66 protein-coding genes (1 of these 66 cut by a window edge) are annotated in these 54136 nt (G+C 70.1%); 56 read left to right on the top strand and 10 right to left on the bottom strand.

Annotated elements, in window-relative coordinates; all coding sequences use genetic code 11:
• Positions 1 to 424 carry the 5' portion of a glucose-1-phosphate thymidylyltransferase RfbA gene (gene rfbA, locus ACFYYB_RS17175; RefSeq protein WP_389435978.1) on the bottom strand. The gene continues 452 nt to the left of window position 1, outside the view, so 424 of the gene's 876 nt are visible here — the first part of the coding sequence; its start codon is at positions 422 to 424; its stop codon lies beyond the left edge, outside the window.
• A 217-nt stretch (positions 425 to 641) separates the two neighbouring features.
• Between rfbA and rfbD the strand changes: the two genes are divergently transcribed.
• The 4 genes from rfbD to ACFYYB_RS17155 all read left to right on the top strand — a co-directional run bounded on the left by rfbD (position 642) and on the right by ACFYYB_RS17155 (position 3788).
• Positions 642 to 1562, top strand: coding sequence for a dTDP-4-dehydrorhamnose reductase (rfbD, locus tag ACFYYB_RS17170; protein ID WP_389435977.1), 921 nt, complete (start codon positions 642 to 644; stop codon positions 1560 to 1562).
• A 211-nt stretch (positions 1563 to 1773) separates the two neighbouring features.
• Positions 1774 to 2463, top strand: a complete 690-nt coding sequence (locus ACFYYB_RS17165; RefSeq protein WP_389435976.1) for a glycosyltransferase family 2 protein — start codon at positions 1774 to 1776, stop codon at positions 2461 to 2463.
• Positions 2460 to 2882, top strand: a complete 423-nt coding sequence (locus tag ACFYYB_RS17160; protein WP_389435975.1) for a DUF2304 domain-containing protein — start codon at positions 2460 to 2462, stop codon at positions 2880 to 2882. Before ACFYYB_RS17165 ends, ACFYYB_RS17160 begins: the two co-directional genes overlap by 4 nt.
• A 6-nt stretch (positions 2883 to 2888) precedes the next feature.
• Positions 2889 to 3788: a glycosyltransferase family 2 protein gene (locus tag ACFYYB_RS17155; protein WP_389435974.1), complete on the top strand. Its 900-nt coding sequence runs from the start codon at positions 2889 to 2891 to the stop codon at positions 3786 to 3788.
• Positions 3789 to 3858: 70 nt separating this feature from the next.
• On the opposite strand, the gene ACFYYB_RS17150 is transcribed toward ACFYYB_RS17155, so the two are convergent.
• Entirely contained in the window at positions 3859 to 5520 is a 1662-nt protein-coding gene (locus ACFYYB_RS17150; protein WP_389435973.1) for a hypothetical protein, read from the bottom strand.
• 172 nt (positions 5521 to 5692) lie between these two features.
• On the opposite strand from ACFYYB_RS17150, the gene ACFYYB_RS17145 reads away from it, so the two are divergent.
• The 37 genes from ACFYYB_RS17145 (at position 5693) to glmM (ending at position 30871) form a co-directional block, all read left to right on the top strand.
• Entirely contained in the window at positions 5693 to 7486 is a 1794-nt protein-coding gene (locus ACFYYB_RS17145) for a hypothetical protein (RefSeq protein WP_389435972.1), read from the top strand.
• A gap of 483 nt (positions 7487 to 7969) precedes the next feature.
• Complete coding sequence (gene rpsJ, locus ACFYYB_RS17140) at positions 7970 to 8278, top strand: 30S ribosomal protein S10 (RefSeq protein ID WP_003948644.1); 309 nt, start codon at positions 7970 to 7972, stop codon at positions 8276 to 8278.
• Between the two features lie 14 nt (positions 8279 to 8292).
• Entirely contained in the window at positions 8293 to 8937 is a 645-nt protein-coding gene (gene rplC / locus ACFYYB_RS17135) for a 50S ribosomal protein L3 (RefSeq protein WP_266880616.1), read from the top strand.
• 4 nt (positions 8938 to 8941) lie between these two features.
• Positions 8942 to 9592: a 50S ribosomal protein L4 gene (gene rplD, locus ACFYYB_RS17130; protein ID WP_030008466.1), complete on the top strand. Its 651-nt coding sequence runs from the start codon at positions 8942 to 8944 to the stop codon at positions 9590 to 9592.
• Positions 9592 to 9915 (top strand): 50S ribosomal protein L23, encoded by a 324-nt coding sequence (gene rplW, locus ACFYYB_RS17125; RefSeq protein ID WP_030154694.1) that lies wholly within the window; start codon positions 9592 to 9594, stop codon positions 9913 to 9915. The genes rplD and rplW overlap by 1 nt, the downstream gene beginning before the upstream one ends.
• A 39-nt stretch (positions 9916 to 9954) precedes the next feature.
• Positions 9955 to 10791, top strand: a complete 837-nt coding sequence (rplB, locus tag ACFYYB_RS17120) for a 50S ribosomal protein L2 (RefSeq protein ID WP_254387362.1) — start codon at positions 9955 to 9957, stop codon at positions 10789 to 10791.
• A gap of 12 nt (positions 10792 to 10803) precedes the next feature.
• Entirely contained in the window at positions 10804 to 11085 is a 282-nt protein-coding gene (gene rpsS, locus ACFYYB_RS17115; protein WP_023539342.1) for a 30S ribosomal protein S19, read from the top strand.
• A gap of 43 nt (positions 11086 to 11128) precedes the next feature.
• A complete protein-coding gene (rplV, locus tag ACFYYB_RS17110) occupies positions 11129 to 11476 on the top strand; it encodes a 50S ribosomal protein L22 (protein WP_007265904.1) in 348 nt (115 codons plus the stop codon).
• Positions 11476 to 12318 carry a 30S ribosomal protein S3 gene (gene rpsC, locus ACFYYB_RS17105; protein WP_112447746.1) on the top strand — a complete coding sequence of 281 codons (843 nt, stop codon included), beginning with the start codon at positions 11476 to 11478 and terminating at the stop codon, positions 12316 to 12318. The genes rplV and rpsC overlap by 1 nt, the downstream gene beginning before the upstream one ends.
• A gap of 5 nt (positions 12319 to 12323) precedes the next feature.
• Positions 12324 to 12743, top strand: coding sequence for a 50S ribosomal protein L16 (gene rplP / locus ACFYYB_RS17100; protein WP_030026326.1), 420 nt, complete (start codon positions 12324 to 12326; stop codon positions 12741 to 12743).
• A complete protein-coding gene (rpmC, locus tag ACFYYB_RS17095; protein ID WP_008739703.1) occupies positions 12743 to 12967 on the top strand; it encodes a 50S ribosomal protein L29 in 225 nt (74 codons plus the stop codon). The genes rplP and rpmC overlap by 1 nt, the downstream gene beginning before the upstream one ends.
• A complete protein-coding gene (gene rpsQ / locus ACFYYB_RS17090) occupies positions 12967 to 13248 on the top strand; it encodes a 30S ribosomal protein S17 (RefSeq protein WP_243333368.1) in 282 nt (93 codons plus the stop codon). Before rpmC ends, rpsQ begins: the two co-directional genes overlap by 1 nt.
• A 124-nt stretch (positions 13249 to 13372) precedes the next feature.
• Entirely contained in the window at positions 13373 to 13741 is a 369-nt protein-coding gene (gene rplN, locus ACFYYB_RS17085) for a 50S ribosomal protein L14 (protein ID WP_003956455.1), read from the top strand.
• Between the two features lie 2 nt (positions 13742 to 13743).
• On the top strand, positions 13744 to 14067 hold the full coding sequence (gene rplX, locus ACFYYB_RS17080; RefSeq protein WP_215023444.1) for a 50S ribosomal protein L24: 324 nt from the start codon (positions 13744 to 13746) through the stop codon (positions 14065 to 14067).
• Positions 14067 to 14618, top strand: a complete 552-nt coding sequence (gene rplE / locus ACFYYB_RS17075; protein ID WP_030388859.1) for a 50S ribosomal protein L5 — start codon at positions 14067 to 14069, stop codon at positions 14616 to 14618. Before rplX ends, rplE begins: the two co-directional genes overlap by 1 nt.
• 5 nt (positions 14619 to 14623) lie before the next feature.
• Positions 14624 to 14809 (top strand): type Z 30S ribosomal protein S14, encoded by a 186-nt coding sequence (locus tag ACFYYB_RS17070; RefSeq protein ID WP_003956452.1) that lies wholly within the window; start codon positions 14624 to 14626, stop codon positions 14807 to 14809.
• A 223-nt stretch (positions 14810 to 15032) separates the two neighbouring features.
• On the top strand, positions 15033 to 15431 hold the full coding sequence (gene rpsH, locus ACFYYB_RS17065; protein ID WP_008739698.1) for a 30S ribosomal protein S8: 399 nt from the start codon (positions 15033 to 15035) through the stop codon (positions 15429 to 15431).
• 20 nt (positions 15432 to 15451) lie between these two features.
• Positions 15452 to 15991, top strand: coding sequence for a 50S ribosomal protein L6 (gene rplF / locus ACFYYB_RS17060; RefSeq protein ID WP_243333369.1), 540 nt, complete (start codon positions 15452 to 15454; stop codon positions 15989 to 15991).
• Positions 15992 to 15993: 2 nt separating this feature from the next.
• A complete protein-coding gene (rplR, locus tag ACFYYB_RS17055; RefSeq protein ID WP_008739696.1) occupies positions 15994 to 16377 on the top strand; it encodes a 50S ribosomal protein L18 in 384 nt (127 codons plus the stop codon).
• 46 nt (positions 16378 to 16423) lie between these two features.
• Positions 16424 to 17026 (top strand): 30S ribosomal protein S5, encoded by a 603-nt coding sequence (gene rpsE / locus ACFYYB_RS17050; RefSeq protein ID WP_008739695.1) that lies wholly within the window; start codon positions 16424 to 16426, stop codon positions 17024 to 17026.
• Complete coding sequence (gene rpmD / locus ACFYYB_RS17045; RefSeq protein WP_112447741.1) at positions 17026 to 17208, top strand: 50S ribosomal protein L30; 183 nt, start codon at positions 17026 to 17028, stop codon at positions 17206 to 17208. The genes rpsE and rpmD overlap by 1 nt, the downstream gene beginning before the upstream one ends.
• Before the next feature lies 1 nt (position 17209).
• On the top strand, positions 17210 to 17665 hold the full coding sequence (gene rplO / locus ACFYYB_RS17040) for a 50S ribosomal protein L15 (protein ID WP_243333371.1): 456 nt from the start codon (positions 17210 to 17212) through the stop codon (positions 17663 to 17665).
• A 185-nt stretch (positions 17666 to 17850) separates the two neighbouring features.
• Positions 17851 to 19167 carry a preprotein translocase subunit SecY gene (gene secY, locus ACFYYB_RS17035; RefSeq protein ID WP_389435971.1) on the top strand — a complete coding sequence of 439 codons (1317 nt, stop codon included), beginning with the start codon at positions 17851 to 17853 and terminating at the stop codon, positions 19165 to 19167.
• On the top strand, positions 19167 to 19814 hold the full coding sequence (locus tag ACFYYB_RS17030; RefSeq protein WP_327305086.1) for an adenylate kinase: 648 nt from the start codon (positions 19167 to 19169) through the stop codon (positions 19812 to 19814). The genes secY and ACFYYB_RS17030 overlap by 1 nt, the downstream gene beginning before the upstream one ends.
• Before the next feature lie 101 nt (positions 19815 to 19915).
• A complete protein-coding gene (gene map, locus ACFYYB_RS17025) occupies positions 19916 to 20767 on the top strand; it encodes a type I methionyl aminopeptidase (protein ID WP_266912804.1) in 852 nt (283 codons plus the stop codon).
• A 178-nt stretch (positions 20768 to 20945) separates the two neighbouring features.
• On the top strand, positions 20946 to 21167 hold the full coding sequence (gene infA / locus ACFYYB_RS17020; protein WP_003956442.1) for a translation initiation factor IF-1: 222 nt from the start codon (positions 20946 to 20948) through the stop codon (positions 21165 to 21167).
• Positions 21168 to 21243: 76 nt separating this feature from the next.
• Positions 21244 to 21357, top strand: coding sequence for a 50S ribosomal protein L36 (rpmJ, locus tag ACFYYB_RS17015; RefSeq protein WP_003956441.1), 114 nt, complete (start codon positions 21244 to 21246; stop codon positions 21355 to 21357).
• 200 nt (positions 21358 to 21557) lie between these two features.
• The gene (gene rpsM, locus ACFYYB_RS17010) at positions 21558 to 21938 is read left to right on the top strand and encodes a 30S ribosomal protein S13 (RefSeq protein WP_053682609.1); all 381 of its coding nucleotides are present in this window, start codon (positions 21558 to 21560) and stop codon (positions 21936 to 21938) included.
• Positions 21939 to 21992: 54 nt separating this feature from the next.
• On the top strand, positions 21993 to 22397 hold the full coding sequence (gene rpsK / locus ACFYYB_RS17005; protein WP_006376016.1) for a 30S ribosomal protein S11: 405 nt from the start codon (positions 21993 to 21995) through the stop codon (positions 22395 to 22397).
• 202 nt (positions 22398 to 22599) lie between these two features.
• A complete protein-coding gene (locus ACFYYB_RS17000) occupies positions 22600 to 23622 on the top strand; it encodes a DNA-directed RNA polymerase subunit alpha (protein WP_008739666.1) in 1023 nt (340 codons plus the stop codon).
• Positions 23623 to 23712: 90 nt separating this feature from the next.
• Positions 23713 to 24177, top strand: a complete 465-nt coding sequence (gene rplQ, locus ACFYYB_RS16995; RefSeq protein WP_250751467.1) for a 50S ribosomal protein L17 — start codon at positions 23713 to 23715, stop codon at positions 24175 to 24177.
• 106 nt (positions 24178 to 24283) lie between these two features.
• A complete protein-coding gene (gene truA, locus ACFYYB_RS16990; protein ID WP_389435970.1) occupies positions 24284 to 25135 on the top strand; it encodes a tRNA pseudouridine(38-40) synthase TruA in 852 nt (283 codons plus the stop codon).
• A gap of 53 nt (positions 25136 to 25188) precedes the next feature.
• Positions 25189 to 26808 (top strand): ABC-F family ATP-binding cassette domain-containing protein, encoded by a 1620-nt coding sequence (locus tag ACFYYB_RS16985; RefSeq protein WP_389435969.1) that lies wholly within the window; start codon positions 25189 to 25191, stop codon positions 26806 to 26808.
• A gap of 66 nt (positions 26809 to 26874) precedes the next feature.
• Positions 26875 to 28134: a glycosyltransferase family 87 protein gene (locus ACFYYB_RS16980; RefSeq protein WP_389435968.1), complete on the top strand. Its 1260-nt coding sequence runs from the start codon at positions 26875 to 26877 to the stop codon at positions 28132 to 28134.
• Between the two features lie 234 nt (positions 28135 to 28368).
• Positions 28369 to 28812: a 50S ribosomal protein L13 gene (gene rplM / locus ACFYYB_RS16975; protein WP_112447734.1), complete on the top strand. Its 444-nt coding sequence runs from the start codon at positions 28369 to 28371 to the stop codon at positions 28810 to 28812.
• 46 nt (positions 28813 to 28858) lie between these two features.
• Positions 28859 to 29380, top strand: coding sequence for a 30S ribosomal protein S9 (gene rpsI / locus ACFYYB_RS16970; protein WP_327254492.1), 522 nt, complete (start codon positions 28859 to 28861; stop codon positions 29378 to 29380).
• A 132-nt stretch (positions 29381 to 29512) separates the two neighbouring features.
• Positions 29513 to 30871: a phosphoglucosamine mutase gene (gene glmM / locus ACFYYB_RS16965; RefSeq protein WP_389435967.1), complete on the top strand. Its 1359-nt coding sequence runs from the start codon at positions 29513 to 29515 to the stop codon at positions 30869 to 30871.
• A gap of 82 nt (positions 30872 to 30953) precedes the next feature.
• On the opposite strand, the gene ACFYYB_RS16960 is transcribed toward glmM, so the two are convergent.
• Both ACFYYB_RS16960 and coaA read right to left on the bottom strand, forming a co-directional pair.
• Positions 30954 to 31904, bottom strand: a complete 951-nt coding sequence (locus tag ACFYYB_RS16960) for a DUF389 domain-containing protein (protein ID WP_389435966.1) — start codon at positions 31902 to 31904, stop codon at positions 30954 to 30956.
• 43 nt (positions 31905 to 31947) lie between these two features.
• Positions 31948 to 32883 (bottom strand): type I pantothenate kinase, encoded by a 936-nt coding sequence (gene coaA, locus ACFYYB_RS16955; RefSeq protein WP_327309303.1) that lies wholly within the window; start codon positions 32881 to 32883, stop codon positions 31948 to 31950.
• A 446-nt stretch (positions 32884 to 33329) separates the two neighbouring features.
• Here coaA and ACFYYB_RS16950 point away from each other — a divergent pair, with 446 nt between their 5' ends.
• The 8 genes from ACFYYB_RS16950 to ACFYYB_RS16915 all read left to right on the top strand — a co-directional run bounded on the left by ACFYYB_RS16950 (position 33330) and on the right by ACFYYB_RS16915 (position 41271).
• The gene (locus ACFYYB_RS16950) at positions 33330 to 34073 is read left to right on the top strand and encodes a hypothetical protein (protein ID WP_389435965.1); all 744 of its coding nucleotides are present in this window, start codon (positions 33330 to 33332) and stop codon (positions 34071 to 34073) included.
• Between the two features lie 112 nt (positions 34074 to 34185).
• Positions 34186 to 36036 carry a glutamine--fructose-6-phosphate transaminase (isomerizing) gene (glmS, locus tag ACFYYB_RS16945; protein WP_327305077.1) on the top strand — a complete coding sequence of 617 codons (1851 nt, stop codon included), beginning with the start codon at positions 34186 to 34188 and terminating at the stop codon, positions 36034 to 36036.
• Between the two features lie 78 nt (positions 36037 to 36114).
• Complete coding sequence (locus ACFYYB_RS16940) at positions 36115 to 36483, top strand: holo-ACP synthase (protein ID WP_327305076.1); 369 nt, start codon at positions 36115 to 36117, stop codon at positions 36481 to 36483.
• A 27-nt stretch (positions 36484 to 36510) separates the two neighbouring features.
• The gene (locus ACFYYB_RS16935) at positions 36511 to 37929 is read left to right on the top strand and encodes an NAD(P)H-hydrate dehydratase (protein WP_389435964.1); all 1419 of its coding nucleotides are present in this window, start codon (positions 36511 to 36513) and stop codon (positions 37927 to 37929) included.
• 144 nt (positions 37930 to 38073) lie between these two features.
• Positions 38074 to 39210, top strand: coding sequence for an alanine racemase (gene alr, locus ACFYYB_RS16930; RefSeq protein WP_389435963.1), 1137 nt, complete (start codon positions 38074 to 38076; stop codon positions 39208 to 39210).
• 18 nt (positions 39211 to 39228) lie between these two features.
• On the top strand, positions 39229 to 40374 hold the full coding sequence (locus ACFYYB_RS16925) for an alpha/beta fold hydrolase (RefSeq protein ID WP_389435962.1): 1146 nt from the start codon (positions 39229 to 39231) through the stop codon (positions 40372 to 40374).
• The gene (gene tsaE / locus ACFYYB_RS16920; protein ID WP_389435961.1) at positions 40358 to 40888 is read left to right on the top strand and encodes a tRNA (adenosine(37)-N6)-threonylcarbamoyltransferase complex ATPase subunit type 1 TsaE; all 531 of its coding nucleotides are present in this window, start codon (positions 40358 to 40360) and stop codon (positions 40886 to 40888) included. Before ACFYYB_RS16925 ends, tsaE begins: the two co-directional genes overlap by 17 nt.
• Before the next feature lie 152 nt (positions 40889 to 41040).
• Complete coding sequence (locus ACFYYB_RS16915) at positions 41041 to 41271, top strand: hypothetical protein (protein WP_389435960.1); 231 nt, start codon at positions 41041 to 41043, stop codon at positions 41269 to 41271.
• Positions 41272 to 41365: 94 nt separating this feature from the next.
• Here the strand turns inward: ACFYYB_RS16915 and ACFYYB_RS16910 are convergent, their stop codons facing one another.
• Entirely contained in the window at positions 41366 to 41923 is a 558-nt protein-coding gene (locus ACFYYB_RS16910) for a hypothetical protein (RefSeq protein WP_389435959.1), read from the bottom strand.
• 165 nt (positions 41924 to 42088) lie between these two features.
• Between ACFYYB_RS16910 and tsaB the strand changes: the two genes are divergently transcribed.
• From tsaB to ACFYYB_RS16885, 5 genes are read left to right on the top strand one after another with little or no spacing between them, the layout of a single operon-like run.
• Positions 42089 to 42766 carry a tRNA (adenosine(37)-N6)-threonylcarbamoyltransferase complex dimerization subunit type 1 TsaB gene (gene tsaB, locus ACFYYB_RS16905; RefSeq protein ID WP_389435958.1) on the top strand — a complete coding sequence of 226 codons (678 nt, stop codon included), beginning with the start codon at positions 42089 to 42091 and terminating at the stop codon, positions 42764 to 42766.
• A 29-nt stretch (positions 42767 to 42795) separates the two neighbouring features.
• Entirely contained in the window at positions 42796 to 43335 is a 540-nt protein-coding gene (gene rimI, locus ACFYYB_RS16900) for a ribosomal protein S18-alanine N-acetyltransferase (protein WP_389436231.1), read from the top strand.
• Positions 43328 to 44497 (top strand): tRNA (adenosine(37)-N6)-threonylcarbamoyltransferase complex transferase subunit TsaD, encoded by a 1170-nt coding sequence (tsaD, locus tag ACFYYB_RS16895; RefSeq protein WP_389435957.1) that lies wholly within the window; start codon positions 43328 to 43330, stop codon positions 44495 to 44497. Before rimI ends, tsaD begins: the two co-directional genes overlap by 8 nt.
• Entirely contained in the window at positions 44494 to 44775 is a 282-nt protein-coding gene (locus tag ACFYYB_RS16890; protein ID WP_389435956.1) for a hypothetical protein, read from the top strand. The genes tsaD and ACFYYB_RS16890 overlap by 4 nt, the downstream gene beginning before the upstream one ends.
• A 53-nt stretch (positions 44776 to 44828) precedes the next feature.
• Positions 44829 to 45506 (top strand): hypothetical protein, encoded by a 678-nt coding sequence (locus ACFYYB_RS16885; protein WP_389435955.1) that lies wholly within the window; start codon positions 44829 to 44831, stop codon positions 45504 to 45506.
• Here the strand turns inward: ACFYYB_RS16885 and ACFYYB_RS16880 are convergent.
• Positions 45486 to 46682 (bottom strand): methyltransferase domain-containing protein, encoded by a 1197-nt coding sequence (locus ACFYYB_RS16880; protein WP_389435954.1) that lies wholly within the window; start codon positions 46680 to 46682, stop codon positions 45486 to 45488. The genes ACFYYB_RS16885 and ACFYYB_RS16880 overlap by 21 nt on opposite strands.
• 82 nt (positions 46683 to 46764) lie before the next feature.
• Here ACFYYB_RS16880 and ACFYYB_RS16875 point away from each other — a divergent pair, with 82 nt between their 5' ends.
• Both ACFYYB_RS16875 and ACFYYB_RS16870 read left to right on the top strand, forming a co-directional pair.
• Positions 46765 to 47730 carry a polysaccharide deacetylase family protein gene (locus tag ACFYYB_RS16875; protein ID WP_389435953.1) on the top strand — a complete coding sequence of 322 codons (966 nt, stop codon included), beginning with the start codon at positions 46765 to 46767 and terminating at the stop codon, positions 47728 to 47730.
• A complete protein-coding gene (locus ACFYYB_RS16870; RefSeq protein WP_389435952.1) occupies positions 47727 to 48611 on the top strand; it encodes a polysaccharide deacetylase family protein in 885 nt (294 codons plus the stop codon). The genes ACFYYB_RS16875 and ACFYYB_RS16870 overlap by 4 nt, the downstream gene beginning before the upstream one ends.
• 15 nt (positions 48612 to 48626) lie before the next feature.
• On the opposite strand, the gene ACFYYB_RS16865 is transcribed toward ACFYYB_RS16870, so the two are convergent.
• The 4 genes from ACFYYB_RS16865 to ACFYYB_RS16850 are packed head-to-tail and all read right to left on the bottom strand — an operon-like array spanning position 48627 to position 53456.
• A complete protein-coding gene (locus ACFYYB_RS16865) occupies positions 48627 to 50060 on the bottom strand; it encodes an FtsW/RodA/SpoVE family cell cycle protein (protein WP_389435951.1) in 1434 nt (477 codons plus the stop codon).
• Positions 50048 to 51310, bottom strand: coding sequence for an LCP family protein (locus ACFYYB_RS16860; protein WP_389435950.1), 1263 nt, complete (start codon positions 51308 to 51310; stop codon positions 50048 to 50050). The genes ACFYYB_RS16865 and ACFYYB_RS16860 overlap by 13 nt, the downstream gene beginning before the upstream one ends.
• A 57-nt stretch (positions 51311 to 51367) precedes the next feature.
• On the bottom strand, positions 51368 to 52768 hold the full coding sequence (locus ACFYYB_RS16855) for a sensor histidine kinase (RefSeq protein WP_389435949.1): 1401 nt from the start codon (positions 52766 to 52768) through the stop codon (positions 51368 to 51370).
• Positions 52761 to 53456 carry a response regulator transcription factor gene (locus ACFYYB_RS16850; RefSeq protein WP_389435948.1) on the bottom strand — a complete coding sequence of 232 codons (696 nt, stop codon included), beginning with the start codon at positions 53454 to 53456 and terminating at the stop codon, positions 52761 to 52763. The genes ACFYYB_RS16855 and ACFYYB_RS16850 overlap by 8 nt, the downstream gene beginning before the upstream one ends.
• Positions 53457 to 54136: the final 680 nt, after the last annotated feature.

Below are 54136 nucleotides of genomic sequence, written 5' to 3'. Positions count from 1 at the left end.
ACGCGGAGGGGTCCGCCACCGGGTACGCGAAGACCCGGCCGCCCTTGGAGTCGGTGTGCTGCGCCAGGCGCGTGCCGAGGCCGCTGCCGTGGAAGATGTTGTCGCCGAGGATCAGCGCGACGGAGTCGTCGCCGATGAATTCGGCGCCGAGCACGAAGGCCTGCGCGATGCCTTCGGGGCGTTCCTGGACGGCGTACTCCAGCCGGATGCCGAACTGCGAGCCGTCGCCGAGCAGACGCTCGAACTGGTCGCGGTCTTCCGGGGTGGTGATGACGAGGATTTCGCTGATCCCGGCCATGACCAGCGTAGAGAGCGGGTAGTAGATCATCGGCTTGTCGAAGACGGGCAGCAGCTGCTTCGACACGGCCCGCGTCAGCGGCCAGAGTCGGGATCCGGTGCCGCCGGCCAAGAGAATTCCACGCATGGCGACAACCCTATGCGAGAGGGCGGGGCAGTTTTCGATTCGGACCGTGCCGAACGCACCACACGGCTACTGTTCGGATCATGCGCATCCTGGTGAGGGGCGGATTCCGGCCCAGACGGAACGACGAGTTATCGGACAAGGGCATTTCGCGGTACGGCAATGGGGAAGCCGGCCATGGATGTGCCCCGCGGGCCGAGCAGAAGGCGGCGCCGCAGAAGTGACCGGTGACGGGGGGAAAGGCCGCTGGCTCGTGACGGGCGCGGCCGGGATGCTGGGCCGGGACGTGCTGGCGGAACTGCAGCGCCACGCGATCGAGACCGTCGGCCTCAGCCGTGCGGAGCTCGACATCACGGATCCGGCGGCCGTCCGGTCCGCCGTCGAGGGCGCCGCGATGGTCGTCAACTGCGCGGGCTGGACCGATGTGGACGGCGCCGAGACGGCCGAGGAGGCCGCCGCCGCCGTCAACGGCGCCGGCGTACGGATCCTCGCCCGGGCCTGCGCCGCGAGCGGTGCGCGACTGCTGCAGATCTCCACCGACTACGTGCTTCCCGGGGACGCCTCGGAGCCCTACGCCGAGGACGCGGCCACCGGGCCCGTGAACGCGTACGGCCGTTCCAAGCTGATCGGCGAGCAGGCCGTGGCCGAACTCCTGCCGCAGGACGGCTACGTGGTCCGCACCGCCTGGCTGTACGGGGAGCACGGCCCGAACTTCGTCGCCACGATGCTCAAGCTGGCCGCACAGCGGGACACCCTGGACGTGGTCGACGACCAGCAGGGCCAGCCCACCTGGTCCGTCGCCCTCGCCCGGCAGCTCGTCGAGCTCGGACACGCCGCGCTGGACGGCCGGGCCCCGGCGGGGATCTACCACGGCACCGCGAGCGGTGCGACCACCTGGTTCGGGCTCGCGCGCGAGGTCTACCGGCTGTCCGGGCTGGACCCCGAGCGGATCCGCCCGACGACGTCCGAGTCCTTCGTCCGGCCCGCCGTCCGCCCCGCGTTCAGCGTTCTGGGACACGCCCGCTGGGCCCGGGTGGGTTTGGCCCCGATGAGCGACTGGCGGGAACAGCTGGCCGACGCCCTGGCAACCCCCGGTTTCGCCGCTCCGGCCCGGCAGGCCCGGGACGGCCGGGCGCTCTGAGGACGCCACTGGACAACGCTCCGTGTGTGTGATCGTTGCCTGCGGGCCAGTTTCGGGGTGCCCGAACTCGCTATGCTAGAAGGCCTGGGGCCCCGACACACGGCCGACGTGAACGGCCCGGACTTGAGTGAGCTCGGAGACGGCAATGCCGAATTGCGACCTCACACCGATCACTGAGCACTCGTACGTGCCTCGTTCCGTTGGAGCTACCGTGTCCGAATACGACGATGTCTGGCTGGTCATACCCGCCTATAACGAGGGCCAAGTCATCGCCGGCGTAGTCGAGGCGGCCCGGAAGACCTTTCGGAACATAGTCGTCGTCGACGACGGCAGCACGGACGATTCGGCGGAGCACATAGCGACCACCGGAGCCCACCTGGTGCGGCATCCGGTCAACCTCGGTCAGGGCGCGGCCCTGCAGACCGGCCTCATGTACGCACTCGCCCAGCCCGGCGCACAGTACTTCGCGACCTTCGACGCGGACGGTCAGCACCAGACCAAGGACGTCGAGACGATGGTCGCGATCCTGCGGGCCGGTGACGCCGACGTGGTGCTCGGCTCCCGGTTCATCGAACAGAACGGCCAGGTGCCGTGGATCAAGCAGGTCGTCCTGCGCACGGCCGCCGCCGTCAGCCCCACCGCGCGCAAGCTCAAGCTCACCGACGCGCACAACGGTCTGCGCGTGCTGGGCCGTGAGGCCGCCGAGCGGCTGAACATCACGATGAACGGCATGGCCCACGCCTCCGAGCTCGTCGGTTTCCTCGCCGGCTCCGACCTGCGGGTCACCGAGGTCCCGGTCGACATCCTCTACACCGACTACTCGCGCGCCAAGGGCCAGTCCCTGATCAACGGCGTCAACATCGTTTTTGACATTTCACTGCGGGAGCGTGGGCGTCGATGAAGTACTTCTGGATTCAGCTGCTGCTGATCGCGGGTTCGGTGTCCATGGCACTGATGTTCATCCGGACCTGGAGTCAGGCCCAGAACCGGGCCTGGAAGCGCATAGCCTTCTCGGCCTTCGTCGTCGTCAACGTGTACGCGGTGCTCCGCCCGACCGACGTCACCTGGGTCGCCCAGCACCTCGGCGTCGGCCGCGGCACCGACCTGGTGCTCTACGTGATGGTCCTCGCGATGGGCTTCCTCACGCTCAACACCTTCCTGCGCTTCCGGTCGCTGGAGAAGAAGATCACCGACCTCGCCCGCACCGTCGCCATCAACGAAGGCCTGCGGCACAACGACGTCCGGCTCGGCGCGAGCGAAGACGCCCCCGCGGCCGCCGCCACCGAGTCCTCCACCGGCACGGACTCCGTGAAGGTCTGACGCCCCATGGGGTCCTTCGACTTCATGCTCCCGTACTACGGGGACGTGGGGCAGATGCAGGACGCGGTCCGCAGCGTCCTGGCCCAGACCGACCGGGACTTCCGGCTCGTCGTGATCGACGACGGCGGGGAACCGGAGGTGCCCGGCTGGTTCGAGGGGCTGGGCGACGCGCGGGTGCGGTACCTGCGCAACGAGCGCAACCTCGGGATCACGAAGAACTTCCAGAAGTGTGTCGAGCTCTCCGAGGCCGACCACGTCGTCATCATGGGCTGCGACGACCTGCTGCACCCCCACTACCTGGCCACCGTGCGCGGGATCCTCGACGCCCACCCCGGGATCGGCATGGTCCAGCCCGGTGTCGAGGTGATCGACGGCTCGGGCCGGGTCGCGCGGGGCCTGCCCGACGCGGCCAAGCAGTGGATGTTCGCCCCCCGGGTCAAGGGCCGGGCCCTGATGTCCGGCGAGGAGCTGGCCGCCAGCGTCCTGCGGGGGAACTGGCTCTACTTCCCGTCGATCACCTGGCGCGGTCCGGCACTGCGCCGGGTGAACTTCCGGGACGGCTACTCGGTGCTCCTGGACCTGGCCCTCGTCGTCGACCTGCTCGAAGCCGGCGAGCGGATGGTGATCGACGCGTCCACCACGGTGTTCCAGTACCGCCGCCACGCGGACAGCGTGTCCTCCGTCCAGGCCGTCTCCGGTACCCGCTTCACCGAGTCCGAGCGCTACTTCTCGGCCGTCGCCGAGCGGATGGAGGCCCGCGGCTGGCCCAGGGCCGCCCGCGCCGCCCGGCTGCGCTACGGCTCCCGCCTGCACGCCCTGCGCATGCTGCCCGGCGCACTGGGCCGCGGCCACCGTGCGGGCGCCCGCACGCTGGCCCGGCACGCCTTCGGCACCGGGCGGGGCTGAGGAACGAAGAACGGCCCGCCTCCGGTCCGAGGACCGGAGGCGGGCCGTTGGCGTACGGACCCCGCGCGCGTCAGTTCTTCTTCGTGCGCTGCAGCGGGGTGTACGTCGAGCACTTGCCGCGCGGGGCGTACTTCGAGCACTTGCCGTTGGGGTTGCCCGTCACGTGCGAGGTCCAGGCGAGGGTGCCGAGGGTGTTCTCGGAAGGCTTCCTCGGCATGTAGGCGTCGGCCGTGGCCGAGCCGGCCGAGCCGAAGAGGAGCCCGAGCGAGACCAGGACCCCGATCACCGCGGCCCGGGGCCTGCGCCCGGCCGCCCGCAGGGCGTCCCGGCCGGGGATCCGCCCCTCGTTGGCCCGGGTCCACGCCGTGATGCGCTGCGCGCCGAGGTACACGGCCAGGCCCGACAGCGCGAGCATGCAGTAGACGATCTGCAGGCTGGTGCGCGGGTACAGCTGCACCGCGCCCTCGGCCGACATGTGCGAGGCGTACCAGTAGCGCAGCAGGAAGGCGCTGCCGGTGCAGGCCAGCAGGGTCAGCACCAGCGGCTGGCGCAGGCCGAGGGCGATGACCGCGCCCAGGCCGACCACCAGCAGGATGGTGAAGAGGCCGACGCCGCCGAGTTCGCCCGGCAGCGGCCACCCGAGGGAGCGCAGCGGGCCGGGGAAGGCCGAGCCCTGCATGGCGAAGTAGGCCGGGTCGCTGGCGGAGTCGAAGTAGAAGTAGGTGTCCTTGGTCGATCCGCTCGCACGGAGCAGGCGGATCATGTACGGCCCGGCCAGCGCGAGGAAGACGACGCTGGTCGCCGCCAGCGGCAGCACCGCGTCCACCAGCCCGCGCAACCCGCCCGAGCGGGCGCGGCCGGTCAGGATCACGGCGAAGAGCACGATCACGCCGACGGCGGACCACACGAACCAGCCCGCGTACAGCAGGAACAGCGCGGCGAGCAGTGCTCCGAGACCCGCACCGATCGCGAGCGAGAGCTTGCGCCCGTACTTCGCGGACTCCATCACCACCTGCGCGAGCTTGGCCAGCACGGGGATGACGATGATCAGGACGACGGGGGAGTACGGCTTGTACGGCTCCATCAGCGGCAGGGAGGCCGTGACGCCGATGCCGAGGGCCCACAACGGCGGCAGCAGCATGCGCCAGGCCAGGTAGGCGGCCGGTCCGGAGATCGCCAGGAAGCCGATCATGACCCACTTGACGGCCACGGAGGCGTTGCCGTCGAAGAACAGCTGGGAGACCCACGCCAGCAGGTGCGGGAAGCCCGGCGGGTACTCGGGCAGCAGCGGCACCCCGTCCATGACGTGGTACGCCCACTGCTGCAGGTTGCCGACGTCGCCGCCGTACGCGTTGAACGTCCAGGAGGTGCCCCGCAGGGCCACCACGCTGCCGCTCGCGGTCACACCGGTGGCCAGGCCGGCCACGGCCGCCGCGCTGATCCGCACGGCCGCGCTCGGCATCCACCGGGTCAGGACCAGGTAGAGCACCACGGTCGCGGCCAGCAGCACCAGGAGCCGCAGCTGGATGCCGGCCAGGCCGCTGACCTGCCCGATCCGCTGCATGGGGTTCACGTCGAGGCGCATGCTCAGCAGGACCAGGAGGATCGCCGCGGAAACGGACACGGCCGCCTCGGCGGCCGTGAGGGCGAAAGCGCGGGATATCCGACCACTGGAGCCGCTCGGGGCCCGGTGCTCGGCTACCGGGGCGGGCGCGGGAGCGGTGACAGTCATGTCCGTTGACTTTACCGTCACGAGGCCGCCCGCCATGACCTCGGGCCGCCCGCTTCGAGGTCCCCCGTTCGGCCCCATTGGTACCGTGGCGGCTGCCGCCACCGCACTCGCGTGCGCGGACGCGGCCTCAAGTGAACGGGAAGTGCCAGGGGTGCAGTCGGGAACGGAAACGATGGGCGAAGCCGGAGCCAACGAGGTGTCGGATCCCCGGCGTTCCGGGTCTTCGACCGGCTCCGCACGGCTCGTCGCACTGCGGACGTCCCTCCTCGGCCGGCGGCGGTTCTGGCCGGTGGCGCTCCTCACCGGATACGTGGCTCAGGTGCTGTTCCGGCTCTGGCTGGTGTGGGGCGGCACGCACCCGTCGGTCCAGGCGGACGAGTCCTCGTACCTCGTCCTGGCCCGGGTGCTCGCGGGGCGGCCGACCACGGAGATGCCGGTCGGATCGGTCATCCCCGGCGGCTATCCGCTCCTCATCTCCCCGGCCCTGCGGATCGCGGACGACCCGGTCACCGCGTACCAGCTGGTCCTGGGCATCAACACGCTGCTGAACGCGCTCGTCTTCCTGCTGGCCTACGCCGCCCTGCGCAGGCTCGACCTGTCCAGGGGGCTCTCCTTCGCGACCGCCACGGCGGCCGCGCTGATGCCGCCCGTGGTCTTCTACGCCGAGTTCGCCATGTCGGACACGGTGTTCCCCGTGGTCCTGCTCGGCTGGCTGATCACGCTGCACGGCTGGCTGAGCGAGGGCGACGCCCGGCGCCGCGCGTGGCACGGGGCGGGTGCCGGCCTGCTGGCCGGCTACGCCATGGCGGTGCACGACCGGGGCGGGGTCGTGGTGGCCCTCACGGCGGCGGTCTTCCTCGGCGCGCTCGTCCGGCGGTGGGCGCCGCGGCGGGCGGCGCTCGCGGCCTGGGTCGGGCTCGCGGTCTCCGTGGTGGGCGCCAGGCTGCTGGCCCTCTGGCTGGAGGCGCAGTTCAAGGACCAGCCGCCGAGCTCGGTGGGCACCAAGGTCCTGGACAGCCTGGTCGACCCCGAACTGCTGCGCCGCACGGTGACGCGCATGATCGGCCAGCTCTGGTACTTCTCGGTCTCGTCCTGGGGATTCGGCGCGCTCGCCATCGTCCTGTGCGTGTTCGCGGTGTTCAGCTCCCGCTTCACCCGGGCCTCGCGGGTGGTCTCCTTCGTGATGGTCGCCCTGCTGTGCGGGATCGCGCTCGCCTCCGCCGCGGGACTGCCGGGGGACCGCCGGGTCGACAACTGGATCTACGCCCGCTACCTGGCCCCGCTGCTGCCGGCGTTCTTCGTGGTCGGCGTCGCGACGCTGCGGCGGGCCCGGACCGGCGCGCTGCTGCGGCTGGTGACGGGCGCCGTGCTGTTCACCGTGGTCACGGGCGGGGTCGTCGTCCAGGTGGTGGGCGAACGCCTCCACAAGGTGGCCATCATCCCGTGGGCGATGCCGGACGCGCTGTTCCTGGCCGCGGAGTGGACGAAGCTGCACATGGGGCGGACCACGGCCGGCGCCCTGCTGGTGTTCGCCGTCTGCGTGGTCCTGCGGATCGCCGTCGGGCGCCGGGCGGTCTGGGCCGTGGCGGCGGCGCTGGCCGTGTTCGCCGCGTACGCGACGGTGGCGGTGACCTCGCACGTGGCCGTCCCGCGCGCCCAGCAGCACGAGTACGACGCCCTCGGCTTCACCGGGGCGGCGGGGCTGGAGCCGGGGGAGAACCTGGTGATGGACCCGAGCACGAACTGGGAGCTGCGGATGGCCCAGGGGTACGAGGTGTACGACGGGCGGGTCTGGACCAGGGACCTCAAGCGCGGCGAGCTGCCGCCGGCCGACGCGGACGCCGCCGTACTGAGGCTGACCTGGAAGGACACCAGGCCGGAGGACACCTGGGCGCAGGCGCCCGCGGGCTGGTACGTGGCCGAGGCGAGCAGGAAGCACGGCTGGGTGCTCTGGCGCCACCGCTGACGCCGCCGGTCCGAAGAGGGGTCCCGCCGGCCCCCGCGAGACCCCCTGCTGCGTGGTGCAGCTTGACCACGCAGCGTGGCGAGGTATTCTCTTCGGCCCGATTGGCCAGGTACGTGTCTCGTATGGCAGACTACTCAAGTTGCTCGGCCGTGTGCCGATGCTGCGCGCCTCCCGCCGGGAGGACCGGAAGCGAGTCCCACAGTACTCGTCGCCTTACCTGCCTCTCGGGGCAGCAATGGGGCGGACGTACGGGAATCTTCTGGGAAGCGTCAGCACGGTGCCTGCCAGGTACTCGGTGGGTGTTTGCCCCCGATCTGCGGTCTTGGGACCGCGCCCCCTTGGACGAGGGAATTTCCGTATGGGAATTTTCTGTAGAGGGAGTGCGACACGCCCGACCGCGTGGGTCGGAGGAGAGCGGCGGAGCGATCCGCAGCCGACCGAGAACCAGAGCGTTTCCACAACAGACAGGACTACGGAGTAGCCATGGCGGGACAGAAGATCCGCATCCGGCTCAAGGCCTACGACCACGAGGTCATCGATTCGTCGGCGAAGAAGATCGTCGAGACGGTGACGCGCACTGGTGCGTCGGTCGCGGGCCCGGTGCCGCTGCCCACTGAGAAGAACGTGTACTGCGTCATCAAGTCGCCGCACAAGTACAAGGACTCGCGCGAGCACTTCGAGATGCGCACTCACAAGCGCCTGATCGACATCCTCGACCCGACGCCCAAGACCGTTGACTCGCTGATGCGCCTGGACCTTCCGGCCGGCGTTGACATCGAGATCAAGCTCTGAGAGGCACGGAGAAGATGGCAAAGCAGATCAAGGGCGTCCTGGGCGAGAAGCTCGGCATGACCCAGGTCTGGGACGAGAACAACCGTGTCGTCCCGGTGACCGTGGTCAAGGCCGGGCCCTGCGTTGTTACCCAGGTCCGTACGAACGACGTCGACGGCTACGAGTCGGTCCAGATCGCCTTCGGCGAGATCGACCCTCGCAAGGTGAACAAGCCCCTCAAGGGTCACTTCGCCAAGGCTGACGTCACCCCCCGCCGCCACCTGGTGGAGCTCCGTACCTCCGACGCCAGCGAGTACACGCTCGGCCAGGAGATCACGGCTGCCGTGTTCGAGTCCGGCGTCAAGGTTGACGTCACGGGCAACAGCAAGGGCAAGGGCTTCGCCGGTGTCATGAAGCGTCACAACTTCAAGGGCCTCGGCGCCGGCCACGGCGTCCAGCGCAAGCACCGCTCCCCCGGTTCGATCGGTGGCTGTGCCACCCCTGGGCGTGTCTTCAAGGGCATGCGCATGGCCGGTCGCATGGGTAACGAGCGCGTCACCACCCAGAACCTGACCATCCACGCGGTTGACGCGGAGAAGGGTCTGCTCCTCATCAAGGGTGCAGTCCCCGGTCCGAACGGCGGCCTCGTCCTGGTCCGTACCGCGGTTAAGGGGGCTTGAGTTAATGAGCACCATTGACATCCTTTCGCCGGCAGGCGACAAGGCCGGTACCGTCGAGCTCCCCGCGGAGATCTTCGACGCGAAGACCAGCGTTCCGCTGATCCACCAGGTCGTCGTCGCTCAGCTGGCTGCTGCCCGTCAGGGCACGCACAAGACCAAGCGTCGTGGCGAAGTCCGTGGTGGTGGCCGCAAGCCGTACCGCCAGAAGGGCACCGGCCGCGCTCGCCAGGGTTCCACCCGCGCTCCGCAGTTCGTTGGCGGTGGCGTCGTCCACGGCCCGCAGCCGCGTGACTACTCGCAGCGGACCCCGAAGAAGATGAAGGCCGCCGCCCTCCGCGGTGCCCTCTCGGACCGTGCGCGTCACTCCCGCATCCACGTCGTCACCGGCGTGGTCGAGGGTGCCGCCTCCACGAAGGCCGCCAAGACGCTGTTCGGCAAGATCTCGGAGCGCAAGAACCTGCTCCTGGTCGTCGAGCGCGCCGACGAGGCTGCGTGGCTGTCCGCCCGCAACCTGCCCCAGGTGCACATCCTGGAGCCGGGCCAGCTGAACACGTACGACGTGATCGTCTCTGACGACGTGGTCTTCACTCAGGCCGCTTTCGAGTCCTTCGTGTCTGGCCCCAAGGCCGATGAGACCGAAGGGAGCGACGCCTGATGTCTGAGGCGACCGTTACCAGCAAGACCTTCACCGACCCGCGCGACCTGCTGATCAAGCCGGTTGTCTCGGAGAAGAGCTACGCGCTGCTGGACGAGAACAAGTACACGTTCATCGTCGCGCCCGGCTCCAACAAGACTCAGATCAAGCAGGCCGTCGAGGCGGTCTTCGGGGTCAAGGTCACCGGGGTCAACACGATCAACCGTCAGGGTAAGCGCAAGCGCACCAAGACCGGTTTTGGCAAGCGCGCTGACACCAAGCGCGCCATCGTGACCCTCGCTGAGGGCGACCGAATCGACATCTTCGGCGGCCAGGCCTCCTAACGGAGGTCTAGTCGTCCGGAATCGGACGAGGACTGAGAAATGGGTATCCGCAAGTACAAGCCGACGACCCCGGGCCGTCGTGGCTCCAGCGTCGCCGACTTTGTCGAGATCACGCGGTCCACGCCGGAGAAGTCGCTGGTCCGCCCCCTGCACAGCAAGGGCGGCCGTAACAACACCGGTCGGATCACGGTTCGACACCAGGGTGGCGGCCACAAGCGCGCCTACCGTGTGATCGACTTCCGTCGTCACGACAAGGACGGCGTGCCGGCCAAGGTCGCGCACATCGAGTACGACCCCAACCGCACTGCGCGCATCGCGCTCCTGCACTACGCCGACGGTGAGAAGCGCTACATCATTGCGCCGAAGAACCTGAAGCAGGGCGACCGGATTGAGAACGGCCCCACGGCCGACATCAAGCCCGGTAACAACCTGGCGCTCCGCAACATCCCGGTCGGTACCACGATCCACGCGATCGAGCTCCGTCCCGGTGGCGGCGCCAAGTTCGCCCGCTCCGCTGGTGCCTCCGTGCAGCTGCTCGCGAAGGAGGGCGTCATGGCCCACCTCCGCATGCCGTCCGGTGAGATCCGTCTCGTCGACGCCCGCTGCCGCGCCACCGTCGGTGAGGTCGGCAACGCCGAGCAGTCGAACATCAACTGGGGCAAGGCCGGCCGCATGCGCTGGAAGGGCGTTCGCCCCTCCGTCCGCGGTGTCGCGATGAACCCGGTCGACCACCCGCACGGTGGTGGTGAGGGTAAGACCTCCGGTGGTCGTCACCCGGTCTCCCCGTGGGGTCAGAAGGAGGGTCGTACTCGCTCGCCGAAGAAGGCTTCGAGCAAGTACATCGTCCGCCGCCGCAAGACGAACAAGAAGCGCTAGGAGCGGGTTTAGATGCCGCGCAGTCTCAAGAAGGGACCCTTCGTCGACGGACACCTCATCAAGAAGGTGGACGTACAGAACGAAGCCGGTACCAAGAACGTCATCAAGACCTGGTCCCGTCGCTCGATGATCATCCCGGCCATGCTGGGTCACACCATCGCGGTGCACAACGGCAAGATCCACGTCCCGGTGTTCGTCACCGAGTCGATGGTCGGCCACAAGCTCGGCGAGTTCTCGCCGACTCGCACCTTCCGCGGCCACGTCAAGGACGACCGGAAGTCGAAGCGCCGCTAAAGGCGGGGTGGTTACGACTATGACTTACACCGAAGGGACAACCATGGAAGCCAGGGCCCAGGCGCGGTACATCCGCGTCACGCCCATGAAGGCCCGCCGAGTGGTGGACCTTATCCGTGGCATGGATGCCACGGAGGCTCAGGCGGTCCTGCGTTTCGCCCCGCAGGCCGCGAGCGTGCCGGTTGGCAAGGTGCTCGACAGCGCCATCGCCAACGCCGCACACAACTACAACCACCCGGACGCCTCCACGCTGGTCATCAGCGAGGCGTACGTGGACGAGGGCCCGACCCTGAAGCGGTTCCGTCCGCGTGCCCAGGGCCGTGCCTACCGGATCCGCAAGCGGACCAGCCACATCACCGTGGTCGTCAGCAGCAAGGAAGGTTCCCGGTAATGGGCCAGAAGGTAAACCCGCACGGGTTCCGGCTCGGCATCACCACCGACTTCAAGTCGCGTTGGTACGCCGACAAGCTGTACAAGGACTACGTCAAGGAAGACGTCGCCATCCGCAGGATGATGACGTCCGGCATGGAGCGCGCCGGCATCTCGAAGGTTGAGATCGAGCGCACCCGTGACCGCGTGCGTGTGGACATCCACACCGCTCGTCCGGGCATCGTCATCGGTCGCCGTGGCGCCGAGGCCGACCGCATCCGCGGTGACCTCGAGAAGCTCACGGGCAAGCAGGTGCAGCTGAACATCCTCGAGGTCAAGAACCCCGAGGTCGACGCTCAGCTCGTCGCGCAGGCCGTTGCCGAGCAGCTCTCCTCCCGCGTCTCCTTCCGTCGCGCCATGCGTAAGAGCATGCAGGGCACGATGAAGGCCGGCGCCAAGGGCATCAAGATCCAGTGCGGCGGTCGCCTCGGCGGCGCCGAGATGTCCCGCTCCGAGTTCTACCGCGAAGGCCGTGTGCCGCTGCACACCCTCCGCGCGAACGTGGACTACGGCTTCTTCGAGGCCAAGACCACCTTCGGCCGTATCGGTGTGAAGGTCTGGATCTACAAGGGCGACGTCAAGAACATCGCCGAGGTTCGCGCCGAGAACGCTGCGGCCCGTGCGGGTAACCGCCCGGCCCGTGGTGCCGCCGGCGCTGGCGACCGTCCCGCCGGCCGTGGTGGCCGTGGTGGCGAGCGCGGCGGCCGTGGTGGCCGCAAGCCGCAGCAGGCTGCTGGTGCCGAGGCCCCCAAGGCCGACGCTCCCGCCGCCGCTCCGGCTGAGAGCACCGGAACGGAGGCCTGACCGACATGCTGATCCCTCGTAGGGTCAAGCACCGCAAGCAGCACCACCCGAAGCGCCGCGGTATGGCCAAGGGCGGTACTGAGGTCTCGTTCGGCGAGTACGGCATCCAGGCGCTTACCCCCGCCTACGTGACGAACCGCCAGATCGAGGCGGCTCGTATCGCGATGACCCGCCACATCAAGCGTGGCGGCAAGGTCTGGATCAACATCTACCCGGACCGTCCGCTGACGAAGAAGCCTGCCGAGACCCGCATGGGTTCCGGTAAGGGTTCTCCCGAGTGGTGGATCGCGAACGTGCACCCGGGCCGGGTCATGTTCGAGCTGTCCTACCCGAACGAGAAGATTGCTCGTGAGGCGCTCACCCGCGCTGCTCACAAGCTTCCGATGAAGTGCCGGATTGTTCGGCGCGAGGCAGGTGAGTCGTGATGGCGACGGGAACCAAGGCGTCCGAGCTGCGTGAGCTCGGTAACGAGGAGCTCGTTGGCAAGCTGCGCGAGGCCAAGGAAGAGCTGTTCAAGCTGCGCTTCCAGGCGGCCACGGGCCAGCTGGAGAACAACGGCCGGCTCAAGTCCGTCCGTAAGGACATCGCTCGCATCTACACCCTGATGCACGAGCGTGAGCTCGGTATCGAGACGGTGGAGAGCGCCTGATGAGCGAGAAGAACGTGACTGAGACGACTGACCGCGGCTTCCGCAAGACCCGTGAGGGTCTTGTCGTCAGCGACAAGATGGACAAGACCGTCGTCGTCGCTGTCGAGGACCGCGTGAAGCACGCTCTGTACGGCAAGGTCATCCGCCGTACGAACAAGCTCAAGGCGCACGACGAGCAGAACGCTGCCGGCGTCGGCGACCGCGTCCTCATCATGGAGACGCGTCCGCTGTCGGCGAGCAAGCGCTGGCGCATCGTCGAGATCCTCGAGAAGGCCAAGTAATTATCTGAGGCCCTGGGCATCACGCCCAGGGGCCCCTCAGGTTCGTTCCGCCAGGCTCGGTGGGGGCGGTAGCTCTTCGGAGTGATGCCCCCGCCGGGAACCGGCAGACAAACAGGAGATAGACGTGATCCAGCAGGAGTCGCGACTGCGTGTCGCCGACAACACTGGTGCCAAGGAGATCCTTTGCATCCGTGTTCTCGGTGGTTCCGGTCGCCGCTACGCGGGCATCGGTGACGTCATCGTTGCCACCGTCAAGGACGCGATCCCCGGTGGCAACGTGAAGAAGGGTGACGTCGTCAAGGCGGTCATCGTTCGCACCGTGAAGGAACGCCGCCGCCAGGACGGCTCGTACATCCGCTTCGACGAGAACGCCGCCGTCATTCTGAAGAACGACGGCGACCCTCGCGGCACCCGTATCTTCGGCCCGGTGGGCCGTGAGCTGCGCGAGAAGAAGTTCATGAAGATCATCTCGCTCGCGCCGGAGGTGCTGTAAGCATGAAGATCAAGAAGGGCGACCTGGTTCAGGTCATCACCGGTAAGGACAAGGGCAAGCAGGGCAAGGTCATTCTGGCCATCCCTACTGAGAACCGCGTCCTGGTCGAGGGTGTCAACCGGGTCAAGAAGCACACCAAGGCCGGCCAGACCGCTGGTGGCTCGCAGACCGGTGGCATCGTGATCACCGAGGCGCCGATCCACGTCAGCAACGTTCAGCTGGTTGTGGAGAAGGACGGCCAGAAGGTCGTTACCCGCGTCGGTTTCCGCTTCGATGACGAGGGCAACAAGATCCGCGTTGCCAAGCGGACGGGTGAGGACATCTGATGGCTACCACTCCGCGTCTCAAGACGAAGTACCGCGAGGACATCGCGGGCAAGCTGCGTGAAGAGTTCTCCTACGAGAACGTCATGCAGATTCCCGGCCTCGTGAAGATCGTGGTCAACATGGGTGTGGGCGACGCCGCCCGCGACTCCAAGCTGATCGACGGCGCCATCAAGGACCTGACGACGATCACCGGTCAGAAGCCGGCCGTCACGAAGGCCCGCAAGTCCATCGCGCAGTTCAAGCTGCGCGAGGGTCAGCCGATCGGCTGCCACGTCACCCTCCGTGGTGACCGCATGTGGGAGTTCCTGGACCGTACGCTGTCGCTCGCGCTGCCGCGTATCCGTGACTTCCGTGGTCTGTCGCCGAAGCAGTTCGACGGCCGTGGCAACTACACCTTCGGTCTCACGGAGCAGGTCATGTTCCACGAGATCGACCAGGACAAGATCGACCGTACCCGGGGTATGGACATCACCGTGGTCACCACGGCGACCAACGACGACGAGGGCCGCGCCCTCCTTCGTCACCTCGGCTTCCCCTTCAAGGAGGCGTAAGCGAGATGGCGAAGAAGGCTCTCATCGCGAAGGCTGCCCGTAAGCCCAAGTTCGGTGTGCGTGCGTACACCCGCTGCCAGCGCTGCGGTCGCCCCCACTCCGTGTACCGCAAGTTCGGCCTGTGCCGCGTGTGCCTTCGTGAGATGGCTCACCGTGGCGAGCTGCCGGGCGTGACCAAGAGCTCCTGGTAATTCCCTCTCGTCCGCAAGGACTTGAGGAGTACCAGGCACTCTCGGTAAGCATCTGGACGGCGGATGCCCGGCCGCGCATGCCTTAGGCTTGTGTGGTTGGGCGTCCGCCGCCCATAACGACTTACTACGCCGTAGGTCCCCGCACCGCACCCGTCCCGCCACTGAGCGGGGAGAGGGATGGCGCATACAGGAAACCCCGGCGAGAGAGGCCGAAGGCCACTTCATGACCATGACTGACCCGATCGCAGACATGCTCACGCGTCTGCGTAACGCTAACTCGGCGTACCACGACTCCGTCGTGATGCCGCACAGCAAGATCAAGTCGCACATCGCAGAAATCCTCAAGCAGGAGGGTTTCATCACCGGCTGGAAGGTCGAGGACGCCGAGGTCGGCAAGAACCTCGTCCTCGAGCTGAAGTTCGGCCCGAACCGCGAGCGCTCCATTGCGGGCATCAAGCGGATCTCGAAGCCCGGTCTGCGTGTGTACGCAAAGTCCACCAACCTGCCGAAGGTGCTCGGCGGCCTGGGCGTGGCGATCATCTCCACGTCCCACGGTCTGCTCACCGGCCAGCAGGCAGGCAAGAAGGGCGTAGGTGGGGAAGTCCTCGCCTACGTCTGGTAGTCGGGAACGGAGGAAAAGCAATGTCGCGAATCGGCAAGCTCCCCATCCAGGTTCCCGCCGGTGTGGACGTCACCATCGACGGCCAGGCTGTGGCTGTGAAGGGCCCCAAGGGTTCCCTCGCGCTCACCGTCAAGGCGCCGATCGAGATCGTCAAGGGTGAGGACGGCGTTCTGAACGTCACCCGCCCCAACGACGAGCGTCAGAACAAGGCCCTGCACGGCCTGTCCCGCACGCTGGTGGCGAACATGATCACCGGCGTGACCACGGGTTACGTCAAGGCTCTTGAGATCAGCGGTGTCGGTTACCGCGTCGCCGCGAAGGGCTCCAACCTGGAGTTCCAGCTTGGTTACAGCCACCCGATCCTGATCGAGGCGCCCGAGGGCATCTCCTTCAAGGTCGAGTCGCCCACCAAGTTCTCGGTCGAGGGCATCGACAAGCAGAAGGTCGGCGAGGTCGCCGCCAACATCCGCAAGCTGCGGAAGCCCGACCCGTACAAGGCCAAGGGTGTCAAGTACGCCGGCGAAGTCATCCGCCGCAAGGTCGGAAAGGCTGGTAAGTAGCCATGGCATACGGTGTAAAGATCGCCAAGGGCGACGCGTACAAGCGTGCCGCCAAGGCCCGCCGCCACATCCGCATCCGCAAGAACGTCTCGGGTACGGCGGAGCGTCCGCGCCTCGTCGTGACGCGTTCCAACCGCAACATCGTTGCTCAGGTCATCGACGACCTCCAGGGTCACACCCTGGCGTCCGCGTCGACCCTGGACACCTCGATCCGCGGTGGCGAAGGCGACAAGAGCGCCCAGGCCCAGGCCGTCGGCGCACTCGTCGCCGAGCGTGCCAAGGCCGCGGGTGTCGAGACCGTCGTGTTCGACCGCGGTGGCAACCGATACGCCGGGCGCATTGCCGCTCTGGCTGACGCCGCCCGCGAAGCCGGGCTGAAGTTCTAAGCCCCGTTTTCCGGGACTCACGGACGTAACAGAGAGAGGTAATCCAATGGCTGGACCCCAGCGCCGCGGAAGCGGTGCCGGTGGCGGCGAGCGGCGGGACCGGAAGGGTCGCGACGGTGGCCCTGCCGCCGAGAAGACCGCTTACGTTGAGCGCGTTGTCGCGATCAACCGCGTCGCCAAGGTTGTCAAGGGTGGTCGCCGCTTCAGCTTCACCGCGCTGGTCGTGGTGGGCGACGGTGACGGCACTGTAGGTGTCGGTTACGGCAAGGCCAAGGAAGTTCCCGCGGCCATCGCCAAGGGTGTCGAGGAAGCCAAGAAGTCCTTCTTCAAGGTTCCGCGCATCCAGGGCACCATTCCTCACCCGATCACGGGCGAGCGCGCCGCGGGCGTCGTGCTGCTGAAGCCGGCCGCCCCTGGTACCGGTGTTATCGCCGGTGGCCCGGTGCGCGCCGTTCTGGAGTGCGCCGGCGTTCACGACATCCTGTCGAAGTCGCTCGGCTCTTCCAACGCGATCAACATCGTGCACGCGACCGTGGCGGCCCTCAAGGGCCTGCAGCGTCCCGAGGAGATCGCGGCTCGCCGTGGTCTGCCCCTCGAGGACGTCGCTCCCGCGGCTCTGCTCCGTGCACGTGCTGGGGCGGGTGCGTAATGGCTCGCCTCAAGGTCACGCAGATCAAGTCGTACATCGGCAGCAAGCAGAACCACCGCGACACGCTGCGTTCGCTCGGGCTCAAGCGCCTGAACGACGTCGTCGTCAAGGAGGACCGCCCCGAGTTCCGCGGAATGGTTCACACCGTCCGCCACCTCGTGACGGTTGAGGAGGTTGACTAACATGGCTGAGAGCAGCCCGCTGAAGGCCCACAACCTCCGTCCCGCCCCCGGCGCCAAGACCGCGAAGACCCGTGTCGGTCGTGGTGAGGCGTCGAAGGGTAAGACGGCCGGTCGTGGTACGAAGGGCCAGAAGGCCCGTTACCAGATCCCGCAGCGCTTCGAGGGTGGGCAGATGCCCCTCCACATGCGTCTGCCGAAGCTCAAGGGCTTCAAGAACCCGTTCCGCACCGAGTTCCAGGTCGTGAACCTGGACAAGCTCGGCGCTCTCTACCCCGAGGGTGGAGAAGTCACGGTGGCCGACCTGGTCGCCAAGGGCGCGGTTCGCAAGAACAGCCTCGTCAAGGTCCTGGGCCAGGGCGAGATCTCCGTGGCGCTGCAGGTTTCGGTTGACGCCGTTTCCGGCTCCGCCAAGGAGAAGATTGCCGCCGCTGGTGGCTCTGTGACCGAGCTCGTCTAAGACGAACTCAGTGACAAATAGCTAGAAACCCGACCGGGGATGCCTCACATATGGGGCATCCCCGGTTGGTCGTTCCATGGGAGGTGCAGACGCCGGTAAGGTGGCTGCACCTTTGCTTGTAAACATTCGTCGATCCCTCAGACCGTCACCTCTGACGCAGTAGCGCGGGGGTCGCAGGAGGCACCGTGCTCACCGCGTTCGCCCGGGCGTTCAAGACGCCCGACCTGCGCAAGAAGCTGCTTTTCACGCTCGCCATCATCGCGCTGTACCGACTCGGTTCCCACGTGCCGGTACCCGGTGTGAGCTACAAGAACGTTCAGATCTGTGTGGACCAGATGGGGGCGGGCAACAACAGCCTCTTCGGTCTCGTCAACATGTTCAGCGGTGGCGCGCTGCTCCAGATCACGATCTTTGCGCTCGGCATCATGCCGTACATCACGGCGAGCATCATCCTGCAGCTGCTGACCGTGGTCATCCCGAAGCTGGAGAACCTCAAAAAAGAGGGTCAGTCCGGCACGGCGAAGATCACTCAGTACACGCGCTATCTGACGGTCGCACTCGCGATCCTGCAGGGCACCGGCCTCGTCGCCACCGCCCGCAGCGGCGCTCTCTTCCAGAGCTGCATGGTCAAGGACCAGATCGTCCCCGACCGTTCGATCTTCACGACCGTCGTCATGGTGCTCACCATGACCGCCGGCACCTGCCTCGTCATGTGGCTCGGTGAGCTCATCACCGACCGGGGCATCGGCAACGGCATGTCGATCCTTATGTTCATCTCGATCGCCGCCGGCTTCGTCGGCTCCCTGTGGGCCATCAAGGAGCAGGGCAAGATCGCGGGCGGCTGGGTCGAGTTCGGCGTGGTCATCCTGGTCGGCCTCGCGATGGTGGCCCTGGTGGTCTTCGTCGAGCAGGCGCAGCGGCGGATCCCGGTCCAGTACGCGAAGCGCATGATCGGCCGGCGCGCGTACGGCGGCACCTCGACGTACATCCCCCTCAAGGTGAACCAGGCCGGTGTCATCCCGGTCATCTTCGCCTCGTCGCTGCTGTACATCCCGGCGTTGATCGTTCAGTTCAGCGGTTCCACCGCAGGCTGGGCGACCTGGATCAGCAAGCACTTCGTCAAGGGCGACCACCCGTACTACATCGCCACCTACTTCCTCCTGATCGTCTTCTTCGCGTTCTTCTACGTGGCGATCTCGTTCAACCCCGAGGAAGTTGCAGACAACATGAAGAAGTATGGTGGGTTCATTCCGGGCATCCGCGCCGGTCGGCCTACCGCCGAGTACCTGAGCTACGTACTCAACCGGATCACCTGGCCGGGGTCGCTGTACCTGGGTCTGATCGCTCTTGTGCCGACGATGGCGTTGGCCGGCTTCGGAGCGAACCAGAACTTCCCGTTCGGCGGGACGAGCATCCTGATCATCGTGGGTGTGGGTCTGGAAACCGTGAAGCAGATCGAGAGCCAGCTCCAGCAGCGTAATTACGAAGGGTTCCTCCGCTGATGCGAATCGTCCTCGTCGGCCCGCCGGGCGCGGGCAAGGGAACGCAGGCGACTGTGCTTGCCGAGACCTTGTCGATCCCCCACATCTCCACGGGCGACTTGTTCCGGGCCAACATCAGCCAGGGCACCGAGCTCGGCCGGCGTGCGAAGGCGTTCATGGACGCGGGTGACCTCGTCCCGGACGAGATCACCATCGGCATGGCCAAGGACCGCATGGAGCAGGAGGACGCCGCCGGCGGTTTCCTGCTGGACGGTTTCCCGCGCAACGTGTCCCAGGCGGAAGCCCTCGACGTGATGCTGAAGGCCGGCGCCATGAACCTCGACGCCGTCCTCGACCTGGAGGTCGAGGAGGACGAGGTCGTCAAGCGCCTCGCCGGGCGGCGCACCTGCCGCAAGGACAGCTCGCACATCTACCACGTGGACTACCGCCCGTCGAAGGTCGAGGGTGTCTGCGACATCGACGGCGGCGAGCTGTACGTGCGCGAGGACCAGACCGAGGACGCCGTGCGCAACCGGCTGGAGGTCTACCACACCCAGACCGAGCCGATCATCGACTACTACAAGGCCCAGGGCCTCGTGTCGACGATCCCGGCCCTGGGTGAGGTCAAGGACGTCACGCAGCGCGCGCTGGACGCCCTCAAGAAGTAGCGAGCAGTAGTTTCACCTGTAGTGCAGCCCCGGCCGCGGTGTCCCCAGGACGCCGCGGCCGTACTGTTGAAAGACCCGAATCCGAAGGTGGCAGGTACGTCATGGTCCAGATCAAGACCCCCGAGCAGATCGCGAAGATGCGTGAGGCGGGGCTTGTCGTCGCTGCGATCCACGCGGCGACCCGTGAGGCGGCCGTGCCGGGCGCCACGACGCGGGATCTGGACATGGTGGCCCGCAAGGTCATCGCGGACGCCGGCGCCAAGTCGAACTTCCTCGGGTACGGCGGGTTCCCCGCGACCATCTGCACCTCGGTGAACGAGGTCGTGGTCCACGGCATCCCCGACGACAAGACGGTCCTCAAGGACGGCGACATCATCTCGATCGACGCCGGCGCGATCGTCGACGGCTGGCACGGCGACGCCGCGTACACCGCCTTCGTGGGCTCTGGGCACGCCCCTGAGCTCGTGGAGCTCTCCCGGGTGACCGAGGAGTCCATGTGGGCCGGTATCGCCGCCATGAAGCTCGGCAACCGCCTCGTGGACATCTCGAAGGCGATCGAGACGTACATCAAGCGGCAGCCGCGTCCCACCACGGGTGAGCACAGCCTCGGCAAGTTCGGGATCATCGAGGACTACGGCGGCCACGGCATCGGTTCCGAGATGCACATGGACCCGCACCTGCTGAACTACGTCTCGCGCAAGCGCGGCAAGGGCATCAAGCTCGTCCCGGGCCTGTGCCTGGCGATCGAGCCGATGGTCTCCCTGGGCACCGCCCAGACGGAGGTCCTGGCGGACGACTGGACGGTCATCACCACGGATGGCACCTGGTCCTCGCACTGGGAGCACTCCATCGCCCTGACCGAGGAGGGGCCGATCGTGCTGACCTCCCCGGACTGCGGCAAGGCGAAGCTGGCGGAGTACGGCGTGAGCACCGCGCCGGACCCGCTTGGCTGAGCCGGACGGGCCCGCGGTCCGGTATGGGCAGGATTGATGATCTATCCTGTAGGGCACACTTTCCGGATTCGTCTTTCGGAAGGCCCTGACGTAGACTGACTCGTCGGCTCCTTTGCACCCGCATGTCCTCATGCGAAGGCGGGGAGCTGATCAAGGTAGCCGATTCGAAAGGCGAAGCGTGGCCAAGAAGCAAGGTGCCATCGAAATCGAGGGCACCGTGATCGAGTCCCTCCCGAACGCGATGTTCAAGGTGGAACTCCAGAACGGTCACAAGGTCCTCGCGCACATCAGCGGCAAGATGCGCATGCACTACATCCGCATCCTTCCTGATGACCGGGTTGTCGTGGAGCTTTCTCCCTACGACCTGACGCGTGGCCGGATCGTCTACCGATACAAGTAGATCTTGTCTTCATCCCCGTCCGGACGTCCTGTCCTGACGTGCGGGTGGTGGCACTGACCCGGAGAACCTCACCAACATGAAGGTCAAGCCGAGCGTCAAGAAGATCTGCGACAAGTGCAAGGTGATCCGCCGTCACGGTCGGGTCATGGTCATCTGCGACAACCTGCGCCACAAGCAGCGCCAGGGCTGACGCACGCCGACCGACCTGCACTACGCAGTTCTTCGCGCGACGTAAGAAAACGTACATACGCAGAACCCGCCCAGTCCTGACCAGGACCGGCGGCACCTCCGGCGGGGGCCGGGGACCCGGGCGTACCACCACCCAACAGGTGTGGTCGGCGGTCGGGGTTCGGTTCTGCGGAAGACCCCCGAACACACAGGAGCCATTGAATGGCACGCGTTTCCGGTGTTGACATCCCGCGCGAAAAGCGTGTGGAGATCGCACTTACCTACGTCTTCGGTGTCGGTCGCACCCGGTCCAAGGAAATCCTTGCGGCCACCGGTGTGAACCCCGACACCCGCGTTCGTGACCTGGCCGAAGAGGACCTGGTCAAGATCCGCGAGTACGTGGACGCCAACCTCCGCACCGAGGGTGACCTCCGCCGCGAGATCCAGGCCGACATCCGTCGCAAGGTCGAGATCCAGTGCTACCAGGGTGTTCGCCACCGTCGTGGCCTGCCCGTGCACGGTCAGCGCACCAGCACGAACGCCCGTACCCGCAAGGGTCCGCGTCGCGCGATCGCCGGTAAGAAGAAGCCGGGCAAGAAGTAGTCCTGTTCAGCGGTCTTGCGCTGTAGGACCGACCACCTCCCGTAGGAGATTTAGATGCCCCCCAAGGGTCGTCAGGGCGCTGCCAAGAAGGTGCGCCGCAAGGAAAAGAAGAACGTCGCTCATGGGCACGCCCACATCAAGAGCACGTTCAACAACACCATCGTCTCGATCACGGACCCCGCGGGCAACGTGATCTCCTGGGCCTCCGCCGGCCACGTCGGCTTCAAGGGCTCGCGCAAGTCCACCCCCTTCGCCGCGCAGATGGCCGCTGAGTCGGCCGCCCGTCGCGCGCAGGAGCACGGCATGCGCAAGGTCGACGTCTTCGTCAAGGGTCCCGGCTCCGGCCGTGAGACCGCGATCCGCTCCCTGCAGGCCACTGGCCTGGAGGTCGGCTCGATCCAGGACGTCACCCCCACCCCGCACAACGGCTGCCGTCCGCCCAAGCGTCGCCGCGTCTGATCCGGGGCGGCGCGATCCGCGCCGCCGCGTATGACGAGGCCCGCTCAGGCTTCGCACCTGTGCGTCTTTGAGTGTTCGGGCGGTACGAACCCCTCGCGGGGGACGTACCGCCCGTACCCTTGTAGTCCGCGGACCCGTGCACACAGCGGGGCCGTATCCGTCGGGCGTCAAATAGTGGGCGTCCACGAATGAAGGAATCCACATGCTTATCGCTCAGCGCCCCTCGCTGACCGAAGAGGTCGTAGACGAGTACCGCTCGCGGTTCGTGATCGAGCCGCTCGAGCCGGGCTTCGGCTACACCCTCGGCAACTCGCTCCGCCGCACGCTCCTGTCCTCGATCCCGGGTGCCGCTGTCACCAGCATCCGCGTGGACGGCGTCCTGCACGAGTTCACCACCGTGCCGGGTGTCAAGGAAGACGTCACCGACATCATCCTCAACATCAAGCAGCTGGTCGTCTCCTCGGAGCACGACGAGCCGGTCGTGATGTACCTGCGCAAGCAGGGTCCCGGCCTGGTCACCGCTGCCGACATCGCGCCCCCGGCCGGTGTCGAGGTGCACAACCCGGACCTGGTCCTCGCCACGCTCAACGGCAAGGGCAAGCTGGAGATGGAGCTGACCGTCGAGCGCGGTCGCGGCTACGTCTCCGCCGTCCAGAACAAGCAGCTGGGCCAGGAGATCGGTCGCATCCCGATCGACTCCATCTACAGCCCGGTCCTCAAGGTCACCTACAAGGTCGAGGCGACCCGAGTCGAGCAGCGCACCGACTTCGACAAGCTGATCGTCGACGTCGAGACCAAGCAGGCCATGCGCCCGCGCGACGCCATGGCGTCCGCCGGCAAGACCCTGGTCGAGCTGTTCGGTCTGGCCCGCGAGCTCAACATCGACGCCGAGGGCATCGACATGGGCCCCTCGCCGACGGACGCGGCCCTGGCCGCCGATCTCGCCCTGCCGATCGAGGAGCTCGAGCTCACCGTTCGGTCGTACAACTGCCTCAAGCGCGAGGGCATCCACTCCGTGGGTGAGCTCGTCGCCCGCTCCGAGGCCGACCTGCTCGACATCCGCAACTTCGGTGCGAAGTCGATCGACGAGGTCAAGGCGAAGCTGGCCGGCATGGGCCTGGCCCTCAAGGACAGCCCGCCCGGATTCGACCCGACCGCCGCCGCCGACGCCTTCGGCGCCGACGACGACGCGGACGCCGGTTTCGTCGAGACCGAGCAGTACTAAGCACCACCAGAAACTTTCCCGCGGCATCCGCCTCGGGGGAACTGTCACCGGTACCTGACACGGCCGGTGCAGATATGAAGGAGTATGACCATGCCGCGTCCCGCAAAGGGTGCCCGTCTGGGCGGCAGCGCCGCGCACGAGAAGCACCTCCTCGCGAACCTCGCGAAGTCGCTCTTCGAGCACGGCCGCATCACCACCACCGAGGCCAAGGCCCGTCGCCTGCGTCCCTACGCCGAGCGTCTGGTGACCAAGGCCAAGAAGGGCGACATCCACAACCGTCGCCTGGTGCTGCAGACGATCACGGACAAGAGCATCGTGCACACGCTGTTCACCGAGATCGCCCCGCGCTACGAGAACCGCCCCGGTGGTTACACGCGCATCACCAAGATCGGCAACCGTCGTGGCGACAACGCCCCGATGGCCGTGATCGAGCTGGTCGAGGCCCTTACGGTCGCCCAGCAGGCCACTGGTGAGGCCGAGGCCGCCACCAAGCGCGCCGTGAAGGAGGCGGAGGCCGCCGAGGCTCCCGCCGCCGAGGAGACCAAGGAGGCCTGATCCCTTCCGGGATCACGCTGAATGGCTCTGAACGGGTCCGCCCCCTTACCGGGGCGGGCCCGTTCTGCATTCGTGCCGAAGACGCGGCCGAGAGAGGATCTGTCACGTGAGTGACGAGGTGGAGCCCGGGCACGTCCGGGTGCGGCTGGACCTGAGCTACGACGGCAAGGACTTCTCCGGCTGGGCGAAGCAGCGCGTGCTGCGCACCGTCCAGGGGGAGCTGGAGTCGGCCCTGCAGACCGTGATGCGGCTGCCCGACCCGGTGGAGCTGACCGTGGCCGGCCGGACCGACGCGGGCGTGCACGCACGCGGGCAGGTCGCGCAGTTCGACGTACGGGACGAGGTGTGGGCCGAGCACCAGGACAAGCTGCTGCGCCGCCTCGCCGGGCGGCTGCCGCACGACGTACGGGTGTGGAAGGCCGCCGAGGCCCCCGCCGGCTTCAACGCGCGGTTCTCCGCGATCTGGCGCCGCTACGCCTACCGCGTGGGCGACCACCAGGCCGGCGTGGACCCGCTGCGCCGCGGGCACGTGCTCTGGTACCAGTGGCCGCTCGACGTGGACGCCATGAACGAGGCCGCCGCCGCGCTGGTCGGAGAGCACGACTTCGCCGCGTACTGCAAGAAGCGCGAGGGGGCCACGACCATCCGCACCCTCCAGCAGCTCAGCTGGGAGCGGGACGCGGAGGGGATCATCACCGCGACCGTCCGCGCCGACGCCTTCTGCCACAACATGGTCCGCTCCCTGGTCGGGGCCCTGCTGCACGTCGGCGACGGCCACCGGACGACCGACTGGCCCGGGAAGGTGCTGGCCGCGGCCGTACGGGATTCCTCGGTGCACGTGGTCAAGCCGCACGGGCTGACGCTGGAGGAGGTCGGCTATCCCGCCGACGAGCTGCTGGCCGCCCGCAGCAAGGAGGCGCGGAACCTGCGGACCCTGCCCGCGGCGGGCTGCTGCTAGTGCGTGCCTAATCCGTTTGGGCGGATCGGCGCCGGACCTGGACAATGCCCCGCATGGGACATCTCGAAGCCAGCCACCTGGAGTACTACCTTCCCGACGGGCGGGTCCTGCTCCCCGACGTCTCCTTCCGGGTGGGGGAGGGGGCGGTCGTCGCCCTGGTCGGGGCGAACGGGGCCGGCAAGACCACGTTGCTGAAGATGATCTCCGGCGAGCTCCAGCCGCACGGCGGCGGCGTGACCGTCAGCGGCGGGCTGGGCGTGATGTCGCAGTTCGTGGGCTCGGTCCGCGACGAGACGACCGTACGGGACCTGCTGGTCTCGGTGGCCCAGCCGCGGATCCGGGAGGCGGCCAAGGCCGTGGACCGTGCCGAGCAGCTGATCCTCACGGTGGACGACGAGCCCGCCCAGATGGCCTACGCCCAGGCGCTGAGCGACTGGGCCGACGTGCAGGGGTACGAGGCGGAGACGCTGTGGGACGTCTGCACGATGGCCGCGCTGGCGATCCCGTACGACTCGGCGCAGTTCCGCGAGGTGCGCACGCTCTCGGGCGGTGAGCAGAAGCGGCTGGTCCTGGAGGCGCTGCTGCGCGGGCCGGACGAGGTACTGCTGCTCGACGAACCGGACAACTACCTGGACGTCCCGGGCAAGCGGTGGCTGGAGGAGCAGCTCAAGGCCACCCGCAAGACGGTGCTCTTCGTCAGCCACGACCGGGAGCTGCTGACCCAGTCCGCCGAGAAGATCATCAGCCTGGAGGCGAGCCCGAACGGCTCGGACGTGTGGGTGCACGGTGCGGGCTTCGCCACCTTCCACGACGCCCGCAAGGAGCGCTTCGCGCGCTTCGAGGAGCTCAAGCGGCGCTGGGACGAGGAGCACGCCAGGCTGAAGGCCCTGGTGCTGCGCCTGCGCGGCCAGGCCGCGATCAGCCCGGACATGGCCTCGCGATACCACGCGATGCAGACCCGCTTCAAGAAGTTCGAGGAGGCCGGGCCGCCGCCCGAGCCGCCGCGCGAGCAGGACATCAAGATGCGGCTCAAGGGCGGCCGTACGGGCGTGCGCGCGCTCACGGTGGAGAACCTGGAGCTCACCGGGCTGATGAAGCCCTTCTCCCTGGAGGTCTTCTACGGGGAGCGGGTCGCGGTCCTGGGCTCGAACGGCTCCGGGAAGTCGCACTTCCTGCGCCTGATGGCGGGGGAGGACGTCAAGCACACGGGGACGTGGAAGCTCGGCGCCCGCGTGGTTCCCGGCCACTTCGCGCAGACCCACGCCCACCCCGAGCTGTTCGGCCGCACGCTCGTCGACATCCTGTGGACGGAGGCGGCGAAGCCGCTCGGCCAGGCGATGGGCGCCCTGCGCCGCTACGAGCTGGAGCGCCAGGGCGAGCAGCCCTTCGAGAGGCTCTCGGGCGGCCAGCAGGCGCGTTTCCAGATCCTGCTGCTGGAGCTGGCCGGTACGACGGCGCTGCTCCTGGACGAGCCGACGGACAACCTCGACCTGGAATCGGCGGAGGCGCTGCAGGACGGGCTGGAGGCGTACGACGGCACTGTGCTGTGCGTCACGCACGACCGGTGGTTCGCGCGCACATTTGACCGTTACCTGGTCTTCGGTTCAGACGGTGTTGTGCGGGAGACTACGGAGCCCGTCTGGGACGAACGTAGGGTCGAGCGGAAGCGCTAGGGGGAGACCACCCCCGGCTTGGGTCGAGGGGACTTCGTAGTGGGGCTGCGGCCGAGTGTCTGGGTCATGAAATGGGACAGCCCGTCGTCCTGGGACCGGGGGGTGGCCTGGCTGTTGAGGCCGGCCCCCCGGTCCTGGCGGTTCGTGGGTCTGGTGATCCTGCTGTCGGTGTCGGTCGCGGCGAGCCTGCGGGTGAACTGGGGCTCGGACAACGCCTTCGTGCTCAAGGCGGCCGACGCCCTGCTCGCCGGGGTCTCCCCGTACGAGGACAAGCGGTTCCTCTACCTGCCCAGCGCCGTGATCATGGCGATCCCCGAGGCCCTGCTGCCGGAGCCGCTGCTGCGCGTGGTGCTCCCGCTGGGGATGATCGGGCTCGTCGGCCTCGGCTGGTGGGCCTCGCTGCGGCTGTTCTCGGTACCGGTGCGCTCGCGGCTCGCGGTCGGCGGTTTCGCGCTGTTCGCGCTTGCGTACAAGCCGTTCATCAACCTGGTGCAGATCGCGAACTGGACGGCCATCTCGGCCGCCGCCCTACCGGTGGCGCTGCTGCTGGCGCACCGCAAGCACTGGGCCGCGGCCGGGCTGGTGGTGGGCCTCGCCATCGCCTGCAAGCCGATGCTGGTGCCGATCGGTCTGCTCTTCCTGCTGGCCCGGCAGTGGCGGGGGCTGGCGCTCGCGGTGGGCGTTCCGGTGGGGCTCTCGCTGGCGGGGGCGCTGATGATGCCGCACCCGATGCTCTTCTTCACCAAGACCCTGCCGTTCCTGCTCCAGGGCCAGGATTCCTACGCGCTGCCCTGGGACGCCTCGCCGATCGCGGCGCTGCCGCGGCTGGGGGTGCCCGGGCCGCTGGCGGTGCTGCTGGCCTTCGCGGGGGCCGCCTGCGGGCTGTGGGCGACCTGGCGCCGGTGGCGGCGGCCGGTCGAGGCGGACGGCGACGGCGGTGAGCTCAGGCTGGTGGAGACCGCCTGCATGGTGATGCTCGCCGCATTCCTGGTGTCGCGGCCCTCCTTCGACCACTACCTGATCGTGGTGCTCCCGCTGCTGCTGGCGTCGGGGGTGCGGGAGGGCTCGATGCCGCGCTCGCCCTGGTTCTGGGTGGCTCTGCTGCCGCAGACGGCGGGCATCCCGTGGCCCTCGGAGTTCGAGGCCAAGAGGAGGGCGTTCCGGGACATGGTGACCCTGTGCGCACTCGCCGGACTGCTGGCGCGTCGAGCACTGCGGTCGCGCCGGGGTACTCTGGAGCTTGTACGAACTACGGGGTCCCCACCCAGGACCGAACCGGAGTGCGCCGCGAGCCCCGTGCAAACGGGATCGCGGACCGCGTTTTGACCCTTCCAGGTCTTCAGGGGTACCCTGCTGGTTCGTTATGCGTATTGGCTTGCTCATTCTCACGTGAATTCGCCTTACGCCGGTCCACCGGGCCGATGACCAGCGGTACACACGGGTTGCGTCTCCGATGTGAACCAGGGCTGTCGTGATCGTCCGTGGTGACCCATGTCAGGACCCGTCCCTCGGGCTCACCCCCCGGGGATGACCCACCACTGAAGAAGCGAAGGCATACGCGTGCGTACGTTCAGCCCCAAGCCCGGCGACATCTCGCGCCAGTGGCACGTCATCGACGCCCAGGACGTTGTCCTCGGCCGTCTGGCGACCCAGGCCGCTACCCTCCTGCGGGGTAAGCACAAGCCGACTTACGCCCCCCACATGGACATGGGCGACTTTGTCATCATCATCAACGCCGACAAGGTCCACCTGTCCGGCAACAAGGCGACCCAGAAGATGGCGTACCGCCACTCCGGGTTCCCGGGCGGCCTGCGTTCGGTCCGCTACGACGACCTCCTGGCGAACAACCCGGAGAAGGCCGTCGAGAAGGCCATCAAGGGCATGATCCCCAAGAACACCCTGGGCCGTCAGATGCTCTCGAAGCTGAAGGTCTACTCGGGCGATGTGCACCCCCACGCTGCTCAGCAGCCGGTGCCGTTCGAGATCACCCAGGTCGCGCAGTAGTTCCGGCCACCACACCCCCTAAGACAAGAAACTTCTGAGGAGCATCGTGGCCGAGACCACCGCCGAGACGACCCCCGTCGAAGAGTTCGAGGGCAACGTCGAGGAGTACACCACCGAGACCGCGGACGTAGTCGAGGGTGACTACACGTCCGAGTCCCTTGCCGGTCGCTTCGGTGACCCCCAGCCGGCCGCCGGCCTGGGCCGTCGCAAGAACGCCATCGCCCGCGTCCGGATCGTTCCGGGCACCGGCAAGTGGAAGATCAACGGTCGCACCCTTGAGGACTACTTCCCCAACAAGGTGCACCAGCAGGAAGTCAACGAGCCGTTCAAGCTGCTCGAGCTCGACAACCGCTACGACGTCATCGCCCGCATCTCGGGTGGCGGCGTGTCCGGTCAGGCCGGCGCCCTGCGCCTCGGTGTGGCCCGTGCGCTGAACGAGGCGGACCAGGACAACAACCGCCCGGCGCTGAAGAAGGCCGGCTTCCTCTCCCGCGACGACCGTGCGGTCGAGCGCAAGAAGGCCGGTCTCAAGAAGGCCCGTAAGGCTCCGCAGTACAGCAAGCGTTAATCACGCCCGCTGTTCAGCACGAATCCGCCCCGGCAGCACTCTGTGTGCTGCCGGGGCGGTTCGTTTACCGCCAAAAGCGGCAAATAATTGGCACAACTGCTCATAGCGAAGTGTGAACTCGGGAGGACAACAGTGGGACGACTCTTCGGGACGGACGGTGTACGAGGCGTCGCCAACGCGGATCTGACGGCCGAGCTGGCGCTCGGTCTCTCCGTGGCGGCCGCGCACGTACTGGCCGAGGCGGGTACCTTCGAGGGCCACCGGGCCACGGCCGTGGTCGGCCGGGATCCCCGGGCCTCGGGCGAGTTCCTGGAGGCCGCAGTCGTCGCGGGCCTCGCGAGCGCGGGCGTGGACGTCCTGCGCGTCGGTGTGCTGCCCACCCCGGCGGTGGCGTATCTCACCGGTGCGCTGGGCGCCGACCTCGGCGTCATGCTCTCGGCCAGCCACAACGCCATGCCCGACAACGGCATCAAGTTCTTCGCGCGCGGCGGTCACAAGCTCGCCGACGAGCTGGAGGACCGGATCGAGTCGGTCTACGACGACCACCGCACGGGTGCTCCCTGGGACCGCCCGACGGGCGCCGGTGTCGGCCGCGTCTCCGACTACACCGAGGGCTTCGACAAGTACGTCGCCCACCTCATGGGTGTCCTGCCCAACCGCCTCGACGGCCTCAAGGTGGTCCTCGACGAGGCCCACGGCGCGGCCGCCTTCGTCTCGCCCGAGGCCTTCACCCGGGCCGGCGCGGAGATCGTCACCATCGGTGCCGAGCCCGACGGCCTGAACATCAACGACGGCTGCGGTTCCACCCACCTCGGTCTGCTGAAGCAGGCCGTCGTCGAGCACGGGGCCGACCTCGGCATCGCGCACGACGGTGACGCCGACCGCTGCCTCGCCGTGGACGGCAACGGCGAGGAGGTCGACGGGGACCAGATCCTCGCGGTGCTCGCGCTGGCGATGCGCGAGGCCGGGCACCTGCGCGAGGACACCGTCGTCGCCACCGTGATGTCGAACCTGGGCTTCAAGCTGGCCATGGAGTCCGAGGGCATCAACGTCGTGCAGACGGGCGTCGGCGACCGGTACGTCCTGGAGTCGATGAAGGAGCACGGGTACGCGCTGGGCGGCGAGCAGTCCGGCCACGTGATCATCCTCGACCACGCCACCACCGGTGACGGCACCCTGACCGGCCTGATGCTGGCGGCCCGGATCGCGGCCACCGGCACGCCCCTGGCCGAGCTGACCGGGATCATGACGCGGCTGCCGCAGGTCCTGGTCAACGTCCCCGACGTGGACAGGTCGCGGGTCACCACCTCCGGCGAGCTGGCCGCGGCCGTCGCCGACGCGGAGCGGGAGCTCGGCACGACCGGGCGCGTCCTGCTGCGTCCGTCGGGCACCGAGCCCCTCGTACGGGTGATGGTGGAGGCCGCCGACATCGAGCAGGCCCGCGCGGTCGCCGGCCGCCTCGCGGACGTCGTGAAGTCGGCGCTCGGCTAGAGCCCGCCCTCCCGTCACGACAGCGGCCCCGCGCTACGAAGCTTCGTAGCGCGGGGCCGCTGTCGTGAGGCGTGGCGGGGGCTCAGGCCTTGGACGTCGTACGCCGCCAGCGGCCGCGCTGGGTGCGCCACAGGAGCTTTTGGCCGAGCAGGGTCAGGACACCGGCCAGCATGATGCCGAAGAGGTTCAGCAGGAGCTGCTCCGCCGAGCCCCACATCTGGGCGTACTCCCCGTAGCCGAGGGCCACGGCCGCGTTGGCGGCGGCCGGGACCGTGGTCACCGAGATCGCGACGCCGACCAGCGCCCCGGACTTCGCCGAGGTCAGGGAGAGCACCCCGGCCACGCCCGCGAGCAGCGCCACCACGAACGAGAACAGGTCCGGCTGCCAGATGAAGCTGGTGTTGGGGCGGGGCTTGTCCAGCATCTCGTGGTGGAACAGCCCGAGGGCGTCCATGACCAGGGTGAAGAGGGTGGTCGCGACCATCGCGGAGGCGAAGCCCACCAGCAGGGCGATCAGCGAGCGGGCGGCCAGCCTGGGGGCGCGCTGCACCAGGGCGGTGCAGACGCCGGCGAGCGGCCCGAACTCCGGACCGACCGCCATCGCGCCCACGATCAGGATGGCGTTGTCGAGGACCACACCGCAGGCCGCGATCATCGTGGCGACGATCATGAAGGCGCTGTAGGTGATGCTGAGGGTGGACTCCTCGTGGGTCGCCTCGCTCAGCTGCTCCCACAGGACGGCGTCGGCGGCCTCGCCCGGCGCCTCCTCCTCGGCCCGGTCGGCGCGCTCCGACAGGGACAGGTCGATGTTCTCGACCGCGATCGACCCGTCCTTGTCGATGCCGAGCTCGCGGAGCTCGTTCAGGAGCTCGTCGCCCGCCTCGCGCGCGACGTCGCACAGCACGATGTCGCCCGCCGGGATGCGGGCGGCCCCGGGCAGCACGGCCAGATGGGTGGTGCCGACCGTCCCCTCGACGATCCTGACCACGGCATCGGTGCGGTCCGACGGAATGATCATCCGTAGATGCAGCATGGCCGCACCCTAGCCTCCGGCGGCCCCCGGTATCAGGTGGCGCTCAGAGCTTGCGCAGACTCAGCTTCTGCACCTTGTGGTCGGGGCCCTTGCGGACCACCAGGGTGGCGCGGCCGCGGGTCGGGGCCACGTTCTCCAGCAGGTTCGGCTTGTTGATGGTCCGCCACATCGTCTGCGCGTACTCCAGCGCCTCCTCCTCGGAGACCTGGGTGTACTTGCGGAAGTAGGAGAAGGGGTTCTGGAACGCCGTCTCGCGCAGCTTGCGGAACCGGTTGAGGTACCAGCGCTCGATGTCCTCGGGGCGGGCGTCCACGTACACGCTGAAGTCGAAGTAGTCGGCGAGGCCGACCCGGGTGCGGCCGTCCTTGCCGGGCATGGCCGGCTGCAGGACGTTGAGCCCCTCGACGATCAGGATGTCGGGACGGCGTACGACCAGCCGCTCGTCGGGGACGATGTCGTAGATCAGGTGGGAGTAGACCGGGGCCGTGACCTCGTCCTTGCCCGCCTTGATGTCGGCGACGAAGCGGGTCAGCGCGCGGCGGTCGTAGGACTCGGGGAAGCCCTTGCGGGCGGTCAGGCCGCGCCGTTCGAGCTCCTTCATCGGATAGAGGAAGCCGTCGGTGGTGACCAGCTCCACGCGCGGGTGCTCCGGCCAGCGGGCCAGGAGAGCCTGGAGGAGACGGGCCACGGTGGACTTGCCCACCGCGACCGAGCCGGCGACCCCTATGACGAAGGGGGTGCCCGTCTGGGCGCCGTGGCCGTTGCCCGCGTCACCCAGGAAGGTGTTGAGGGTGCCGCGCAGGTTGCTGGTGGCGCCGACGTACAGGTTCAGCAGCCGGGAGAGCGGCAGGTAGACGTCGCGGACCTCGTCGAGGTCGATGACGTCGCCCAGTCCCCGCAGCCGCTCGACCTCGTCGGCCGTCAGCGGGAGCGGGGTGCGCTCGCGCAATGCGCTCCACTCGGCACGGGTGAGGTCCACGTAGGGGGAGGCCTCGTGGCCCCGGCGGCGCGTGGGGTGCGCGGCGTGCTCGGGGTGCCGGGGCTCGGTCTGCGGGGCCTGCTGGTCCCGCGCAGGGGGCTCCGATCCGTCGGGGCGCTCCGTTGCGCGGTCCGGCGTGCTTCGTGGCGGCGAAGAGATCACACGGCCATTGTCACGGGTCACGGGCCGCCGTGGGTGGTGTGGTCGGTCACGTGGGCCCGGGTCTTATGGCCCGGGGTGGGTGGGATGTACGGGCGGTGGTCTCGACCGGGAGCTCCCGGGGTACCGGCAGGGCCGCGATGGGTGCCGAGTGCGGCCGACTCCGGAGCGGTGCCGGTGGGGCCCCGTACGGTGTGGATCACTGCAGCTCGTGACGCCGCCCCCAGGCCGGGGCGGTCGGGCGTGCTGCCCTTGCCGTAGACCTTTCCTGTGGGGGGAACACCACCATGCGCACCGCATTCGTCCGCCGTACCGTCCTGTCCGCCTCGGCCGTGGCCCTGGCGCTGCTCGCCACGGCCTGCGGGGGCTCGTCCGACACGGCGGACGGGAAGTCCGACGCGTCCGCGGTCAAGGGGAAGGCGGCCGCCGAGCTCGGTGCGGAGCTCGTGAACGGGGCGGACCTGCCCGATCACGTCGTCAAGCCCCCCCTGCCGGAGGAGGTCGAGGCCGCTCCCAGTGCCACCAGCGACAGGCCCGAGTGCGTTCCGCTGGTCAAGGCGATGGCCATGGCGGAGGTGGGCACCCCCGTCGGAACCACAAGGGTCAAGACCTTCGACAAGCCGAAGGAGCCGGCCGCCGGCGCGAGCGCGGTGGAGAGGCTGAAGGCCAAGATGAGCGTCCTTCGCGCCACCACTACCGCCGTCACCCTGACCTCGTACAACGGCAAGGGTGCGGAGGAGGCCTTCGCTTCCTTCGAAGGCGCGGGAACGGCCTGCGCCGGGGGCTACTCGGCCACCCACGCAGGGGAGACGGTCCAGGTGCTCAAGGTGGCCGCGGGCGTCCCCGTCCAAGGCGGGGACGAGTCGCTCGCCTACGCGATCGAACTGAACTATGGGGGGCAGGTGCTCAACACGCAGGTGGTGGTCGTGCGCAAGGCGAATGCTCTTGCCGTCTTCTCGGCCCTGAGCACCTCAGGTATCGCCGAGCAGCCGAAGGCCGTCGTTGCGGCACAGGTCAAGAAGCTCGGCTGACGGATCCGTTCGTCGCGCGTGCGTCAACCCCGCTCCGGCGTCCGCGCCGGGGCGGTTTTTCGTCCGGTTCAGGTACCGGGCGCGGAGCCAACTACGGCGTACCCTGCGGCTTATGTGCGGAATCGTGGGTTACGTGGGAGCGCAGTCGGCGCTCGATGTGGTCATTGCCGGACTCAAGCGGCTGGAGTACCGCGGCTACGACTCGGCGGGTGTCGCCGTGCTCGCCGACGGGGAACTCGCCGCCGTCAAGAAGGCCGGCAAGCTGGTCAATCTGGAGAAGGAGCTGGTCGGGCACCCGCTGCCGGCCGGTTCCACGGGGCTCGGACACACCCGGTGGGCCACCCACGGGGGGCCCACCGACGTCAACGCCCACCCGCACCTCGACAATTCGGGGCGCGTGGCCGTCGTACACAACGGGATCATCGAGAACTTCGCCGCGCTGCGGGCCGAGCTCGCCGAGCGCGGGCACCGGCTGGAGTCCGAGACGGACACCGAGGTCGTCGCGCACCTGCTGGCCGAGCGGTTCGAGGGCGCCGGCGGGGACCTGGCGGAGGCGATGCGGCAGGTGTGCCGGCAGCTCGACGGGGCCTTCACCCTGGTCGCCGTGCACGCGGACCAGCCGGACGTGGTGATCGGGGCGCGCCGCAACTCGCCGCTCGTGGTCGGCGTGGGGGAGGGCGAGAACTTCCTCGCCTCCGACGTGGCCGCCTTCATCGCCCACACCCGGTCCGCGATCGAGCTGGGGCAGGACCAGGTCGTCGAGCTGCGCCGCGACGGGGTCACGGTGACCAACTTCGACGGCACCGCCGCGGACGTGCGGGCGTACCACGTGGACTGGGACGCCTCCGCGGCCGAGAAGGGGGGCTACGACTACTTCATGCTCAAGGAGATCGCCGAGCAGCCGAAGGCCGTCGCCGACACCCTCCTGGGCCGGATCGACGCGAACGGCCTGCTGACCCTCGACGAGGTGCGCATCCCCGACTCGGTGCTGCGCGAGGTCGACAAGGTCGTGATCGTCGCCTGCGGTACGGCGTACCACGCCGGCATGATCGCGAAGCTGGCCATCGAGCACTGGACGCGCATCCCCTGCGAGACGGAGCTGGCGAGCGAGTTCCGCTACCGCGACCCGATCCTGGACCAGCGCACGCTGGTGATCGCGATCTCGCAGTCCGGCGAGACGATGGACACCCTGATGGCGCTGCGCCACGCCCGCGAGCAGGGCGCCAAGGTGCTGGCGATCTGCAACACGAACGGCTCGACGATCCCGCGCGAGTCGGACGCCGTGCTGTACACGCACGCCGGGCCCGAGGTGGCCGTCGCCTCGACGAAGGCGTTCCTGACGCAGCTCGTGGCCTGCTACCTGGTCGCCCTCTACCTCGGCCAGGTCCGGGGCACGAAGTGGGGCGACGAGATCCGGTCCGTGATCCGGGAGCTGTCGGACATCGCCGCGGCGGTGGACACCGTACTGGAGACCATGGAGCCGGTACGGGAGCTGGCGCGCTCGCTCGCGGACAAGAACACCGTGCTGTTCCTGGGCCGGCACGTCGGCTACCCGGTGGCGCTGGAGGGCGCGCTCAAGCTCAAGGAGCTGGCGTACATGCACGCCGAGGGCTTCGCGGCGGGCGAGCTCAAGCACGGGCCGATCGCGCTCATCGAGAAGGACCTGCCGGTCGTGGTCGTCGTACCGTCCCCGCGCGGGCGCTCGGTGCTGCACGACAAGATCGTGTCGAACATCCAGGAGATCCGGGCGCGCGGGGCGCGGACCATCGTGATCGCCGAGGAGGGGGACGAAGCGGTGGTCCCGTACGCCGACCACCTCATCCGCATCCCGGCCACCCCGACACTGCTCCAGCCGCTCGTGGCCACCGTGCCGCTGCAGGTCTTCGCGTGCGAGCTGGCGACGGCGCGCGGCAACGAGGTGGACCAGCCGCGGAACCTCGCCAAGTCGGTGACGGTGGAGTGAGCGCAGCGAACGGAGCAGGTCAGCCACAATGGAGCACAGTGGTGACGGTGGAGTAGTGGCGTAGCTGGAGCTGTGGTTGTGATTATCGGCGTCGGGATCGATGTGGCGGAGATCGAGCGGTTCGGCGCGGCGCTGGAGCGCACGCCGGGCCTCGCCGGGCGGTTGTTCCTCGACGCGGAGCTGACCCTGCCGGGCGGCGAGCGGCGCGGTACCGCCTCGCTCGCCGCCCGGTTCGCCGCCAAGGAGGCGCTCGCCAAGGCGCTCGGCGCGCCCGCCGGGCTGCTGTGGACCGACGCCGAGGTGTACGTGGAGGCCAGCGGGCAGCCGCGGCTGCGGGTGTCGGGGACGGTCGAGGCGCGGGCGAAGGCGCTGGGCGTGCGGTCCTGGCACATCTCGCTCAGCCACGACGCGGGCATCGCCTCCGCCGTGGTGATCGCCGAGGGATAGCGCCCCCCCTTCGGGCAGGCTGGTGTCATGCGTACTGCTTACAGCGTGGAGACCGTACGGGCCGCCGAGCGCGAGCTGATGGCCCGGCTGCCCGAAGGCACCCTGATGCGGCGGGCGGCGGCCGGATTGGCCGCCGTCTGCGTGCGGTTGCTGCCCCGCGTGTACGGGGCCCGCGTGGTGCTGCTGGTCGGCCCGGGGGACAACGGCGGCGACACCCTCTACGCAGGCGCGAAGCTGGCCCGGCGCGGGGCCGGGGTGACGGCCGTCGCGATGGATCCGGACCGGGTGCACGCGGGCGGACTGGCCGCGCTGCGGGCCGCCGGCGGGCGCCTCGACGGAGCCGTGCCCGAGCGGGCCGACCTCGTGCTCGACGGGCTGGTCGGCATCGGCGGCCGGGGTGCGCTGCGGCCGGCCGCGGCCGCGCTGGCGGCACGGATCCCGGCGGGCGCGGTGGTGGTCGCGGTGGACCTGCCGAGCGGGGTGGACGCGGACACCGGAGAAGTGGCCGGAGCGGCCGTAACGGCCGACGTGACGGTGACCTTCGGGGCGTACAAGCCGGGGCTGCTGACCGACCCGGGGGCCTCGCGGGCGGGCGCCCTGCACCTGGTGGACATCGGGCTGGACTTCGGAGTTCGGTCTCCGGGCCCCGGAGCCCCCGAGATGGAGGCCCTGCAACACGCCGACGTGGCGGGCCTGCTGCCGGAGCCGACGGCGTCGAGCGACAAGTACCGGCGCGGCGTGCTCGGGATCGTCGCCGGGTCCGCGCGCTACCCCGGCGCGGCGGTGCTCGCGGTGGCCGGGGCGCTGCGGGGCGGCGCGGGCGCGGTGCGCTACGTAGGGCCGCCGGCGGTGGCGGAGGCCGTACTGGCCCGGTACCCGGAGACGCTGATCGGGCACGGCCGGGTACAGGCGTGGGTGGTCGGGCCGGGGCTGGGCGACGAGGGCGGCCCGGAGGTGCGGGAGGCGCTGTCGCAGCCGGTACCGGTTCTGGTGGACGCGGACGGGCTGCGCGGGCTGGACCCGGCCGCGCTGCGGGCGCGGGCGGCCCCGACCCTGCTGACCCCGCACGCGGGGGAGGCGGCGGCGCTGCTGGGGCTCGCGCGGGAGACGGTCGAGACGGGGCGGCTGGAGGCCGTGCGGGGGCTCGCGGAGCGGTACGGGGCGGTGGCGCTGCTGAAGGGGTCGACGACCCTGATCGCCCCGGCCGGGCCCGGCCCCGTCCGGGTCAACCCGACCGGGACCCCGTGGCTGGCCACCGCCGGGAGCGGGGACGTGCTGTCCGGGCTGGCCGGGTCCCTGCTGGCGGCCGGACTGCCCGCCCTGGACGCGGGGTCGGTGGCGGCGTACCTCCACGGCCTGGCGGCCCGCCTCACCGGCGGCCCCCTCCTGGCCCACCAGGTGGCGGAGGCCCTGCCGCGGGCGTGGCGGGACGTCCGCGGCCGCTAGGCGACCTGGACCGGGGCTCAGGGTGCGGCACCGCCCCCGGACCCCGGACCCCGGACTCCCGCGCCTCCCGACCCGGCGGGGCTGGATTCGGGACCGGACCCGCCTGTTCGGCCCGGTGGGTGGGGCTCTGAGAGACTGTGGGGGATGAACGAGACAGCCGCGCGCGTGTACGCCGAGATCGATCTTGACGCCGTCCGGGCGAACGTACGGGCCCTGCGCGAGCGGGCGCCCCGCTCCGCCCTGATGGCCGTCGTCAAGGCGAACGCCTACGGGCACGGGGCCGTGGCCTGCGCCAGGGCCGCCCAGGAGGCCGGCGCGAGCTGGCTGGGGACCGCCACGCCCGAGGAGGCCCTGGCGCTGCGCGCCGCCGGGATCGAAGGCCCCGTCCTGTGCTGGCTGTGGACGCCCGGCGGACCCTGGCGGGAGGCAGTCGAGGCCGGTATCGACGTGGCCGTCAGCGCGATGTGGGCCCTCGACGAGGTACGGGCGGCCGCCCGCGCCGCCGGAACGACGGCCCGGATCCAGCTCAAGGCCGACACGGGCCTGGGCCGCAACGGCTGCCAGCCCGCCGACTGGGAGGCCCTGGTGACCGCGGCCGTCGCCGCCCAGTCCGAGGGGACCGTACGCGTCACCGGCGTCTGGTCGCACTTCGCCTGCGCCGACGAGCCCGGCCACCCCTCCATCCAGCTCCAGCTGGCCGCCTTCCGCGAGATGCTCGCGTACGCGGAGAAGGAGGGCGTCGAGCCCGAGGTCCGGCACATCGCCAACTCCCCGGCCACGCTCACCCTCCCGGAATCCCACTTCGACCTCGTCCGCTGCGGCCTGGCCGTCTACGGGGTCTCGCCCTCGCCCGAGCTCGGCACCTCCGCCCAGCTGGGTCTGCGGCCCGCGATGGCGCTCAAGGCCACCGTCGCGCTGGTCAAGACCGTCCCGGCCGGGCACGGGGTCAGCTACGGGCACCACTACGTCACCGACCGGGAGACCAGCCTCGCGCTGATCCCGGCGGGCTACGCCGACGGGCTCCCGCGCCAGGCATCCGGGCTCGGCCCGGTGCTCGTCGGCGGACGCGTCCGCACCGTCGCCGGGCGCGTCGCCATGGACCAGTTCGTGGTCGACCTGGACGGGGACGAGGCCCGCGCCGGCGACGAGGCCGTGCTCTTCGGGGACGCCGAGCGCGGCGAACCCACCGCCGAGGACTGGGCTCAAGCGGCGCATACGATCGCCTATGAGATCGTCACCCGTATCGGGGGCCGGGTCCCCCGCGTGTACCTGGGCGGCTGAGTGAGCGGGGGCGGCGGCGTGAGTGAGAACTGGCGCAAGGCGGGCTGGGCCGGCGCCGCCATCGGCGTGATAGCCGCCGGAGCGGCGGCCGGGGTCGCGGTCGAACGGATCACCGTCGGCCGGGGCATGCGCATGAAGGCACGCCTCGCGCTCGACGCGACCGCGGACTTCGGCGCCCTGCGCGGCGCCCCCGGCACCGCGCGGGCCGAGGACGGCACCGCGCTGTACTACGAGGTCGACGAGCTGCCCGAGGAGGGCAAGCGGCGCCGGCTGCGCCGCAAGGCCCCGCCCCGTCCGACCGTGGTGTTCTGCCACGGCTACTGCCTTTCCCAGGACTCCTGGCACTTCCAGCGCGCCGCCCTGCGCGGTCTGGTCCGGGCCGTCTACTGGGACCAGCGCAGCCACGGCCGCAGCGCGCGCGGCCTGTCCCAGGCCGCGGGCGAGCCGGTCACCTTCGAACAGCTCGGCCGCGACCTGAAGGCCGTCATCGACGCCGCCGCCCCCGAGGGCCCGCTGGTCCTGGTCGGTCACTCGATGGGCGGGATGACCATCATGGGACTGGCCCAGGAGTGTCCCGACCTCATCCGGGACCGCGTGGTCGGGGTGGCGCTGGTCGGCACCTCCAGCGGCCGGCTGGGCGAGGTCACGTACGGGCTGCCCGCCCTGGGCTTCTCGACGGTACGGCGCCTGCTGCCCGGGGTGCTCAGGGCGCTCGGCTCCCAGGTGGAGCTGGTGGAGAAGGGCCGGCGGGCCACCGCCGACCTGTTCGCCGGCATGGTCAAGATGTACTCCTTCGCCTCGCGCGACGTCGATCCGGCCGTCTCCCGCTTCGCCGAGCGGCTCATCGAGGCCACGCCCATCGACGTGGTCGCCGAGTTCTACCCGGCCTTCCAGGCGCACGACAAGACGGCCGCGCTCCAGCGGTTCGCGGACATCCCCGTCACGGTCATCGCCGGGGCCGGCGACATGGTCACCCCGCCCGACCACAGCGAGGCCATCAAGGAGGCGCTGCCCTCCGCGGAGCTGGTCGTCCTGGAGAGCGCCGGGCACCTGATGATGCTGGAGCGGCCGGACACCGTGAACGGGCTGCTCACCGAGCTCCTCGCGCGCACCGGGACGGTGCCCGCAGCGGCTAACGTTGGCGGGCATGGAAGAAGTACCTGACACGGAAACGCACGTCACCGTCGGCTCGCCCGACGCCATGCAGGACCTCGGGCGCCGGATCGCCGCCCTGCTGCGCCCCGGCGACCTCGTCCTGCTGACGGGGGAGCTCGGCGCCGGGAAGACCACCCTGACCCGCGGCCTCGGCGAGGGGCTGGGCGTGCGCGGGGCCGTGACCTCGCCGACCTTCGTGATCGCCCGGGTCCACCCCTCGCTGACCGGCGGTCCGGCGCTGGTGCACGTGGACGCGTACCGGCTGGGCGGCGGCCTGGACGAGATGGAGGACCTGGACCTCGATGTCTCGCTGCCCGAGTCCGTCGTCGTCGTGGAGTGGGGCGACGGCAAGGTCGAGGAGCTGTCCGACGACCGGCTGCACGTGCTGATCCGCCGTGCGGTCGGCCACGAGGAGGTCCTCGACGACGTGCGCGAGGTCATCGTCCGCGGAATCGGTGGCCGCTGGTCGGCCGGGGCCGGTCTGGAGACCCTCGCGGGCGTCCTGTCGCCGGAGCAGGCGTAGCGCGGCGCGGGGCGGCACGGGGCCGCGCCGCGAGAAACGTTCCGACAAGTCGTCGGGAAGATATTGCGCGGGCGGTGGGGCGCGTGGTCACATGGTACGGAGGGCTGGTTAGGCGTACCTAAGTACGGGCTGGCCCCGGCCAGGAGGCAGCCATGTCGGCAAGAGGAGCAGCGGGCGTCCCCCGCCCGTCCGCCGTGTCCATGGGGGCGCTGCTCGCCGCGGGCGCGGCCGCCAGCGCCGTGTCGACGCCGCCCGCGCGCGAGCGCGCACCGGAGCCCGGTCCCGGCCCCTGTTCCGTACGGGAAGGGGCGGAGGGCGGCACCGAAGGCGCGGAGGGCGCGGACGGCAGCGCACAGGCCGCTCCGGAGTCCGAAGCGGCCTGAAGGTGGCTGGAGCTGCCTGTCGCTGCCTGAAGCGGAGACCCGTCGCGCTGACGGCGAGGTCTCTTACGAGTGAACTTGGCGCGTCGCGGCCGGGTCAGGGAACGACGACGACCTTGGAGCCGATCGTCGCGAAGGCCCACATCGCGTCCCCGTCCGCGCGCAGCATGCGGACACCGCCGGTCTTCTTCGCCGGATCGGGCGTCGGCAGGGTGTTGTCCACGCGGGCGCTGAAGCCGACCGTGACCCCCTGCGGACTGGCGAACCGGACGACGTGCTCGATCGGCACCCCGTCCGAGCCGGTCACCTTGCCCGTGCGGCCGCCGACCGTGTAACTGCCGGTCGCCGGGTGCACCGTGCTCGGCACGACCGCGAAGGACTTCGGGGCCCCGGTGGGTCCCACCAGCCACACGCGCTTGGCGCCGAGCGAGTAGACGACGCGCACCCCGGTGCCGGAGCCGGCCGGGAGGGCCAGCTCCTTCGCCGGGTCGGTCTTGGCCGGTCCCGAGTCGCTCGGAGCGGGCACCGGGCTCTGCGCGACGGCCTTCGGCGGGAGGGCGGGAGCGGAGGCGGAGGCCTGGTAGCCGAGGAAACCGACGACGGCGAGCGCCCCGACGGTGAGCCCGGCCACGATTCCCGAGCTGCTGCGTGCCACCTTGCTCCACCTCTCCGCATGGTCAGTCGATAGGGGTCGGTCGAAATGGGCGGTCGAAATGTTCAGTCGAACGATCACACCCTGACACCTGGTCCGAAGGTAGCAGCCGGGGTGCCCGCAGACCGGCCGCAAGGGCCCGGGGCCCCGGAGTCGTAGGCTGTTCGCGTGCTCTTGCTCGCTGTAGATACCGCCACGCCCGCCGTCACCGTCGCCCTGCACGACGGCGAGTCCGTCCTCGCCGAGTCGAACCAGGTCGACGCCCGCCGCCACGGGGAGCTCCTGCTGCCCTCCGTCGACAAGGTCCTCGCAGAGGCGGGGGTCAAGCTCGAAGCCGTCACCGGCATCGTCGTCGGCGTCGGCCCCGGCCCCTACACGGGACTGCGCGTCGGCCTCGTGACCGCCTCCACCTTCGCCGCCGTACTCGGCGTACCCGTCCACGGGCTGTGCACCCTGGACGGCCTGGCCCACGCGGCCGGCGAAGCCGGGATCGAGGGCCCCTTCGTCGTGGCCACCGACGCCCGGCGCAAGGAGGTCTACTGGGCCCGCTACGAGGACCCCCGCACCCGGGCCGGCGGGCCCTCGGTGGACCGGCCGGCCGATATCGCCGAGCGCGTCGCCGGACTGCCCGCCGTCGGACAGGGAGCACGGCTCTACCCCGAGGTCTTCACCGACGCCCGGGCCCCCGAGCACCAGAGCGCCGCCGCCCTGGCCGCCCTGGCCGCGCGACGGCTGGCGGCGGGGGAGGCGTTCGAGAACGCCGACGGCATGGCGCCGACCCCGCTCTACCTGCGCCGGCCCGACGCCGAGGTGCCCAAGAACTACAAGGTGGTCACCCCGCAGTGACAGCCACCTCAGCGGTCGTCCTGCGCGAGATGCGCTGGTGGGACATCGGGCCCGTGCTGGAACTGGAGCACGAGCTGTTCCCCGAGGACGCCTGGTCCGCCGGGATGTTCTGGTCCGAGCTCGCCCACGCCCGCGGCCCCGGCGCCACGCGCCGCTACGTCGTCGCGGAAGAGGCGGGCCGGCTGGTCGGCTACGCCGGGCTGGCCGCGGCCGGTGACCTGGCCGACGTACAGACCATCGCCGCGGCCCGCGACCAGTGGGGCACCGGGCTCGGCGCCCGGCTGCTGACCGAGCTGCTGCGCGCCGCCACCGCCTTCGAGTGCGCCGAGGTGCTGCTGGAGGTGCGGGTCGACAACGTGCGCGCCCAGAAGCTCTACGCGCGCTTCGGCTTCGAGCCGATCGGCTTCCGGCGCGGCTACTACCAGCCCGGCAACGTGGACGCCCTCGTGATGCGCCGCTTGTCCGATCCGGCGGTTCCCGTGGACCACACAGACCCCGCGGACCCCGACTCCGCACTCTCCGACTCCGCACACTCCGTACCCCTGCAAGGTGAGACGACCCATGGCTGACGAACCGCTCGTCCTCGGCATCGAGACCTCCTGCGACGAGACCGGCGTCGGCATCGTCCGCGGCACCACGCTGCTCGCGGACGCCATCGCGTCGAGCGTCGACGAGCACGCCCGCTTCGGCGGGGTCGTGCCCGAGGTGGCCTCCCGCGCGCACCTGGAGGCGATGGTCCCCACCATCGAGCGCGCCCTGAAGGAGGCCGGGGTCAGCGCCCGCGACCTCGACGGCATCGCCGTCACCGCCGGTCCCGGCCTCGCCGGTGCCCTGCTGGTGGGCGTCTCCGCCGCGAAGGCCTACGCGTACGCGCTGGGCAAGCCGCTCTACGGGGTGAACCACCTGGCCTCCCACATCTGCGTGGACCAGCTGGAGCACGGGCCGCTGCCCGAGCCGACGATGGCGCTGCTGGTCTCCGGCGGGCACTCCTCGCTGCTGCTGGCCCCCGACATCACCTCCGACGTACGGCCGCTCGGCGCGACCATCGACGACGCGGCGGGCGAGGCCTTCGACAAGATCGCCCGCGTCCTGCAGCTGGGCTTCCCCGGCGGCCCGGTCATCGACCGGCTCGCACGCGAGGGGGACCCGAAGGCGATCGCCTTCCCGCGCGGGCTGACGGGGCCGCGCGACGCCCCGTACGACTTCTCCTTCTCCGGGCTCAAGACCTCGGTCGCCCGCTGGATCGAGGCGAAGCGCAAGGCGGGCGAGGACGTGCCGGTGCGCGACGTGGCGGCCTCCTTCCAGGAGGCCGTGGTGGACGTGCTGACGCGCAAGGCCATCCGCGCCTGCAAGGACGAGGGCGTCGACCACCTGATGATCGGCGGCGGCGTCGCGGCCAACTCCCGGCTGCGCTCGCTGGCCCAGGAGCGCTGCGACGCCGCGGGGATCATCCTGCGGGTGCCGCGGCCGGGGCTGTGCACGGACAACGGGGCGATGGTGGCGGCGCTGGGCGCCGAGATGGTCAAGCGGAACAGGGCCCCCTCGGACTGGGACCTGTCGGCGGACTCCTCGCTGCCGGTGACCGACCCGCATGTTCCCGGCCATTCCCACGGCCATTCTCACGGGGACGGCGACGGGGGCGGCGACGGCCACGGGCACGGTCACGGAACCGGCCACGCGCACGATCACGACCACGTGCACGAGCTGAGCAAGGACAACCTGTACTCGTGAGCACCATCGCGCTGATGTGGGAGGCCCGGGCCGTTCCCGGTCGGGCCAACGAGCTGCTGGAGTGGGCCCGTTCGCGGATCCTGGCCCAAGACCCGGTGCGGCGCGAGGTGTTCAGCGCCCCGCAGGACCGGGTGCTCGTCATCACCTGGTGGGAGGCCGCCGAGGGGATCGGCGCCGATCTGCCCGAACTGCCGGAGCCCGCAGCCGATTTGATCACGCGGGCGGTCCACCGCTGGCGCTTCGAATCGGTGGAGGTCGGGGGGACCGGCGGAGGCTGAGCCTCCGCTCGGCGGCCCTCCGGACCCCGCGGCGTGCGGATATGGTCATGCGCATGCCCCGCCGTGACCTGCCGCCGCCGCCCCCTCCCGCGCACCTGCGCGCCTGGCTCGACGCGAGCGCCGTACGGGCCGACCGCGCCCGGTTCCTGGGGGAGCTCGGGCGGCGCAGTCTGGGCTTCGGGCGGCTCCTGCTCCTCTGGGCGGTCTCGGCGGTCTTCGCCCTGGGCTGGTCCTTCGTCGGCATGGCCCTGATGGCCATCGAGACGCACGACCCGTTCGCGTACCTCTTCGGCCTGATCTTCGCCGTGCTCGGCGTGGGCGTGCTGATACCGGCCGGGTTCTGGTTCGCCTGGGGCGCCAAGCGGGACCGGCAGGTGCGCCGGCTGCTGTGCGCCTGGGCGGAACTGGACCGGGACCCGCCCGTGGACGCCGCCGTGCGCGCGCCCGGGCGCAGCCTGGTCTGGCTGCTGGCCTCCTTCGCCCTGGGCGGGCTCGGGCTCTGGGTGACCTTCGGCTCGGCGGCGACGGCCCGTTCCGGAGCCGACACCTACGGGGAGGTCGCCTACACCATGGGCCTCGGCATGATCCTGTGGATCACCGCCCTGTTGGGCCTCGGCAAGGCGGGCGCGCACTACCGCTGGGCGCTGCGGGTCTTCGGGGGACCGGCCGCGGGACCGGCCGCGGGGCCGGCCGGCGGACCCGGCGAGCCGTCAGGGACGGGCGGTCGGTGAGCCGATCAGCATCGAGGGGGCGCCGGCGACACGGGTCAGGAAGACCGTGGCGGAGTTCGGGCCCTGCGGCTTCACCTTCCTGCGCAGTTCCTCGGGCTCGATCGCGGAGCCGCGCTTCTTCACCGTGAGGATGCCCACCCCGCGCTCGCGCAGCAGCGCCTTGAGCTTCTTCAGCCCGAACGGCAGGACGTCGGTGATCTCGTACGAAGTCGCGTACGGGGTCTCGCGCAGCTCGTCGGCGGTGATGTACGCGATGGTCGGGTCGATCAGCCGGCCGCCCAGCTGCTCGGCGACCTCGGCGACGAGGTGCGCGCGGATCACGGCGCCGTCGGGCTCGTAGAGGTAGCGCCCGACGGGACCGGCCTCGGGGTCGGGCAGCGGATCGGCGGTGGCCAGCGCGCGCGGGCCGGGCAGGAGGGTGGCGCGGATCTCGCCCGGGGCGGTCCCGAACCAGAGCACGGCCTCCTTCACGTCCCCCTGATCGGAGATCCACTCGGCCTGGGCCTCGGCGGGCACCGCCTCGTGGGGGATCCCGGGGGCGATCTTGATGGCGGCGACCTTGGCGGCGCGGGCGGTGGCGATGGCCCAGGACAGGGGAGGGGAGTAGGACTCCGGGTCGAAGATCCTGCCCCGTCCGCCGCGGCGGGCCGGGTCGATGAAGACGGCGTCGTAGCCCGCGGTGTCGACCTCCGTCACGTCGGCCTCCCGGACCTCGATCAGGTCCGCGAGCCCGAGCGCCTCGGCGTTGGCGCGCGCCACGGCGACGGTCAGCGGGTCGTGGTCCACCGCCAGCACGCGGATGCCGAGCCGGGCCAGGGCCAGCGCGTCGCCGCCGATCCCGCAGCAGAGGTCCGCGAGGCTCCGTACGCCCAGGGCGGCGAGCCGCTCGGCCCGGTACGAGGCCACGGAGGCGCGGGTGGCCATCTCCCCGCCGCCGGGGGTGAAGTACATCCGGTGGGCGTCCTCGGCCCCGAACTTCGCCACCGCGCGCTGCCGCAGCCGGGCCTGACCGAGGGCGGCGGACACCAGTGGGGCGGGGTGTTCGCGGCGCAGCCGGGTGGCGACGGCGAGCTCCTGGGCGGGGTCGTAGTCCCGGAGCGAGTCGAGGAGGGCGTGGCCCTCGGGGGCGAGGAGCGCGGCGAAGTCTTCGGGGGTCACGGGTCCATTGTCGGCCACGGTGGGCCACTCGGAGGAAGGTCGGATTCCCCTCGCGGTGTCGCCCGGAACGCGTCCGTGAAGGGTGTAAAGATCCCGAGCTATGCAGCTAGTCCGACAAACGGAACATAAGACGCAACACGGTCACCGGATCGCGGCAGTCGCGCGCGGCCGGTTGGGTACGGCCGCGATGGCCGCACTGCTCCTCGCCGCACTCGGCACGGGGTGCGGGGCCGGCGGGTCCGACGCGCCGGACAAGGCGGCGAAGGCGAAGGCCGCCGCGGGCGCCGCGGGCGAGCAGGCCGGCGCGGCCGGCGCGCTCGGCAACTACGCCGAGAAGCTGAAGGCCCTCCAGCAGGCGCGGATCGTCGCCGCGAAGAAGTGGGGGCTGGCCAAGCCCCCGCTCGTCGCTCCGCAGGCGCCCAAGGAGAAGCCGGAGATCCCCACCCGCGAGGGCTTCGAGGTCGAGGGCCAGGACGAGCTGCCCCCGGTCTTCACCACCGTCCCCACGGAGGAGAAGGTCGTCTTCCTGACGATCGACGACGGGGCCGAGAAGGACCCCGAGTTCCTGAAGATGATGCAGGAGCTGAAGCTCCCGTACACCGCCTTCCTGAGCGACTACCTGGTCCGGGACAACTACCCGTACTTCAAGGAGATGCAGGCGGCGGGCGTCACGCTCAACAACCACACGCTCAACCACCGCTACATGCCGGCGCTCTCGTACGAGAAGCAGCGCCAGGAGATCTGCGGTCAGCAGGACACCATCGAGAAGACGTTCGGCAAGCGCCCGACGCTCTTCCGCCCGCCGTACGGGAACTACAACGAGGACACGCTGCGCGCGGCCAAGTCCTGTGGCGTCAAGGCCGTTCCGCTGTGGAACGAGGAGGCCTTCCCGAACCGGATGGACTGGCGGGAGTGGGACAAGGACCTGCACCCCGGTGACATCATCCTGACCCACTTCCGGGGCAAGGAAGACTGGAAGGGAAGCATGACTGACATGATCCGTCACGTCATGAAGACCGTCACGGACAAGGGGTATGCCGTGGCCCGCCTGGAGGATTACTTGTGAAGCACGCGCGCCGGTTCGTAGCCGGAACGCTGACGGCCGGCGCGCTCGCGCTGTCCCTGACGGGGTGCGGGGACAGCGTGGACCCCATCGAGAGACTGGGGCGCAAGACCACGGAGGCCAGGGCGACGCCGTCGCCCTCGGGGGCGGCCTCCCCCTCCGCCGCGGGCCGGGGAACGGCGGCCGCGGCGGACGAGGCGTACAAGAAGTGGGGCCTGAGCGGCCCCCTCCAGTACGCGCCCAAGCCGGCGGTCAAACCGCAGATCGCACCCGCCAAGGCGGGGCGGGTCCAGGTCATCGACCGAATACCCGTCCCGGCGGACGACAAGGTCGTCTTCCTGACGTTCGACGACGGCGCGGAGAAGAACCCCGAGTTCCTGAAGATGGCCGCCGACCTGAAGCTGCCGATCAGCATGTTCCTGACGGACAACATCGCCTCGTCGGACTACGGCCACTTCGAAAAGCTCCGCGACAACGGCTCCGGCAGCACGATAAACAACCACACCCTGACGCACCCGAATCTGCGCACCCTGTCCTTCGAGGCGCAGAAGAAGGAGATATGCGGGCAGCAGGAACGCCTGGAGAAGCGCTTCGGCAAGCGGCCGACGCTCTTCCGGCCGCCGTACGGCAATCACAACGACGACACCCTCAGGGCCGCGCAGGAGTGCGGGATTTCCCAGCTCCTCCTGTGGCGCGTGTCGATGCAGATCAACAACTTCCAGTACGCCGAGGGCTCCACCCTCACACCCGGTGACATCATCCTGGCCCACTTCCGCGGCCCCGCCGAACTGAAGGGCACGACGGAGACCGAGATGACGACCCGGATGCTCCGGCGGATACAGGAGCAGGGTTACCGGATCGGCCGCCTGGAGGATTACCTCTGACTTCCGCTCCGCGGGCTAAAGCGCGGGGTGCGGTTCGGGCTCGGCGGCCTGCGGCGTGATCGTGGGCGTGATCGTCGTCTCCGCCGGGCCCCGCGCGTCCGCCTCGCGTTGTCGTTCGGTGCTGTCGGAGATGCGCAGCAGCAGGGCGATCATGATCCAGTTGGCCAGCAGGGACGAGCCGCCCGCGGCCAGGAAGGGCAGGGCCTTGCCCGTCAGGGGGATCAGACCCGAGACGCCGCCCGCCACGATGAAGACCTGGAGCGCGAGGGCCGACGAGAGGCCGACCGCCAGCAGCTTGCCGAACGGGTCGCGGGCGCCCAGCGCCATCCGCAGCCCGCGCTGCACGAGGAGCGCGTAGAGGATCAGGACGGCCATGATCCCGGCCAGGCCGAGCTCCTCGCCCACCGTCGTCAGGATGAAGTCGCTGCGGCCGGCGAACCCGATCAGTTCGGGATGGCCCAGGCCGAGGCCCGTGCCGGAGATGCCGCCCGTGCCGAAGCTGAACAGCGCCTGCGCCGACTGGTCGGAGATGACGCCCGGCGGCCGGTCCTTCCAGTAGTAGGACAGCGGGTTGAGCCAGGCGGCCACGCGGCCCTTGACGTGCGGTTCCGTCGTGCCCACGACGAAGGCGCCCGCCGAGGCGAGGACCAGGCCGCAGACGATCCAGCTGGTGCGTTCCGTGGCCACGTAGAGCATGACCACGAAGACGCCGAAGAAGAGCAGCGAGGTGCCGAGGTCGCGCTCGAAGACCAGCACCAGCAGCGAGACGATCCACACCGTGATGAGCGGGCCGAGCTGGCGCATCGGCGGCAGCCGCATGCCCAGGAACTTGCGTCCCGACAGGGCCAGCGCGTCGCGGTGGATGACCAGATAGCCGGCGAAGAAGACCGCGATCATGATCTTCACGAACTCGCCGGGCTGGACCGAGAGCGGGCCGAAATAGATCCAGCGCTTCGCCCCGTAGGTGTCCGCGCCGAAGAAGGCCGGCGCGATCAGCGCCACCAGCGCCACGGCCATCGTGATGTAGATGAACCGCTGCAGGAGCCGGTGGTCGCGCAGGAGCGCCAGCACCGCGATGCAGACCGCGACACCGATCACCGTCCACATCACCTGGCTGGGTGCGTTCAGGGCGGTCTTGGGCCCGTACCTCTCCAGGTACCCCTGGTCGAGGCGGTGCAGCAGCACCAGCCCCAGCCCGGTCAGCAGCAGGGCCAGCGGGAAGATCAGCGGATCCGCGTACGCCGCGAACCTGCGGATGGCCAGGTGCCCCACCAGCGCGAGCAGCGTGATGCTGACCACGAAGCCGGTGAGGCCGGTCGGCAGCTCGTCGTTCATCGCGAGGCCGGCGGCGATGTGGCCGGAGACGGTCACCGCGAGGACGAGGATCAGGAGCAGCGCTTCCGTGCGGCGGCGCGCGCCCGCCGCGGTCAGGGGCTTCAGTCCACGCACGGGACGCCGCCGCCGTCGATGGCGGGGGTTCCGCTGCTGCTCCGGGACGGTGAGGGTGCGGGAGCGGAGCTCTGGGGGGAGCCCGCGGAGCCCTGCGGGGCGGGCGCGCCGCCCGGTGAGGAGGGAGCGGTGCCAGGCGCGCTCGGGCTCGCAGTGGCCCCGGGCCCGATCCGCTCGGCTATGAACCGCTTTATCTTCATATCGTCTACGACGTTTATCTCGGCGCCATGGTTCCGTCCGAAGCTCTCGATGGGAAGGGTCACAAACTCCACGTTGCCCCCGGACAGGTTCTCCGCCTGCTTCACGAAGGACAGCAGGTCCCATCCCTCATCGGTGACGACGTCCTCCTTCGCCGCGTCGATCAGCTTCATCAGCTTCACCGGATCGGTGAAGGTCCCGGCCTGGTTCAGCTTGTAGGTCGCCCCCGCCAGGAACGCCTGCTGCCGCTTCGTCCGGTCCAGGTCGCCCATGGTCAGTCCGTGCCGCTGCCGTACGAAGGCCAGCGACTGCTGCCCGTTGAGCGTCTGCCGCCCCGCCGGGAAGTCGGCCCCCGAGAAGCCGTCCTTCGCCGGCTTCTTCAGGCACACCGGTACGCCGCCCAGCGCGTCGGCCAGGTGATAGAAACCGGCCAGGTTCAGCTCGGCGAAGTGGTCGATCGGCACGCCCAGGAAGGTGCGCACCGTCTCGATCTCCGCCTTGCGGCCCGCCTCGCGCCCCTCCCGCTCGAGCTGCCTCCGGTCCGTGACCCCCCGGGCGGAGAGCTGGTCCTCGACCTTGGCCTTCGCCCGCCCGTACGCCTCCTTGATCTTGGCCTGGCCGGTGAAACCGGGTACCCCGCGCAGCTCGACGAAGTCGTCGCGCGGTACCGAGAAGGCCTTCGCCTCGCTCCCATCGCCGGGGACGTGCAGCAGGATCAGGGTGTTGGTGTTGTAGCCGCCGACGGCCGAGCTCGCGCCCGCGTGCAGCTTGTCGAGCACGGCCGGGGGGAGGTCCTCGCCGTTCTGGTCCCGGCGGCTGTCCAGGCCCATCAGCAGGATGTTCACGTCGCCGTGCTTCGACTTCTCGGCGCCCTCCAGGGCCTTGGAGCTGCCGATGCTGGAGGCGAGGTCGTCGTACAGGTACCAGGCGGTCGCCCCCGCGAGCACCACCAGGGCGCAGCCGGACGCCAGCAGGGTGCGGGTGAGCCTGCGGCGGCGGGACGAGGCCGCCGGGGACTTCGGTGCACGGGTCTTCCTGCGGTGGGCGCTCATGCCTGTCGATGCTGGGGGACCGGTGCTGAAGGAAGCCTGAGAGTCCTGAAGGCGCCTTCAGGGGGCAGGGGCAGGGGCAGGGGCAGGGGCGGGCACGCGCAGCACCAGCCGGGCGCCGCCGGCGGGCGCCGGGAGCGCGCGGACGTCACCGCCGTGCGCCCGGGCGATCTCCCGGGCGATGGCCAGCCCCAGGCCGGTGCCGCCGCTGGCCCGGCCCCGGTCCGCGTCCAGCCGTACGAACCGCTCGAAGACCCGGTCCCGGTCGGCCTCCGGGATGCCCGGCCCGTCGTCCGTGACCTCCAGCAGCGCCCAGCCGTCCTCGGCGAAGGCCCGCACCACGACCCCGGCGCGGGCGTACCGCAGGGCGTTGTCCACCAGGTTCGCCAGCGCCCGCTCCAGCCGCGCCGGATCCCCGGACGCCGGTACGGGAGCCCGCGCGTCCAGCCGTAGCGGAACCCGGGGCTCCGGGCGCCGGGCCACGTCCTCGGCGGCCAGCAGCGCGAGGTCCACCGGCTCGGCGCGCGGCGCCGGCCCGCCGTCCAGCCGGGCCAGCAGGAGCAGATCGGCCGCGATGCCCTGCAGCCGCTCGGTATCGGCCAGCGCGGCCGCCACCGACTCCCGGTCGGGGTCCCGCAGCGCCACCTCCAGCCGGGACCGGACGGCCGCGAGGGGATTGCGCAGCTCGTGCGAGGCGTCGGCGGTGAACTGCCGCTGCCGGGCGTCGCTGCGCTCCAGCCGGTCGAGGGTGTCGTTGACGGTCCGTGCCAGCTGCGCGATCTCGTCGGCGCCGCCCGGGTCCGGGACCCGCCGGTCCAGCTCGCTCCCGGTGACCGCCGCCAGCCCGGTGCGGATCGCCGTGACCGGGCGCAGCGCGTGGCCCGTCACCCACCAGGCCAGCAGCGCCGCGAAGGCGATCAGCGGGGGCGCGCCGGCGAGCAGGCCGAGCGCGACGGCCCGGTTGGCGTCGTCGACGTCGCCGAGCACGGTCGCGGCGTAGACGGTGTGCGGGTCGTGCGCCCCCGGCGGGCCGGGCGCGTCCACGGCGACCACCACGCGCCGCTGTGCGCCGGGGCGTGCGGGCGGCAGCACGGCGGACCGTACGTCCTGCCCGGCCGCGGGACCCAGCTCCGTGAGCTCCGGGGTGTCCTTCAGGTCCCCACTGGTGGCCACGACGGTCCCGGCCGCGTTCCGTACGAGGACCAGGTCGACCCCGCCCTCGGGCGCGGGCAGCCGGCCGCCGGCCGGGAGGCTCCCGGTGTCGTACTGCGCCGCCACCTTGCGGGCGGCCAGCTCGGTGCGGCCGGTGGTGTTCTCGATGAGGTTGGCGCGCAGCAGGGTGTAGAGCCACAGCCCGCCGGCGGCCAGCACGGCGGCCATCGCGAGGGCGGCGGCCGCGGCGGCGCGGGCGCGGAGGCCGCCGAGACGGCGGGGCAGCGGCTTCGGCGGCGGCTCAGCCACCGTCCGGGGCCATCCGGTAGCCGGTGCCGTGCACGGTGAGGATCGCGCGGCGCCCGAAGGGGGCGTCGATCTTCCGGCGGAGCGAGGAGACGTAGACCTCGACGATGTTCGGGTCGATGCCGTGCGGGGTGTCCCAGACCTCGTCGAGGATGTCCTGTTTGGCGACCGCCCGGCCGGGCTGCTCCATCAGGCAGCCCAGGACGCCGAGCTCACGGGCGGTCAGCTCGATCTCGTGCGTGCCCCGGCGGCAGCGGCGGCCCTGGACGTCGAGGACGAGGTCGCCGGCTTGCAGCACCCCGGTCCGGGCGCCGGCGCCCGCGCCGGCGGCGGCGCGGCGGGTGAGCGCGCGGAGGCGGGCGGCGAGGACGACGAAGGAGAACGGTTTCGTCAGGTAGTCGTCCGCACCCGAGTCCAGGCCCTCGGCCTCGTCGTACTCGCCGTCCTTGGCGGTCAGCATCAGCACCGGGGTGACGACGCCGTGGGACCGCATCCGGGTGCAGATCTCGTAGCCCGAGAGGCCGGGGAGCATCAGGTCGAGGAGGACCACGTCGTACGGGCCCCCGGTGAGGGCCAGGTCCAGTCCGCGGTGGCCGTCGTGGGCCAGGTCGACCCAGTGGCCGTCGGCGGAGAGGCCGCGCCGCAGTGAATCGGCGAGGCTGACTTCGTCTTCGACGACCAGGATCCGCATGCCCCAAGCGTCACATACCGGGCAGCCGTTCCCTCTTGACGCCGGCCACACCTTTCTCACGCCGAGCTCGCACCGCTACGCGGGCTTCGCCCGGCTGCGCCGGACTCCGTCCGGCGGTGGCCGGTCGGGGTGCTCGCCACCGCCGTCCCGGCGCGGGCCCGGTGGGCGGGTACGGGTGGCTCGGCCCTGCGGGGCTGGTTCCCCTACCCGCCCTTCCACCGTTCCCCGGGCCAGCCCGGACCCGGTCCTCAAACGCCGGACGGGCTGGAAGGGGTCCCGGGCTGCGCCCGGACCCCCTGGGGCTCCGCCCCAGACCCCGGTCCTCAAACGCCGGACGGCTGGAGTGGCGCGGGCGGACTGGAAAGCCCATCCCCGACCGCCTGAAAGCAGCCCGGCCGAGGCTGAACGTCCCCCCAGCCCGGGTCGGTGGCTGCGGGTGCCGGGTCGGGGACGGGGGCGGGGTGGGGTGTTGGCCTGGACGTAAAACGTGATTTGTGGCGCACCACTCGGAATCACAGTCGAAGTACGGCACAGGGCGCCTAAATCATGCAGTCCAGGCCAACACCCCACCCCCCCCCCCGCCCCCCCCCCCCCCCCCCGCAACCCCCCCACCCCCCCCCCCCCCCCCCCCCCGGGCCCCCGGGTTTAGGGGCCACGGGGGTTCCCCCCGGGGCGCGAAC

The organism is Streptomyces sp. NPDC002886 (assembly GCF_042888445.1).
Classification (GTDB): domain Bacteria; phylum Actinomycetota; class Actinomycetes; order Streptomycetales; family Streptomycetaceae; genus Streptomyces.
Note: the sequence above shows the minus strand (reverse complement) of the source record. Positions and strands in the feature narration are given on the sequence as shown.

Coding starts and splice junctions, on each gene's coding strand:
- ACFYYB_RS17160 (WP_389435975.1), top strand. CDS start 2,460: ATGAAGTACTTCTGGATTCAGCTGCTGCTGATCGCGGGTTCGGTGTCC.
- ACFYYB_RS17155 (WP_389435974.1), top strand. CDS start 2,889: ATGGGGTCCTTCGACTTCATGCTCCCGTACTACGGGGACGTGGGGCAG.
- ACFYYB_RS17150 (WP_389435973.1), bottom strand. CDS start 5,520: ATGACTGTCACCGCTCCCGCGCCCGCCCCGGTAGCCGAGCACCGGGCC.
- ACFYYB_RS17145 (WP_389435972.1), top strand. CDS start 5,693: ATGGGCGAAGCCGGAGCCAACGAGGTGTCGGATCCCCGGCGTTCCGGG.
- rpsJ (WP_003948644.1), top strand. CDS start 7,970: ATGGCGGGACAGAAGATCCGCATCCGGCTCAAGGCCTACGACCACGAG.
- rplC (WP_266880616.1), top strand. CDS start 8,293: ATGGCAAAGCAGATCAAGGGCGTCCTGGGCGAGAAGCTCGGCATGACC.
- rplD (WP_030008466.1), top strand. CDS start 8,942: ATGAGCACCATTGACATCCTTTCGCCGGCAGGCGACAAGGCCGGTACC.
- rplW (WP_030154694.1), top strand. CDS start 9,592: ATGTCTGAGGCGACCGTTACCAGCAAGACCTTCACCGACCCGCGCGAC.
- rplB (WP_254387362.1), top strand. CDS start 9,955: ATGGGTATCCGCAAGTACAAGCCGACGACCCCGGGCCGTCGTGGCTCC.
- rpsS (WP_023539342.1), top strand. CDS start 10,804: ATGCCGCGCAGTCTCAAGAAGGGACCCTTCGTCGACGGACACCTCATC.
- rplV (WP_007265904.1), top strand. CDS start 11,129: ATGGAAGCCAGGGCCCAGGCGCGGTACATCCGCGTCACGCCCATGAAG.
- rpsC (WP_112447746.1), top strand. CDS start 11,476: ATGGGCCAGAAGGTAAACCCGCACGGGTTCCGGCTCGGCATCACCACC.
- rplP (WP_030026326.1), top strand. CDS start 12,324: ATGCTGATCCCTCGTAGGGTCAAGCACCGCAAGCAGCACCACCCGAAG.
- rpmC (WP_008739703.1), top strand. CDS start 12,743: ATGGCGACGGGAACCAAGGCGTCCGAGCTGCGTGAGCTCGGTAACGAG.
- rpsQ (WP_243333368.1), top strand. CDS start 12,967: ATGAGCGAGAAGAACGTGACTGAGACGACTGACCGCGGCTTCCGCAAG.
- rplX (WP_215023444.1), top strand. CDS start 13,744: ATGAAGATCAAGAAGGGCGACCTGGTTCAGGTCATCACCGGTAAGGAC.
- rplE (WP_030388859.1), top strand. CDS start 14,067: ATGGCTACCACTCCGCGTCTCAAGACGAAGTACCGCGAGGACATCGCG.
- ACFYYB_RS17070 (WP_003956452.1), top strand. CDS start 14,624: ATGGCGAAGAAGGCTCTCATCGCGAAGGCTGCCCGTAAGCCCAAGTTC.
- rpsH (WP_008739698.1), top strand. CDS start 15,033: ATGACCATGACTGACCCGATCGCAGACATGCTCACGCGTCTGCGTAAC.
- rplF (WP_243333369.1), top strand. CDS start 15,452: ATGTCGCGAATCGGCAAGCTCCCCATCCAGGTTCCCGCCGGTGTGGAC.
- rplR (WP_008739696.1), top strand. CDS start 15,994: ATGGCATACGGTGTAAAGATCGCCAAGGGCGACGCGTACAAGCGTGCC.
- rpsE (WP_008739695.1), top strand. CDS start 16,424: ATGGCTGGACCCCAGCGCCGCGGAAGCGGTGCCGGTGGCGGCGAGCGG.
- rpmD (WP_112447741.1), top strand. CDS start 17,026: ATGGCTCGCCTCAAGGTCACGCAGATCAAGTCGTACATCGGCAGCAAG.
- rplO (WP_243333371.1), top strand. CDS start 17,210: ATGGCTGAGAGCAGCCCGCTGAAGGCCCACAACCTCCGTCCCGCCCCC.
- ACFYYB_RS17030 (WP_327305086.1), top strand. CDS start 19,167: ATGCGAATCGTCCTCGTCGGCCCGCCGGGCGCGGGCAAGGGAACGCAG.
- map (WP_266912804.1), top strand. CDS start 19,916: ATGGTCCAGATCAAGACCCCCGAGCAGATCGCGAAGATGCGTGAGGCG.
- rpmJ (WP_003956441.1), top strand. CDS start 21,244: ATGAAGGTCAAGCCGAGCGTCAAGAAGATCTGCGACAAGTGCAAGGTG.
- rpsM (WP_053682609.1), top strand. CDS start 21,558: ATGGCACGCGTTTCCGGTGTTGACATCCCGCGCGAAAAGCGTGTGGAG.
- rpsK (WP_006376016.1), top strand. CDS start 21,993: ATGCCCCCCAAGGGTCGTCAGGGCGCTGCCAAGAAGGTGCGCCGCAAG.
- ACFYYB_RS17000 (WP_008739666.1), top strand. CDS start 22,600: ATGCTTATCGCTCAGCGCCCCTCGCTGACCGAAGAGGTCGTAGACGAG.
- rplQ (WP_250751467.1), top strand. CDS start 23,713: ATGCCGCGTCCCGCAAAGGGTGCCCGTCTGGGCGGCAGCGCCGCGCAC.
- ACFYYB_RS16985 (WP_389435969.1), top strand. CDS start 25,189: ATGGGACATCTCGAAGCCAGCCACCTGGAGTACTACCTTCCCGACGGG.
- ACFYYB_RS16980 (WP_389435968.1), top strand. CDS start 26,875: ATGAAATGGGACAGCCCGTCGTCCTGGGACCGGGGGGTGGCCTGGCTG.
- ACFYYB_RS16960 (WP_389435966.1), bottom strand. CDS start 31,904: ATGCTGCATCTACGGATGATCATTCCGTCGGACCGCACCGATGCCGTG.
- ACFYYB_RS16950 (WP_389435965.1), top strand. CDS start 33,330: ATGCGCACCGCATTCGTCCGCCGTACCGTCCTGTCCGCCTCGGCCGTG.
- glmS (WP_327305077.1), top strand. CDS start 34,186: ATGTGCGGAATCGTGGGTTACGTGGGAGCGCAGTCGGCGCTCGATGTG.
- ACFYYB_RS16935 (WP_389435964.1), top strand. CDS start 36,511: ATGCGTACTGCTTACAGCGTGGAGACCGTACGGGCCGCCGAGCGCGAG.
- alr (WP_389435963.1), top strand. CDS start 38,074: ATGAACGAGACAGCCGCGCGCGTGTACGCCGAGATCGATCTTGACGCC.
- tsaE (WP_389435961.1), top strand. CDS start 40,358: ATGGAAGAAGTACCTGACACGGAAACGCACGTCACCGTCGGCTCGCCC.
- ACFYYB_RS16915 (WP_389435960.1), top strand. CDS start 41,041: ATGTCGGCAAGAGGAGCAGCGGGCGTCCCCCGCCCGTCCGCCGTGTCC.
- rimI (WP_389436231.1), top strand. CDS start 42,796: ATGCGCTGGTGGGACATCGGGCCCGTGCTGGAACTGGAGCACGAGCTG.
- tsaD (WP_389435957.1), top strand. CDS start 43,328: ATGGCTGACGAACCGCTCGTCCTCGGCATCGAGACCTCCTGCGACGAG.
- ACFYYB_RS16885 (WP_389435955.1), top strand. CDS start 44,829: ATGCCCCGCCGTGACCTGCCGCCGCCGCCCCCTCCCGCGCACCTGCGC.
- ACFYYB_RS16875 (WP_389435953.1), top strand. CDS start 46,765: ATGCAGCTAGTCCGACAAACGGAACATAAGACGCAACACGGTCACCGG.
- ACFYYB_RS16860 (WP_389435950.1), bottom strand. CDS start 51,310: ATGAGCGCCCACCGCAGGAAGACCCGTGCACCGAAGTCCCCGGCGGCC.
- ACFYYB_RS16850 (WP_389435948.1), bottom strand. CDS start 53,456: ATGCGGATCCTGGTCGTCGAAGACGAAGTCAGCCTCGCCGATTCACTG.